Below are 56,788 nucleotides of genomic sequence, written 5' to 3'. Positions count from 1 at the left end.
CAGAATCTCACCTTTCATCCGAACACATTCGGCGACGTCGTAGAACTCCGGCAGAACCCTGTCGAGTACGTCCGAAGCCAGCGGAATCGAATAGTAGGCGTGTTCGTCTCGGTGAACAAGGTGACCGATGTCGTGTAGCGTGGCCGCAAAGGCGATGATGACAGATTCGTCTTCTTCCGAGAGCCCTTGCTGGCGGGCTCCATTGAAATCGACGTCACTTGCTTTTAGCAGATCGTACAGACAGAGAGCGCGGTTACGAACGATTTCGATGTGTTTTGCGCCGTGGTCGTTGTACTGCATGCGATCGACCGCGTTGACGTTCTGGGCCTCGAGGTAGGTCTGGATCTCCTCGTCAGCGTCGATAAACTCGAGGACGGCGTTGAGTTTCTCGTCGGGAAAGTTGTGCTCACTATCGGGATCGTAGACACGGCGGGGTTCCTCAGAGACGGCTGAATCGCTCATACAAGTACGTCTTCGGCCGACGAGAAAAGCCCTGCGCCGCGGGGAAGATGGCGGTTTACGCCGCGTCCGTAACGGCGGCTTCGACCTCGTCGTAGTCGGGTTCGACACCAGGGTCGTCGCTGACCCAGGCGTAGGTAACCTCGCCGTCCCCGTCGACGACGAAGACCGAGCGCTTGGCGACGCCGTAGACACCGAGGTCGTCGAAGTCCATCGAGATCCCGTACTCGTCGACGATTTCGGCGTTGAAATCGCTGATCAGGCCGAACTCGAGGTCGTTTTGCGCACGGAACTCGTTGAGCGTAAACGGCGAGTCACGGCTGACGCCGTAGACGCTTGCGTCTACGTCGTCGAACGCCGCCAGGCGATCCTGGAACGTACACATCTCGTTGGTACAGACGCTCGTGAACGCGCCGGGGAAGAACGCGAGGACGATCGGTGCCTCGTCCGCGACGCGCTCGGACAGCGAGAACGACTCGACATCGCCGGTTGCAAGCGGTGCAGTGAAATCGGGGGCTGCGTCTCCAGTTTCAGGCATCAGGAGTCCATTTCGTTCATATCGGAAAGACAGTTTCGTTCCCGGAAGGTCACTCAGTGTGAGCGCATCGCCGTTAGTTCGTCCACCATGGATTTACTCATCGAACCATCGACCGACCGCAGGCGACACGTCGCTCCAACAGGGCGATCAGACCGCACTCGGTCGCGTGAGGACCGCTTCCTGACGGTCGTCGAAAGCTGATCGGTTCACGGCGGCACAACCGACGGACCCAGCACACCCCGAACAGTGCCGAGGCCGTCCGGGAGGCGACCGATTTATACTGGCGCAACGCCGCCGGTTTGGCCGGATTCCTCCGATAACGGGACGTTCGTTGACGCTTGCTTTACTGTGTGGTCCAAAAAGGTTATAATTGCCAGCGGGTAAGCCACGCATAGAGATGGTAGCCGAAATCGCACCGCTGTTCATCCCCGGCGCACCCGGGGGTCCGGAACTACTGATCATCCTTTTCATCGCCATCTTGCTGTTCGGGGCCAACAAGATCCCGAAGCTGGCTCGATCGACGGGAGAGGCCATGGGCGAATTCCAAAAGGGGCGTGAAAAGGTCGAAACGGAACTCGAAGAAATGCGCGAGACGGGTGACTTCGATGACGAAGACGAGGACACCGACTTCGTCGACACGGAGCCTGTCACGGCCGAAGATAACGAGGAGACCGAAACCGAAACCGAGACCGAAACCAACTGATTTTCTCGGGGGCGTGTGGCCTAGCGGAGAGGGCAGAAGGTTCCTAACCTTCTGATCGCGGGTTCGAATCCCGTCACGCCCGTCCGCGACAAACGGCCGTGAGGAGCATGGGTCCGGAGATCCGAACCACGCAAGGCCGAGCGAAACGAGGTCTCGCCATCGGCTTCGAATCCCGTTACGTCGGCTCACTCGACGACTCGCTGTACACGTCACCTCGTTGTACGAACATACCGGATGCATGAACCCTGCGGCCACGCATAACGGACGACGTGGGAGAGCAGTAGCGAGTCCGTCGAGTTTGCTCTCCTCACGCCGCCCACAGCAGCCTCAGCATGCGAATGGGGCGCTCGAGCGGTCGAAAACTCCGTTTCGGTCCCGATGTCTCGATCGACGTCCGCACCTGTGCTGGTGACCGGTGCACAGTCGAAACGGTCCTCGAGTACGAGACTTACCCGTCGCGAAGACAGGTATCCCGCTACTCACGGGCGTGACGTGTCCGTTCGTATAGGCTGTGAGACCTATCCGATCACACCACCTTCAAATAAGGAACGGCCGCAGCCGTGAGCGAGTAGGGTGGCGAAGAGGCCACGGCTTCTTGTGTCGACTTCAGCCGCTGTAGTCGTTGGAGTCGTTTTCTTCGACGGGCCGCGTATCGAGTTCGACGCTGCTGGTCTGCATTCGGTGACCGTCTTCATACGATTCAATTCTGGCGTTCCCTGCCTCGAGAACGCGGTCCGGTTGTGGCTTGTCGTCTTTAGTTTTCTTTTTGGGTTCGGTTGCCGGTTCGACGCGCTCTTTCTTCTTGGGTTCAGTTGCCGGTTCGACACGCTCTTTCTTCTCGGGTTCGGCTGCCGGCTCGACGCGTTCTTTCTCCTTGGGTTCGGCTGCCGGTTCGACGCGTTCTTTCTTCTTGGGTTCAGTTGCCGGTTCGACACGCTCTTTCTTCTTGGGTTCGGCTGCTGGCTCGACGCGTTCTTTCTTCTTTCGTTTTTCGTGGCCACTCGCCGCTGCGGTACTAGAGAGGCCGATTCCGCCGAGGGCAACTGCTCCTGCGGCCCGAAGAAGGCGTCGTCGATTTGCTGTTGTGTCATTCGAGTTCATCCGGATCCAGGGTGGTACTCACCCTGTCCTGGCCGTAGGCGGTTCATTGCTATGAGGCGTAACTACCGTTACGTCAAGTAACCACGTCTAACGGTTTTGCTCCCCGGCCGTTCGAGTAACTATCGCCACTTACATCCGACGCGACCTGTCCGATCGGACGAAAACAATCGTTAATTAGCTTTCGAGCCGCTGGGAGCAGTATCTAATCTGTGATGACGGCCGGTCATGGGTTGCATACACCAGTCGGTTCGACCGACGAATTCGAAACGACTCGAGTAGGAGTTGCGGGATTTCGGCCGCCGATACCCCAGCTACCACGTTCAGGTGCTGGTTGGCGTCCCAAATCTGGTCAGTGGCTCGAGTTCTTCGTCGGAGACGTCGTCGAATGCGGCGCGAGCGATGACGCGGCGGTGGACCTCGTCTGCGCCGTCGACGATGCGGAACTGGCGGATGGACTCGTAGAAATCAGAAAGCGGGAGGTCTTTCCCGATGCCGTTTGCGCCACAGCACTGGACTGCAAGGTCAATCGCGTCCTGGGTGACGTTCGCGGTGAACACCTTACACATCGAGACCTGGACGCGGGCCTGGTCGCCGGCGGCGATACGATCGGCCGCATCGCGGATCGCCGTCCGGGCGACGTGGAGGTTCGTCTCGGCGTCGGCGATCCGGTGACGAAGCGACTGTTTGTCCGAAAGCGTCGAGTCGAATCCTTCCCGCTCGCTCAGGTAGGCTTTGGCGATCTCGAGTGCGCGCTGGGCCATCCCGGAGTAGCGCATGCAGTGAGTCAGGCGGGCGGGGCCGAGCCGTTCTTGGGCGTGGACGAATCCACGATCGAGGTCGCCAAGCAGGTGTTCGTCGGGGACGCTGACGCCGTCGTAGCGGATCTCTGCGTGTGAGGCGCCGCGGTTCCCCCCGCCCATGTGCGGGACGTCGCGAAGTACCTCGACGCCGTCGGCGTCGGCCGGCACCAGAAAGAGCGAACACCCCTCGTACGGGTGGGCGTCCGGATTCGTTCGGGCAAGGACGATCAGGATGTCCGCCTCGACGCCCTGTGTCGTCCACCACTTGTGGCCATCGATGACCCATTCGTCACCGTCCCGCGTTGCCGTGGTCTGGATCATCTTTGGGTCCGAGCCAGCACCCTGCATCGGTTCCGTCATCGAGAATCCGGACGTCAACTCGCCTGCAACGAGGGGCTCGAGATACGTCTCCTTCTGGAGGTCGTCACCGGCCAGCTCGAGGAGGTGCATGTTGCCCTCGTCGGGGGCGTCGACGCGCATCGCGACCGATCCGAGGAGACTCCGTCCTGCCTCCTCGAAGGTCGGAAGCGCATCGCGAAAGCTGAGCCCCATCCCACCGTGGGCTTTGGGTATCTGCGGTGCGTAAACCTCGTACTCACGGGCTGCCTCGCGGAGTTCTGCAACGGTTCCACTCGAGATCGTTACCCCGCCAGCACGCGCCCGTTCGATCGGAAGAACGACCTCGTCCATCAGTTCGCGGGCCCGCGACGCTACCGCCTGTGCTCGTTCGGAGTCATCGTATCTCATACAAACGCGAACTCACGGCCGGATCAAAGGATCGGTGGCTACTCCCAGCCTGGAAGAACGAGAGTAATATTTTTAACGTTGTTTGGGTTAAATGCGCCAATAGCTTACAAAATTAGCTTTCGGAAAGGCTCGAACAGGTGTGGACACGCCCGACTACTAATACGGGCCCGACGAGCCGGACGTCATCTCGCCGTCCAACCACCGTCCACCGAGAGACAGGTCCCGGTGACGAAACGCGCCGCGTCGCTCGCGAGGAAGACGACCGGGCCAGCGACTTCCTCAGGGTCTGCGAACCGATTCAGTGGGGTTCGCTCGAGGATCGATCGCCTGAGCCCGTCGTCCGCCTCGAGTTCTTCAGTGAGCTCCGTCGAGACGTAGCCGGGTGCGACGGCGTTGACTCGAACGTCCGGTGCCCAGTCGAGCGCCATGCTTCTGGTGAGCCCAACCAGGCCGTGTTTCGAGGCAACGTACGGGTGTTGGCGTGGGAGACCGACGACCCCGCCCACGCTCGCAACGTTGATCACCACTCCATTGTCGCTCTCGAGGAGGGGCTCTGCGGCAGCCGTCGTTACCTCGTACGCGCCCGTGAGGTTGACGTCGAGAACGCGCTCGAGGCTCTCTTTCGAGACAGTCTCGGGGCGACCAAGTGCGTCGGCCGGATTGAATCCGGCGTTGTTGACGACGACATCGACGCCACCGAACGTCTCGACGGTCTCACCGACCACGTTCGCAACGGCGGCTGGATCGGTTACGTCGGCACTGATCGCGAGGGCCTCACCGCCGTCGTCGGCGATTCGTTCGGCGACGGCTTCGATTTCTGTGGTCGACCGAGCGGTCGGGACGACGGTAGCACCATTGTTCGCCAGTTCGACCGAAATCGCCCGTCCGATGCCACGTCCACCACCGGTGACGATCGCAGTCTGTCCCTCGAGATCGAATAGCTCGCTCATTACCCATGAGTGGTGAGTCAGCATACATCAAACTATACCGTCGAACGAACCCGTTCACAGACTGAAGGCTGTGATCTCGGTGATCGACGAAACGGAGTACCGATAGAGTGGCCGTGATCGCCCCGCAGTTTCAGCGTCGGGCCGCAGATGTTGACCCAACGTGGTTCGTCCTCGACGAAATGTAAGTCTGTCAATAGTTTGGTCGAATTAGGGAGTAAATTTCACAATTAAAATTAGCGTATAATGAGTTAACCAATCCCTGTAGCCAACAGCGACACGTCCGGGATAGTGACGGTACTATAGAATTTCGCTCGGTTAGCAAACGGGTGATCTGTTGCGTGAAGTGATTATCAGAACTGGTAGCCAGCACATGAATTTTTTGAAGGGTGGGTGTCTGGTTAAATCCAATGGCTATTGATGAGGCCGACCAGTCAGACGCCGGGGACTTTTCGGAGGGCGAGGCGTCTGACTCAGCGTCGGAGGAGGCGAAAGACAGTGCTGCCGACTTACGTCGTCGCGTCCGTGTCGGTACGTACACGTGGGCTGAGTTTATGGAGGATCACGGACACGGAGACGAGGTGTCCGAGCTGTATCCATCGGGTCCAGAGCCGGAGGAGCAACTGGGACTCGACACCGACGAGGGAACCGAACCGACGGTTCCGAGCGGCGACGACTGGGACGACGTCTCGTTCGACCCCGAACCGTATCTGGGTTTTCACCCGGACGAGCTCGAGGAGTGGGTGTTACCTATCGCCGGTGACAACCGGGACGTCCTCGAAGATCGCTTTCTCGAGTACGTCGACCCCGAGACGACACCGGTCGTCAAAGACGTCTGGACCTGGGAACACTACAAATGGGAGTACTACTACGACGACGACGGGAGCCGACCCCGAGACAAAAACGGCGAGATCGTCCCACACGACGACAAATCTGCGCTCGGATTCGATCCCGACGAAACCGAACGTCGTCTCGCCCAAGCCGGCAGCGCAGCGTCGGCGTTGGCCGATGTCGTCGACGAGCGAACGGTCAACGTCCAGGACGAACTGGATGAAGACGAGTTCTTCTCCAATGCCGACGGGACCACGACCGTGTCTAACCGGTACGACCTCGAGAAGGCCGTTCCGCTCGAGAAGAAGACCCACTACCGCGAGGTCGAACGCTACTGGGTAAACAAACCGTACGCCTACGTCGTCATCTTCCACTCAGAGAAGGAAAACGAGAAGAAGTACTACGTCATCGAGCCGTACGTAAACGAGATCGAAACTGAACTTACCGAGTTTCTCTCCGGGAAGCTCCGGACGGCGATCAAGTATTCCGACGAGGGAATCAAGGAAAAAGCCAGTGAGGACGGCCGTCGGTCGGTCATCGAAGACGAAACGCGGCGTCTGCTGAAGCGATACGACCTCTTCGAGAAGACGGCCAGTCCGATAGGCGACGGATTGCTCGAGTCGGTGAAGTCGATGTTTGCCGACGACGAAACGGACGACGCCGACGACGAAACCGTTACAGGAACCGAACTCGAGGGCATCGAGGTTCGGCCGGAACCGATACTTCTCGCGGAAGATCCGGACACACTGAACGAGTATCAGGTCGAAAAACTGCTGTACCTGCTCAAACGCGACTTCATCGGCTACGAGCGGATCGACGGCATCAAACACGACATCAACGTCGAGGACATCTCCTGTGACGGGTACAACTCGCCAGTCTTCGTCTATCACTCCGAGTACGAACAGATCATCAGCAACATCTACCACGGCGAGGACGAACTCGACGACTTCGTCGTCAAACTCGCCCAGCGCTCTGGCAAGGGGATCAGCAAGCGACTGCCCCAGGTCGACGCGACGTTGCCCGACGGCTCGCGTGCCCAGTTGACCCTCGGCAAGGAAGTCTCCGATCACGGTACCAACTACACCATCCGTCAGTTCAAGGACGTTCCGTTCACCCCGATCGACCTCATCAACTGGAACACCTTCTCCCTGGACGAGATGGCGTTCCTCTGGCTCGCCATCGAGAACCACAAGAGCCTGATCTTCGCCGGAGGTACCGCATCCGGGAAGACGACCTCGCTGAACGCGGTCTCGCTGTTTATTCCCTCGAGCGCGAAGATCGTCTCCATCGAAGACACCCGCGAGGTCGAACTTCCACAGCGTAACTGGATCGCGAGCGTTACCCGGCCGTCGTTCTCCGACGACGAGCAGGGCGACGTCGACGAGTTCGACCTGCTCGAGGCCGCACTCCGCCAGCGACCCGACTACATCGTCATGGGTGAGATCCGTGGTGAGGAAGGTCGAACGCTGTTCCAGGTCATGTCGACCGGCCACACGACTTACACCACCTTCCACGCCGACTCCGTCGACGAGGTCCTGAAACGATTCACGACGGACCCGATCAACGTCTCGAAGACGATGTTCACTGCGCTGGATCTCGTCTCGATCCAGACCCAGACGCGGGTGCAAGGCCGGAAAGTCCGCCGGAACAAGTCGCTCACCGAGATCAACCACTACGAGGCCGAACACGACGAAATCAACGTCCAGGACGTCTACCAGTGGCAAGCCGAGACCGACGAGTTCCTCAAAATGGGCGACTCGAACACCCTAGAGGAGATCCGGTTCGATCGCGGCTGGAACCGCGAGAAACTCGAGCACGAACTGTTCAAACGAGAGGTCATTCTCGCGTACCTGATCAAAAACGGCCTGAACACGTACGCAGAAGTGGCCGCGACCGTCCAGGCGTTTATCAACGACCCCGAGACGATTCTGACGCTCATCGCCAACGGAGACTTAGAGGAGAGTCTCGAGGACCTCCGTGAGATGGAGAGCGTCCTGATCGACGTCGACCCGGAGAAAGAAGCGCTCGTCCCGCGTCCCGACGCCACGACGGAGACCTACAACCTCTCGACGGACCTCCTCGAGCGCGCCGAAGAGTCGCTGTTCGAGGAGTTCCGTGGAAAGACCCCGAGTGGCCTCTCGAGTGCACTCGGCGACGTCGAGGAAGAAGAGCCGATCGACGTCGAGCAAGACGACGAAGCCGACGGATTCGACTTCGACAGCGAGTTCGGTGACGACGGCTGGGAGTTCGACGATGCCACCACGTTCTCGACGGAGCAGGCGGACGACGAGCAGCCAGCTTGGTTGACCGACGACGGCGACTTCGACGCTGCCGACGCCGATGCAGGCGAACCGGTTGCCGAAGCAGAATCGGACGCAAATGCGCTCGATCCCGCCGCTGACGGCGAATCCGACGCAGACGATCCTGATCCACTGCCAGCGGTCGCAGCCGACGACACTGCCGATACGATCGAGGCGGAGACGGCGGAACTCGACACACTGTTCGACGACATGGGAGACACGCTGGAAACGATCTCCGACCTCGACGACACCGATGAGTCGTCGGCCACGAGCGATGCCGGATCGATGTTCCCAGACGGGAAACTCGAGGCGGTGTTCGACCCACGCTCTGAGCGCGATGGATCGGCGGCCGAGGAAGCGGGACCGACCGATCCCGGCCAACAGGCCGAGATGGAACCCGATCTCGAAGAGGTGGGCTCGCGCGAACGCGGGACGGACGAAACCGATGACGGCGAACTCGGACCTTCTCGAGACGGAGCTAAACGCGACGAGTTAGATCCTGACGGGGCAGACAGCCTCTTGAGCGATGGGGCGACAGACTCGAACGATCGATCGACAGAGACGTCAGCCGAAGTGGCAGAGCCACTCTCACAAGAGGGGCAAGACGAGACGGCCGATACCCCCTCGGGAGCCGAGCAAAAAGCGGGGGATAACGCCCTCGAGAACGTGTCGAGTCGTCTTGATGAGGACGAACCGAAAGACAACGTCGTCCACGAGTTCGACGAAGCCCACGATATCGACTCGGAGCCCGATCACGAAACAGACTCGGAGCCAGACCAGAACCGCTCCAGCCCCAAACCCGAGGGTACCGATCCAGCCACCGTGTCGGGCCGGGACCCCGATACCGACTCCGTATTCGGCTCCCAGTCAGAGTCGCCGTTCAGTGAAAGCCAGACCGGCGCGAGTGACGACGAGGACGGCGGATCGCTGTTCTCCGACGCGAGCGAGGCGACGGCGGATTCGATTTTTGCCAGTGACAGAGACAACGAGGCCGGCGAGGAAGCCGTGGACGACGAGGACCGAGACGCATGAGCTTACAAACAGACGACCGATCAGCTGCGGGTGGGATGTCCGCGAGTTCCGACGCACTCGGCGAGCTGTTTTACCCGCTGTACGACCGGGCGTTCGACGAAGACAGTGAGTTCGTCTCTGACGTCGAGACAAAACTCGCCCAGGCCCGGATGACGGATACGGTCGAACTGTACCTCTCACGGGCACTCGGCGTCGGGGTCATCAGCGGACTCGTACTGTGGCTACTCGGACTGTTGCTCGGCTACGGGCTATTCGGGACCGGATTCATCCAGATCGACCACCTGATCGGGGTCCCGGTCGGAAGCGAAACGGTGCTCGAGATCATCGAGGCGGTTCGGATTCCCGCGTTGATACTCGGAATCGGCCTCGTGTTCGGTACTATTGGGTTCGGGCTGGGTTTTGGCTCGCTCGTGGCGATCCCCTACTCGCGTGCGTCCGCTCGAAAGCGCGAGATCAACATGTTGCTCACGGACTCCGTTTCGTTTATGTACGCCCTGTCGGTAGGTGGACTGAACCAACTCGAGATCATCGAGGCGATGGCCCAGGCCGACGACACGTACGGCGAGGTCGCAAAGGAGTTCCAGAGCATCGTCAAAGAGACCGAGTACTTCGACGTCGATTACCGGACGGCGATCCGTAAGCAGGCTCTCGAGACGCCGAGTGACGAACTTTCGCAGTTTTTGACGGACATGCTTTCGATCGTCAACAGCGGCGGTGATATGCAGAGTTTCCTCGAGGACAAGAAAGAACTCCACATGCGAACCGCAAAACAGGAACAGGAACTCACGCTCGATACGCTCGAGTTGTTCGGCGAAATGTACATGACGCTCTCGCTGTTCCCGCTGTTGTTGATCATCATCATGGTCGTCATGCAGATGATGCCCCAGGCGGACGTCACCAACGAGATGCTCTATCTGACGGTGTACGCGCTCATCCCGTTGACCGGAATCGGGTTTCTCGTCCTGGTTTCGACCGTCAAACACGACGAGCCAGGGGATGGCTACCTCTCGATGGGCGGGACCGATCGCCGAGTCGACGCCGAACGGGATGGCGGTGTCCTCGACCTCGGACTCGTCCGGCAGTTCACCGGCGAGCACAGCGTCTTCGACCGGATCAAAAACCGCGAAGGGACCTACGAGACGATGGAGGTACTGCGGAGACCACACATCTTCTTCCGGGATAACCCGCTGTACACCCTCGTAGTAACGGTGCCGGTCTCACTCGTCCTCGTCGCGACGGCCATTATGCTCACCTCCGTCCCGACCTCGTGGAGCGGGATGATCGCAAATCCCGTCTGGGGGACGTTCATTTACGTCTACGTCCCACTGTACGTCATCGCGGTTCCGCTGTCGATATTTAGAGAGTGGAACGTGCGCCACAGAACTGCCGTCGTCGGCCAGCTCTCAGAAGACCTCCGAAAACTCTCGAGTTCGAACGACACCGGACTGACTCTGCTCGAGTCGCTGCAAGCCGTCGCAGAGACGACGAGTGGCAAGCTCGCTCGTGAGTTCGAGATGATGCACACGAAGGTCAACTACGGGACGAGCCTGAAAGAGGCGCTCATCGAGTTCAACAACAAGTACCACATCCCACGGCTCGCCCGGACCACGCGGCTGATCACGGAGGCCCAGGAAGCGTCGAACCAGATTTCTGCCGTCCTCCGGACGGCCGCCCGCGCCAGCGAAAATCATGACGACATCGAACGTGAGCGCAAGTCACGGACGCGCATGCAGGTCGTCATCATCATTATGACGTTCCTGACCGTTCTGGCGGTGATCGCGATCCTCCAGACGCAGTTCATCGATACGATGTCCGGACTCGAGCCAGCGGAGACGGACACCGATGCCGGAGGGGATGCTGGCGGACTCGCGGACGCGGACATGGCCGATAATATCCAGGTCGACTTGCTCTCGACGTTGTTCTTCCACGCGATCACCCTTCAGGGGATCCTCGCTGGCTTCATCTGTGGATACATTCGCGACGCCGACGTGTTGAGTGGGCTGAAGTACGTGATCGCGCTGGCGACGATTGCGCTCGTCGGCTGGGCAGTGGTGGCCTGATATGACACGACAATCGACGTCTGGACACGACGACGGCCTACGGAGGCGGAGAACCATCGCCGTCGGACTCGACGAGCGGGCACAGACGACCCAAGATTTCGCCATCGGCATCGGCATCTTCATTCTGGCGGTGGCGTTCGTTTTTGCCTTCCTCCCATCGATGCTGACGCCGTACGACTCCTCCGTCGGCGGGGCGGAGACAGCCCAGGCCGATCGAATCGCCGACCGGATCGTCGCTGACGCCTCGAGTGGAACCGCAAACGACCTCGATAAAACGGCGTTCAAGGCGTTGGACGACAACCCGAGTGACGAACTTGGCATCCGAGCCGACGATGCCGGTCACGAGTTCGACCGTGTCAACGTCACTGTTCAGGAACTCGAGGAAAACGAGACACGGTCGGTCGACGACGATCTCGCTCTGGGCCCGGAGTACGATTCACAAGCCGCAGCGAGTGCGGCCCGAACCGTGACGGTCGATGAGTACGAAACCGAGTGCGATCCGGCTTGCAGACTCGTCGTGAGGGTATGGTAATATGAAACGAAAACCGGATATGACGGGGTCAGAGCGCGGACAGGCGTTCACGCTCGAAGGGTTCATCGGCGCGATGGTCGTGTTGATGGCCGTCCTCTTCGCGCTCCAGGCGGTGGTCCTCACGCCGACATCGGGTGGGCTGGCGGATCGATCGATCCAGTCGCAGGTCCAACAGGAGGCCCAGGACGCGCTCGTGGTGTCGGATCAGGACGGGAATCTCTCGGAGACAGTCCGAAACTGGGACGGAGAAGGTGGCTTTAACGAAACTGATGGCCAAACCGGCCCCGAAGGAAATCAAACCTACTCGGCGGAGAACTTTGGTAACGTTTCCACACTCGGTGATATTCTGAATCAGAGCTTCGCCGAACGGGGATGGAGTTACAACGTCGAACTCCACTACACGAACGAGACAGGTTCTCACGAGACGCGAACGCTCGTCTACCAGGGTAGTCCGTCGTCCGATGCGGTCACTGCGAGTTACACGGTGACCTTATATGAAACCCAAGAGGCAGGATCGAAGCAGCTCAGAAACTACGATGAGGACAACGACTGGTCGATTCCCCGGTCTAGCGACTCGGATATGCTCTACAACGTCGTGGAGGTGCGCGTGACACTATGGTGACTGCAGATCACAGCCGCGGACAGGTCATACTCATCGGCGCGATTGCGCTCGCGTTCATCATCCTCGGCATCGTCGTGGTCTTTAACGGTGTCCTCTACACGGAGACGATTTCCTCGAGTGGAACGAGCCAGGCAACGACAGATGCCGAACTGGCGGAGCACGAACTCGAGACGGCGGTCGTTACCCTGGGGAAGGAGGTGAACAATAACGAAAGCTTTGGCAGTGACGCGTTCGAGGGTGCACTAGAAGGCCCTGACGGTCTTCATACGGAGTACCGAAATACGACGTCGAACAGCCGCTCGGCGTTCGTTCACGTCGAATTGGTGGATACAACCACTGGAACGGTATTTCTCGACCAGAAATCTGAGAAGCTCAACTTCAACGAAAGCGACGAGGAACTCGGCCACTTCGAAGTCGAGTTACTGGATGCGGACGGTAACGTCACGGTCGAGGCAAACCGAACCCATGACGACCCGGATACGGTGGAGATCGAAGGGAATGGGGCCGACGGCTACGAGGTGGTGGACGAATCGTGTGAGATTACCGGCGAACACGTCCGAGTTGACCTCCTCACCGGCAGCGTCAACGCGACGACTGAGGGAGACTGTAGCACCCTTGCGCTCATCGAGGACGGAGAGTCGTATTCGGATATCGAACTCGAGGTCGATGGAGCCGACGGGACGTACGACTACGCTAAACTAGACGACGGCGACGACGTCATATCGGCCGAACTCGAGTTCACATACGAATCGAACGACGTCTCGGTCCACGATGAAGAAACCGAGATCAGGATCTATGGAGGCGAGTCATGATCCGTCAGTTACGGACCGACCACCGTGGGACCTCGATTGCGATCACGCACGTCCTTACCATTGGGATCACGACCCTCCTCATCGCCGTGCTCCTGACGGGTGCGGGTGGATTGCTCGAGACCGAAACCGATCGATCGGCGGAAACTTCACTCGAGACGGTCGGCGAGCGGCTGGCGGGCGAGATCCACAGCGTCGACCAACTCGCCGTCGAGGACGGAGACAGGACGGTGACCGTCACCGCGAACCATCCGCGGACGGTGGCGAACTCGGGCTACACCGTCGAGATACTCGAGTCGAGCGACTGTGCTAATTCGTCGCTTTTGGATGGCTCGACCGAGTGCCTCGAGCTTACTTCACAGGGAGCAGACGTGACGACCTACGTTCCGGTGAAAACCGACACGCCGCTCGAGACGGGCGCGTCGGCTCCAGGTGGGACGATCGACGTTACTACCGAAGACGGGAACGTTACGATCCGGGGGGCAAACTGATGCGACGAACACGGCAGTTGAGCGGGGCCGACGCCGATCGTGGAGTCTCCGAAGTGATTGCGTTCGTGTTGGTTTTTGGGATCATCTTCGGGTCGGTTGCACTCATTTCGGTGACGGGACTGCAGGCGATGGAGAGCTACCAGGAGAACGAACAGCTCCAGAACGCCGAGCGGGCCATGGGAGCGCTTGCGGACAACTTCAACGACGTGATGCGCTATGACGGAATCGAAGAACGGTACGGCGAACTCGCACTGCAAGGTGGCGGTGTCGGTACCGGGAGCGATGGGACGCAACTCAATATCACGGTCGACGGTGAACCCCTCGATAGCAGCAGTTATTTCGGAAACGAGTTCGACGGCGTCGCAAACGACGGGGTCGTCACGCTCGGCGAGTTCCGATACGAGCACGGCTCAGACGAGATCGCTTACGACGGCGGGGCCGTCGTTCGGGCGAGTGAGGGCAGCGACGGTACGAATAGCGCCATGCTCGAGGGGCCTCACCTCAAATACAACAACGAAACGAAAACGGCAGTCATTTCGCTCGTCTCGATCGATGCAGACGATCGATCGATCCAGAGCGACGAGAACCTCGGGTTCACGATGAACGTCGACGAACGATCGTCTGCTGTTGCCGACATCGACGATGGCCATAATCTCACGGTCGAACTGGAAGGGGAGTCGCGGTACAAAGACGCGTGGGAGGACGAACTCGAGGACTGGGAGGACGTAGACGCCGAACGCGTCATCATCACGATCGCCGAGGTCGAGATCGACCGGTAACTACTTCCAGTCGCCGGTGAGCATCGCCCGCAACCCCGCTCTCTCGGTCACCGCCTCGACTCGATTGGCGTGATCGTCGACGTCGCCGTCAGCCTCGAGATACCAGCCGTTCGCCAGTTCTCGTGGCTCGCGCATAGAAGAGCCGTCGGCTCGAACGGGCTGGTCGTTCAGCACTGTCGGTTCGTCCCCGGGTTCCCAGGGGAGGTCGACGCCCGAAAGCCCGCGTGCCAGCAGATATTCCGTGGCGTGGACGAGTGCGGCGGTCGAACTCGAGCCACCGATCGCACCGATCGAGCCGCGGTCGTTGAAAAAGCGGACGACGAACTCCCCGTCGGCGGTCGAACGCTCGTCGTCAGCCATCGCTTCGGAGGGGGTGGAATCGGAAGCATCGGCTGACGGAGCTGTCGACTCGTCTGGGCCGTCCGTGTCATCGGTGTCATCGATATCGTCGGTCTCGTCGGTCGCTGGTGATGAGGACCCGTCTCCGAGCGGGTGTCGCTGGCCGTCAGGGGCGGGTGGCGTCGCATCGTCACCGCTGGCGGACGATCTCGAATCGGTTGGATCAATTTTGGCTCCGCCAATATGGGAGTCTGCGGCCGTCGCGTCCGTGAACTCGAGTGCGACATCTTCGGATGTGGGCGCAAACGTCGGCTCCGAAGCGGCGAACGAGACGACGAGCTGGTCGAGGAATCGTTCGCTTGCGGCCTCGAACTCGCTCGAGTAGGTGCCGCCGTCGCCCGCATGTGTCGTCAACTCATCGACAATTGACTCGACAATCCGCGAACGCTCGAGGGCGAGTCGACGGGCGACGAACGCCCGAGTGTCGTCGGCGACGTGTCGCTCGAGGCTCGTCCGACCGTAATGAGCGATAGAGGACTCGTACTCGGGAAGTGATAGCAGGCGACAGCCCAGGCGGTCGGCGTCGGTCGTCCCGGCGAGAAAGAGAAACGCACTGCCGTCCGTGTAGATCGCTCGGTCGATACCCGACCAGGCCATCACTTCGAGTAGCTCGACAGCCCGGGATTCATCGAGCCCAGCGTTGTACGGCTCGACCGCGACGAACAGGGCCGGGACGGAACCGACTGAGAAGACGTACTCGAGGAGCGTCTCGTCGACGCGTTCGTTCGTTCGACAGGTCTCTGCATGGACGTCCCAGCCGAGCGTCGCGAGAAACGGGTCGACGAGCCAGGTGCGCGTTTCCCGAACTGTCGATGGCGAACTCGACTCGAGGAGGGCGCGTGATCGGTTGACGTACGATTGCAGATCGGGACCGGTCATTCACCGGAACTATTCGGTCGACGCTCATGTAACGGTCGGTCGTTCATCAGCGACCGAAAGTCAACCGTCGAGGCCGAGGGTGAGGTTATTCACGCTGGTAGATCCGCAGTCGGGGATCTCGAACGGTGAACGCGGATTTCAGGCTCGGCGGGATCGTTTCGGCTTTGCCGATGACGAGGTACCCACCCGGTCGTAGCGACGTCGCAATCACGTCGAGCATGGGCGCTTTGTACTCGTTATCGATGTAGATGAACAGGTTCCGACAGACGACGAGGTCGAACCCCGATTTCGGGTCGCCGTTGATCAGGTCATGGCGTTCGAACGAGACGCACCGTTTGACCCGATCGGCGATCCGGTACGCTCGATCGTCGGCCTCGACGTAGCGTGTGGGGTCCTCGAGAAACTCGAGTTGGTCACCGATGTCGACCGTTCGTGACTCCTCGTAGACACCCTTGCAGGCCGTCTCGAGGGCGGGTTCGCTGATGTCGGTTGCGAGGATGTCGATGCATGCGGCATCGATGTCGGGGTCGTCGTGAGCGAGCATCGACAGCGAGTACGGTTCTCGGCCATCCGCACAGGCCGCACTCCAGATCCGAAGGTCGTCGCAGTCGGCGGCGAGGTCGCGAAACACCTCGCGGATACCAGTCCAGACCTCGGGGTTGCGAAAGAAGCCGGTGACGTTGATGCTCATCGACTCGACCAGCGCCGTCTGTTCGTCCGGATCGTCCCGGAGCAACTCGAAGTAGTCGTCGTAGTCGTCGCTGCCGGTTCGACGAATCCGTGAAGAGACTCGACGATCGAGATAACTGTCGTTGTAGTGGCTCGTTGCGAACGAGAGTTCGTTCTCGACGAACGCGAGAACGGTGTCGAGGGAGTCGCTCACAGGACGGTCACCCCGTGTTCGTCTTCGTCGGCCGTCTTGACGACGAGTTCTCCCGTCCCGGGGGTGAACTTCACGGTTCGACCGTGCTGGCCGCCGATGTCTTCGGCCACAACCGGCACGCCGAGTTTCTCGAGTTCGGCTCTGGCTGCGGCGGCGTTTCGCTCGCCGACGCCGTCGCCGAAGCTATCGAACTCGAACATGTCGCTGCCGCCGGCGAGTTTTGCCTCGACGGAGGTATAACTTGCGCCACGTTCGACCATACGACGGAGGAGGGCCCGGATCGCGGTGTCGGCGTACTTACCGGGTTTTCGGTCGCTGTTCGCGACCGCATCGCCATCGGGCAACATCGCGTGTGCGAGACCGCCGATTTCACTGTCGGGGTCGTACAGTGCAATCGCGATACACGAACCGAGGCCGTAGGATTTGAGGGTATCGTCGCCGTCGCTGACCGCCAGTTCGGAAATACCGATCTGGACCGGGGTCGGTGCGCCGGGTTCGGTGCCGTAGGTCTTCATGACTGATCGAGTTCCTGGAACTGTGCGGTCGTCGGCGTCTCCTCGATCCGATCGACCTCGAGGTCGTTCAGGGCACGCTCGAGGTCGGATTCGTCGGGGATGGCGTAGACCTCGCAGTCGAATGCGTGTTCGTCGGCGACGACGTGCGTGTCGAAGACGAACGCGTACTCCTGATTTGCACCGAGACCGACGACGACGGGATCGACCGCCGCGGTGCCGATGTCGTGGACGAACTCCGGCGTCGAGTGGTCGATCGTCGTATCGAGGACGTTCGCCCAGCCGTCTAAGAATCCACTCGCCATGATGTTTCCGAGTTCCATGATCGCGCTGCGGCCCATCTCGTCGAAACCATCGTCGTCGACGTCCATCGGGACCATCGCGTCGACGATCTCGTGGGCCGAGGCTTCGTCGAACAGAAAGAGCAGATATCCGCTTGGCACGCCGTCGAACTCGAAGGCGATGCCGACGAGCGTCTCGTCGGGTACCTGCTGGGGGATCGCCTCGAGCGAGACGAAGTTCAGCCGGCGGATCTCGATGCTCGTCTCGATACCCGTCAGTTTCGTCGCTGTGTCGGCCATCTCTTCGGCCCCGCGTTCGGCCATTCGATCGAAGCCGTCCAGTTTGTCGTAGTCGATCCCCTCGCTGGTGCGGAGTCGATCGAGGAGCGCGGCCATCGACTCCCGGTCCGGGAAGAGATAGTGATCGAACTCGATTTCGGCGTCGACGGTCTCGATTCGACTCTGAAAGAGCAACGCGAGATCGTCGGCCGCAGGAGCGTTCTCGAGGTCGTCGAGAAACGGTTCGGCGGAGTCCCCTTCGACGAACGCTGGCGTCGAAACGTCGATGACCGACTCGAGGACATCCGCCCAGCCGTCGACGAACCCGCTGTTCATCACCTGACCGACCTCGGTAACAGCGCTCTGACTCATCCGATCGAAGGCGTCGGTGTCGGCGTCGGTGTCGGTCGCCCCATCGGTCATTGCCTCGCTGAGCAGTCCCTCGACGATTCGACCGGCGTCATCGCGGTCGAAGACGACCATCGAGTGGCCGTCGATCGCACCTGCCAACTCGACTCTAACGCCGACCAGCGCCGAACCGTCAGCGAGCTCCCGGCGAATCTCCCGGCCTCGCATGAAGTTGAGTTTCGTCACGCCGACTCTGGTTTCGACGCCGGTCATGTGCGTCAACCGACCCGCAGCGAGTCCCGCTCCCTCTCGAGCCATCCGGTAGAACGTTCCGAGGACGCTGACGTCGAGTTTCATGCGGTCTGGACGTCGAGTTCGTTGATCATCTCGACGAACTCCTCCAAGTCGGGGAACGCGTAGATTTCGGCTTCGATCTGGTAGCTCGGGACCGTCAGGTCCGAATCGAAAAACAACGCGAGGTCGTCGTCACCGAGCCCGGCAGTCCGCGTCACGATCTCGCCTGCGGGTGCGTAGACGAGTTGCGGGGCAGGAACGTCGATCACCCGGCCGAGCACGTCAGCCCAGCCGTCGATGAAGCCACTCGCCATCATGTTCCCCATCTCTTCGACGGCGCTTCTGGCCATCTTGCCCGAGACGTTCGACATGTCGTCGACGACGTCGTTCAGCATGATCGCCGTGATCTTCTTTGCGCTCGCCTCCGGGAAAAGGACGAGGATGTGCCCGTACGGCGGGTCGAGTAACCTGACTCGGACGCCCACGCGCTTGCCGGGCTCGAGTTGTGAGTCCAGATCGTCGACGTCGATGAAGTTGGTTTTCGTCACCTCCATCCGGGCGTCTTCGCCGGTCAGTTTGGTCATGTTGTCGGCGACGCCGTTCGTCCCGACCTTTGCCATCTCGTTTATGAAACTCAGCTTTCGTATGTCGACCATCAACGTCATTGTGTGCTCCGTTGGATGTTGTGTTCGTTCATAGTGTCGTTACGTCTAGGATTGGGACGACTTCGCCCCGGCCTCGAACCGTCGCACCGCTGAGACCCGGGATGTCGGCCATGAAGCCTTCGAAGGGTTTGACGACGACTTCCTGCTGGTCGCCGACTCGATCACACTGCAACGCCACGGGTCTGACGTCCTCGCGGACCCGAATCAGCATTCCGCCGTCCGAACCGCCCATCGGCGTCTCGAGGGCGTCGTCGAGTTCGACCACCGGATAGGCCTCGTCCTCGACGGGGAGGACGCGTTCGCCGTCGACCACCTCGATGTCGGCGACGGACTCGACGTCGTGAACCGCCGTGGTAGGAACGCCGAACGTCTCGCCGCCGCTCTCGACGAACAGAACGTCGTCGATCGCGATCGAGACGGGAAGCGTCATCGTCACCATCGTCCCCTCGCCGAGTTCGCTATCGATCGAAATCGTTCCATCGAGCGTATCGATCATCCGTTCGACGACGTCCATCCCGACGCCACGACCGCTGACGTCGGTTACCTCCTCGGCCGTCGAGAGCCCCGGGTGGAACGCCAGGTCGTACGCCTCGTCGTCGGACATTGCGGCCGCCTCCTCGGCCTCGAGGACGCCGGTTTGGACGGCTTCCGAGCGCAGATCGTCGACATCGAGACCACGACCGTCGTCGGAAACCGTGATCGTCACCTGATCGCGGTCGCGACTGGCAGACACCTCGATGCTCCCTTCGCGGGGTTTGCCAGCCGCCTCTCGGGCCGTCGGTGGTTCGATCCCGTGATCGACGGCGTTGCGGACCAGGTGGATCAGTGGATCACGGAGACGATCGAGGATCCCCCGGTCGAGTTCGACGTCGGTGCCGTCCATCTCGAAGGCGACCGTTTTCTCCTGTTCGCGGGCGACATCCCGAACGACTCGTGGAAGTCGGTTCGCGATCGTCTCGAGCGGGACGAGCCTGACGTCCATCACCGTCCCCTGGAGGTCGGTCACCAGTTTCTCGAGGCCGTCGATTTCGGTCTCGAGCACCCTACGGTCGAGGTCGGTTTCGACCGCATGCCGGAGCCGGACGCGAGTCGTGACGAGACCTTCGACCAGGTTCAGCAGGTCGTCGATCTGTTCGACGTCTACCCGGACCGACTGGATCTCGTCGGCGGTCGGCTCGTCGTCGGTTCGACCGACCGACTCCGGGACGGTAATGTCCGGAATCTCGAGGCTCGGCTCTTCGATTACTCGGGGAGCCTCGGCATCGGCCGTCTCGGCATTGCGGGCGTCTTCGGATGAGGTACTCGTCGAGTCAGCAGCCGTGTTCCACTCGCCGGTGGAGTCTACGCCTGAAAGGGCATCAGCACCGAACGTCTCCTCGAACGAGTCGCTCGAGTCGTCCTCGAGTTCGAACACCTCCGTTGGAACGTCCCCGAACTCGTCGTCGAGTGACGGAGACTCGACGCTGGAATCCGGGTCGGTCGACTCGCGGTCGCTTTCGACGTTCGACCCGGCTGACTCGAGTTCGTCCGATGGGTCCGCTTGCGGTGTGACTGCGTCGGGCTCCTCGAGTTCGTCTGGGTGTCCGTTCTCGAATGTGTCGTCGCCTTCGAGAGATGCTCGAGGATCCTCGTCTGACTCACGGTCTGGGGTTCGTTCGTCAATCGGTTGGTCGGACGATTCGAGCGAGACACGGTTCGATTCGTCGTCGAGCGAGACCTCCGTCTCCGGTGTGGGATCGAACGAAACGTCCAGATCGGACGTATCGTCGAAGTCGGACGTGTCGTCGAACGACGTCTCAACGTCCGTTTCAGGAGTGGACCAGGCGTCGAACGAATCGGCGTCGACCGCCGTTTCGTCGGCCTCGAACGGTTCTGAATCGAAGCGGTCGTCGGACAGAGACGGTGACGGTTCGATGTCTTCGTGGGAGGATTCGTCCCATGCGTCCTCGAGCGTCGACCCGCCGACCGACGGAGCTGTCGGCTCGTCGTCGGGGACGCCGAACCCGTGGTCGTCGCCACTCGCGGGTTCGTCGATGGACGGCGCGAGCGACTCGGCATCCTCGAGATCGGGATCGACGTCGCCGGCCTCGATCCAGTCGTCGCTCGGCTCGTCTACATGGTCGTCACCCGGACTGCTCGAGCCGTCGGCACTCGAGTCGGTCGCTCCGTCCGCTTCACCGTTGTCGATCGCGATATTGTCGAACGTGAACGCCGGTTCGGGCGTCGCGTCCTCTGATTCCTCGTGATCAGCCGTCACGGATTCGGCTGGCTCGTCATCAACGGGCTCGTCAGCCACAACGTCGACGTCTCGAGTCGACTCGTCATCGACAGCGACATCGCCGTCGTCGGCTTCGTCTCCTCCGAACAGGTGAGCCTGGTCGGCTTCGTCACTTTCGAACAGTTCGTCGAAGTCAGTCAGCTCGTCCTCGAGCGCTCCGTCTGTACTCGCTGGATCACTCTCGAGGGGCACGTCCGTCTCGCTCGCCTCGTGCTCGAGTGAGTCATCCAGTTCGTCGCCGAGGAGTTCGTCCATGCTAACCTCCTCTTCGCCAAACTCGTCGAACTCGAGTTCGGCGAGTTCGTCCTGCAGTTCGTCGAAGCCAACGGGATCGACTTCCTCTTTGAGTTCGGCGAAGACGGCTTCGGCATCGTCGACGTCGTCGGTCTCCGCTGACTCGGTTTCGGTGGCGGGCTCCTGGCTCGCTTGGGAATCGTCGGTCGGCGAGTCCAACTCGTCGGGGCCGATCTCGGGCTCGATGTCCGCATCGTCGAAGAGGTCGTCGAACGAGCCCGCATCGCCCATCTCGTCGAACACCTCGAGGTCGTCGTCGCCTTCGACCTCTCTGACCTTCTCGTCTAAGTCGTCGTACTCGTCGAACGCCTCGAGAAGTTCGTCGACCTCGAGTTCTCGGGCGTCGTCGGTGCTGATGGCCGTTTCGGCGGCGGAGCCGGTCGAGCCCTCGGCGTCGACTTCGGCTAGGTCGTCGAACCGATCCGTGACATCGACGATCTCGAAGTCGGCGATCTCGTCGATCGGCTCGAGCGCGGCGGCGATCGACGAGTTGCCAACCGCGCCCGCGAAAACGACGTCGAGTTGGCCGCCGTAGCGTCCCGCTTCGATCGCGTCGCGTTCGGGGTCGATGCCGAGTACGTCGAAGGCGTCGACCAGCGCATCGACGACTAACGCACCGTTAGCGACGTCGCCCGTGTCACCTTCCTGTACCGCAAACCGGACGAGGTAGGCGTCGTGGTCGGCGGCCGGCGGCTCGAGCGACGACAACACGGTGTCGATCTCTGCCGCAGTGAGCGGATCGACCGTTGTGGCCCCTGATCGCGTCTCTCGCTCGAGATACGCACGGATCGTCCGGATCGTCGACTCGGGGTCGGCGTCGAGTTCGCCACTGGATTCGACTTCGCGGACCATCGCTTCGAGTTCGTCGACCGCGTCGAAGACGACGTCCATCAGGTCGGGTGTGACGTCGATTCGACCGGCGCGAGCGGCCTCGAGCAGGTCCTCTATCGCGTGTGCAAGATCACTGGCGGCGTCGAAGCCCGCTGCCCCGAAGTTACCCTTGAGCGTGTGAGCGATCCGGAAGACGTCTCGCATCGCCTCCTCGTCGTCGGGCTCGCGCTCGAGCGCGAGGAGTTCGTTGTTGAGCTGTGTGATCCGCTCGTTGCTTTCGCGGACGAAATCCCAGTGATCACTCATCGTGTTCACCCGTGACTGCGGTCGTGATCCGTTCGGCGAGCGCTGCTGCTGGCACTACCTCGTCGACGCAACCGGTTCGGATCGCCGCTGCAGGGATTCCGAAGACCGAACTCGTCGCCTCGTCCTGGGCGATCGTGTGCCCACCTGCGGCGTCGATCGCTTCGATGCCTGTTGCACCGTCTCGTCCCATGCCAGTCAGCACGACGCCACAGAGCGGTCCGTCGACGCAGTCGGCGAGACTCGCCATCGTAACGTCGATCGAGGGACGGGCGCCACCTCTGTGCGTGCTGCCCTCGAAGCGTACGCGAAGCGTCCCGTCCGCATCGCTCGTGACGCCGAGATGGGTGCCACCGGGTGCGACTACGGCTGTTCCGGGCCGGACGACGTCGCCGTCGGTTGGCTCTCGAACCGCGTACTCACTGATCGCGTCGAGCCGCGCCGCGAACCGGGGGGTAAACGGCGCGGGCATGTGCTGGACGACGAACACTCGCGCTTCGAGGGCGATCGGTAGACGCTCGAGCAGTCGTTCGACGAGCTTCGGACCGCCGGTAGAGGCACCGACGACGACCGTCGGCGGCTCGGTGGGGGTTCTCGTCCGGACGGCCGGTGTCGTCGTCGGGTCGTCGATCGACTCGAGGTCGCACTCGCCGGAATGGCGTGCTCGGTCGCTCGTCGTCGGAACGGCCACAGCCGACGCAGTCGCCACCGCGTCGGAGCCAGCGGTCGCCCCTCTCGACTGTGCCGCTCGAATCGAGCGGGCAGACGCCGTGGTTTGGGCGACGGCGAGCGACGAAACGTCGACGTCGGCGAGTTCGTCGATGCAGGATTCGAATTCGTCGACGAACGTCGAGAGCGACGTTTCGAGCGCGTCGGGTTTCCGGAGGAAGTCGACTGCACCGTGTGCGAGTCCATCGAACTCCGCGTCGACGGCGGGGTCGACGCTCGAGGCGACGACGAGCGTCGGCGTCGGAGCCGCCGAGAGCATTCGATCGATCGCCTCGAGTCCGTTCCGATCGATCACGTCGTCGACGAGCGCCACGACGTCGGGATCGGTTCGAGTGACGGCCTCGAGGAGGTCGCGGTCGGTCTCGATCACGACCTCGTCGCCTCGGCGGGCAAGCGCGTTGCCGATGACTGCCGTCACCCGCGGTGTGTCGGCGACGACGAGTACTCGCCTCATACCGCAGCGACGTCCGTGAGGGCCTTTCTGACGCTCGGCTCTTCGAAGGGCTTCGTCACGTAGCCATCGGCGCCGGCCTTGACCGCGAGTTTCATTTTCTCGCGCTGACCGACGCTCGTACACATGATGACGCGAGCGTCAGGGTCGATCTTCTTGATCGCGGCGGTCGCCTTGATCCCGTTACACTTCGGCATCACGATGTCCATCATGACGACGTCGGGATCGTGCTCTTTGTACAACTTGACTGCCTCGGCGCCGTTGGTCGCCTCTCCGACGATGCGGTGATCCTGCTCTACGATTTGGCGCAGCAAGTTCCGCATAAAATGAGAGTCGTCCACGATGAGAACCCCTGTCGACATTCAGTAGTACACCGGCCGATAGTACCGAAACCGTTACCATAAATGCTGTCTCTCGGTTATCAATCGTGATAACCGCCGTTCGAGCGGAGTCACACGACATCCCAAACCGCGGGGTAGCGTTCCGCTCAACTCGAGATTCTGCCTCGAGCGCAGTGGTCGCGATGGGGCGCTCCGCCAGCGTCTATCATCCGGTCCTGTTAGGCAGTTGTCAGAGAATGCCGGACCACCGCGGTCGGGCGGTACCAAGTCGTCACCGACTCGAAACGCGGTGGCTGGACGCGGCGAGCATCCCGTCGATGTCGACGAGCGGAACGAATTCGACGACCTGTACGTCTTCGGCCACTTCGTCGGCCAGCTCCGAGTCGTCGATCGCTCCCGATACGGTCGCCGTCGAGGGGACGGCGTCGGGGCTCCGTCGCGTTTGGCGTGTTCGTTCGACGAGTGCGGTCACGAGCGGGTGCTCGAGCGCCTCTCCAGAGAGCGGGTCGTCGGCATCGTCGACGGACTCGAGGACGTTACTCTCGGGGACGGCCTCGACCGTGAGGACGTCGTCGACCCGGAGCGCCGCGGACTGTTCGTCGTCCGAGGAGTCGAAGACGAGCAGCTGTTCACGTCCGGTTCGGTCCTCGGCGACCGGGAAGTAGACCGTCGGGTCGAGGACGGCCGTGACCTCTCCCCGGAGGTCGGTGACGCCGTCGATTGCGTCCGGCGTCCGCGGGACCCACGTGAGATCGTCCGGCACGTCGGTGATCGAGATCACGTCGTCGACGGGAACCGCGAGACGGTGTTCGCCGACGCCAAACAGGACGACGCGGACGTGCGCTTCGGACTCGTCGCTGTCCGATTGAGAGCGCCTGCGTTGGTCCTCGACGGGGTCGATGTCGATACCGAGGAGTTTCTCGGGGAGATCCGGTGCCATCGTTCGTGTGTTTCACTCTCAGTCCAGCGATAAAACGTTGACTCCGAGGACAGTCCCGACGTCCGACCGATTTCGGCTCGTCGTTAGCAATACGAACGGAAGACGTGTTCGCGACGGCGCCCCGTCGCACTCACTTGAGACCTGGCGGCGGGCCACGGTCGGAGTCGTCGTCCTCGAGGTCGACGTCGAGCCCCATCTCCTCGCGCTGTTCGCGCAGGCGCTTGACCTGCCGGTAGTAGTAGGCGATTCCGGCTCCGCCGAGTACCGAAACGATGCCGACCAGTCCAACGAACACCGGAATATCCCTTGTCTGGTAGTACCGTAACGAGACCGTGCTGTCGACGTTTTCCCACGTCAACCGTTCTCGGTCATCGACGACCTCGCGGTCGTATCCGCCCGGGTTGACGTTGCCGAACAGGAAGTTCGACGTTCGGTGTTCGTCCGGGAGCGTGACCTCGTAGGACCCGTGAGTGTACGCCGGTAGCTGGAACGTCCGACTTCCTGCGTTACCAGTGAACGCAAGCGTTCCGTTCCCGTCGGGGACGCGAACCTCGGTGCTCGAGCGGCTCTGGTCGACGTCGAGGTCCGAGCCGGTTACTTCGGTCCCGTTCGGATACCAGTAACGGACGCTGTGGATGTCGAGCGCCTCGTCGCGGTAGATATTCGAGCGATACAGCGATAGCTCGTCGGTCTCGTTCAGGTCGTAAACCGCACGGAACTCACCGTTGCTGATAATGCCACTTCCCTCGATGTCGATGACGACGTCCTCGTCAGTCTCTCTGAGGTCGTCGTACTCCTGGTCGCGGTCGAGTTCGTCATCGGAGATGCCGCCGAAGATCATCGAGCAACCGGCTAGGCCGATCAGGAGGACGACCGCGATCGACGCGAGGACGAGCCGTCGGTTCATATCAGGGAACGACACAGCGCAGTTCCGCCGGGAGGTACTCACCGACGCTGGCGAGCAGTCCCGGAGGGTCGGTATCCTCGGTGCAGATCACGCTCTGTTCGAGCAGTCCGAGTCGTTCGACGGTGACGTAATCCTGGGCGTGGCCAGCCCGGTTGAGCGTTGCGCGGACCTCCGCCCGCGTCGCGCTGTTGACGTTGAGTCGACCGTCGCCGCGCGTCCAGTCGTAGAGGCGGTCGCGTTCTTCGTCCGCAAGCCGTGAGGGCGTGTCATCGTCGCCGTAGACGAATCGAAGCGGTAGGTGCTGGACGAGGCCGTAGCGCTCGCGGATCTGTTCGGGCGAACCCGGCCCCAGACCGAGTTCGGCTGCTGGGATCCGAACGGGCTGGCCGGCGTCGAGGACGAATCCGTCTTCGTCCCACGAATCGAGCGTCCCGACGTACGTTTCGCCGGGCTCGAACTCGTCTGTGATCTCGCCGAACTCCTCACCAAGGACGTTGTCTGCGACGATGGCGTCCTCGCCCTCGAGGTCGACACGTGGGAAGTCATCGTCGCGAATCGAGAGGTCGAACGAGACCTCGAGGTCGCCGATCTCGTTGCCGATCAGCGACCGAAGGGAGTCGGTCGACCGTTGTCGGGCGTCGCCCTCGACGTACAGTTTCGTTGCGAGTACGACCATCAGGCGTCCGCGTCGACGTTGAGTTCGTCTTCGAGCGCGTCGATTCGCTCGTGCATCGCGTTGACCAGCCGCTGGTTGTCCATCGAGTCGAGTGGCGAGCCACACTCGGGACACTCGAAACCGAAGTCCATCGCCTCGCCGAACTCGAAGCGGATCGAGCAGATCTCACAGAGGTAGAACTCGTGGTTACGCTCGTACGTTTCGCGTTCCTCGAGCGCCTCGTGGAGGCGGTACATCTCCGATTCGAGATTCTCCGGGATGTTCCCGTACTCGAACGTCCAGAGGTAGGTCAGCCAGCCCGAGTCCTCATCGCGCAGCCGTCGATAGCTGGCGAGGTCGTTCTCGTACAGGATAAACAGCGCCCGCCGCACGTCGTTCAACTCGAGATCCAGATCCTCCGCGAGCTCCTCGTCGGTCACTTCCCCGTCAGGCGGCGCTGCCGCGACGGGCATCCCTTTGGGACCGACCAGCTCGTGTAAGTACTTCTGGATAACCGGATCCTCGAGCAGGTCCTCAAAAGCCATTACGTATCCGTAACGCCATGCCGACATTAAGTCTTTTGAGCCCTCGCCGCGATCGCTGGGCTTTGACACCCACCGGACATCGACGGAGAGTAACATTCAGGGCCGTCGCCCGTCGTATAGGTGACGATGGCTCTCGACGATTCCGACGAGTTCGGCCGGCGCGAGGACGAGCCCGCGACGGTCCATCGCCTCGAATTCGACGTGCCGTGGCCACCGAAACACGTCGCGGCATACCTCATCCAGGGGCCGGAACCGATCCTGATCGACGCCGGCGCACCGGACGCCGCGGCCGAAGCCGTGCTCCGGGAGGGACTCGAGCGCCTGGGATACGAACCGAGCGATATCGCTCACGTCCTCCTGACGCATCTTCATAGCGACCACGTCGGGCAGGTGTCGACGCTTCGGGACGCGGGTGCGACGATCCACGCGCCAGCCCCGGCGCTCGAGCGACTTCGGGCCGACCCCGAGTCGCTTCGCGAGCGGATCGACGCGACGGCCCGTGAGGCAGGCTATTCCGAGACGGATCGGGCGTCCGTCGTCGACGACCTCCTCGAGTCGTTCCGGCGGGAACGACGGCTGGTCGACCCAGCGCGCACGCAGCCGATCGACCCGACGTCGACGCTCGTCGTCGGCGGTCGGGAGATCACGCCGATCCCGACGCCGGGCCACGAGATCGATCACCTGTGTTTCGAGACGGCGCTCGAGGGGTCGCGGGCGCTCTTTTCGGGTGACGTACTCGTTGCACCGTTTCGTCCCGTGGCGTTTCACGTCGGGCTCGATCGCGAGGCAGACGAGGCGGTCGACGCTTACTACGAGGCGATGGCGCGTCTGGAGGGAACGACCGCAACGTGTGTCTATCCCGGCCACGGACCGGTGTTCGACAACCCCAAACACGTCCTCGATCGAACCAGAGCCCGCCTCGACGACCTGGTCGAGGAGACGCACGGGGCCCTCGCGTCGATCGAACCGGCAACGGCCCTATCGGTCGCTAAAGCGCGCGTCGGCGAGCTTCGGTACGTCGCGCCGGTTCTCGATACGCTGGGTGCACTGGGGACACTCGAGGACCGACAGCGGGTTCAGGCCGAGTCCGTCGACGGCGTTCGCTTCTATCGCATGTCCTGACACCGAACGCCCGCTTCAGCTCTCAGTTTCGTCGATCTCCCACTCGAGAGTCACCGTGATCGTTTCGCGATCTCCGCCGAGCATCGGCGACCGTTCTTCGACCTCGATGCCGTACTCGACGGCCGACGGCGGCGACAGCGTCAGCACCTTGTTTCCGACTCGGACGGCTGCCGTACCCTCGGTGTGGACTTCTCGAGCCAGTTCCTGAAGGAGCTCTGATGCTTCTTCTCGCGTCACTTCGTCGCTGTGAGCAGTCGTCTCTGCCATATCCATAGAGTGCACTACTTGGCCGGATATACGTTGGCGGCGAACTCTCAGGCCGCTCTCGGCCGGGCGAAACATTGCGACGGGAAGCGAGTCACTCCTGGCTCGAGTCACCGACGACGGTTTCCCAGACGGCAACGACCAATACGACCACGAGCGCCATCGCGAGGCCGTAGAACAGTCCCATCGCGATCGACTGAAAGAGCGTGTGGCCGGTCACGAGCAACACGATGACGTTGAGTCCGACGAGTACGACGCCAAATATGTACCACTCGATCGCCGTCCCGGGCAGCGCACCTCCTGAAGCCATACGCACCCTCCGCCCCCGGTTGCTGAAAAACTAGCCCTTCGTTGCTCGCGCACGCCCACGACGGTGCTCGAGAATTACTCGATGTCGATGGCTCGATAACAGCGTCGCGATTCGGCTGCGCTACTGCTGGGCGACCGGTCTCGAGGTCGATCCGGGACTCGCCGGCGTCGACAGGTGGCACAACTCGTCCCTCGACGGCGTCGACAGATGGCACAACTCGTCCCCCGACGACGGAGCAGTGGACGAAGACGACCTCTCGAACGAGGGGGTGTTTCTCGTCGACGAACACAATCGCTGGCTACTCGAGACGCTGTGAGAGGCCGATCGGCCGCTGACCGCCGCTGAAATTCAGGGCCGAACGGGCCTCACGGAGGACGATTTCACGCGGTTGCTCGAGTTCCACGGCGAGTCGGGACCGATCGAGCGCGTCGGAAATGGCTACGTCCTCGACGAGCGTGAACTCGGCGCAACGGCGACGGTACGCGCTGCGGCTCGAACGGTCTGGGGTCGACTGTGCCGGCCGTTTCGCCTCCTGAAGCCGTCCTATCCTTCGTCCTCGACCGGCTCGACGCGTTTGCCCGTCTCCATGGGGACGACGCGACGGTCGGCGTCGGCCCACTCGCGCTCGAGTTCGTGGCCCTCGAACAGACGGTCTAGGAAGACGGCGAGACCAGCCACTTCGGAGTGGGGCTGGTTGGTGACGCCGACGTTCCAGTCGGCCTCCTCGTAGACGTCGAACGAGACCTTCTCGGAGCCGACGACGACCAGTATTGGCTCACCGCCGTCCCGATGGGCCGTGTGTATCTCGTCTTCGACGTCCTGGATGCGCTCGCCGTACATCGTGAGGTGGACGATCCGGCCGTCCCAGTCGCGCAGGATCGCCTTCGGCGAGTCGGTGAGTTCGACGGAGAATGGGCCGCCGAAGCGGTCGGTGATGTCCTCGACCGTCTCCTTCGACTGGCCGGCGTTGTCGGGGATCCAGACGCGGTCGGCACCGAGCGCCCGCGCAGTCAGCCCGACGTGCGTCGTCATCCGCTCGTCGCGTCCGGGCCGGTGACCGAGTCTGAGGACGGCGACTTCGGGTTCGTCGTGCATGCTCGAGTCGAGTCGCGGGTGGGGTTAGGGGGTTTCGCTTTTCCAGCGCGTCTCCGGTCGCTCGAGCGAATTCGGTGGGGCCGACGGCACGACGCCGATAGGCTTTTTCCCTGTCCGTGCGACCTCGAACCATGACTGGGGTCGAGTACGGAACGGTGATCCGTACATGAGCAGCGCTCGCGAGTGGATCGAGAGCGTTCGGGCCGAAAAGTGGGGACTGTTCGTCGACCTCCTCTTCGCGATCGTCTGGGTGACGATGGTCGACGTGCTCTTTCGGGTTATCGACGGACCGACGTACGCCTACTGGATGTTGATGCTCGCGGGAATCGTCGCCTACTTCGGCTTCTTTGCGAGCCTCGAGATGGCCAAGTCCGACACGCATTGACCTCCTCCCGCGCCTGAAGACGCGGGAATCCGCGAAGCGGAGTTCAAGGTTGCGCGTTTCCTCGGTGGCGAAGTACGCTTTCGCGTCCCACGTCGATGGTAGCCGTCCAGTTGTGACCAAGGACGTGCGTTGCAGCGCGTCTAGCCCGGCCAAACGGGCCTTCCGTCCGACACTCGGTCGGCGTTTCGACGCGACGAATACCGCTCGTCGCTCCACGGCGGGGTATTCAGCCCGCACGGTACCACGATTCGCGTCGGCCAAGCCGGTACGTCGTGGACTGGTTCAGTCGGATTTGTTACCACGCGAGAAGTCACGGCGAAGCCGTGGTGTCGTCAAAGACGGCGTTTCTCAACGTGGGAACTCCGGTACTGCCGTCTACGGAATACAGCCTGATCAAGCTTACGCGCGTATCCACGGCCTGAAGGCCGTGGCATTGCGCTACTCCGCCTGTAACCGGCTCCTGCTCACTCACGTTCGAACTCGCCGTCGAGCCAGGAACTGGCCCAGCAATCGATCTCGTCGAAGACCGGCTCGAGCGACTCACCTTTCTCCGTCAGGCTGTAGTAGGTCGCAATCGGCGCATCTTCCTCGATTCGACGCTCGACGAAGCCGGTTTCGCCTAGGTCGTCGAGCACGCGCGAGAGCGTCCGCGCGTTCGCGCCGGTCGACCGTTTGAGTTCGTTGAATCGCTGTTCGCCCGTCAATAGTTCGTGTAAGACGGCCAGTCGCCACTGCGAGCCGATCTGTTCGAGCGATTCGATGACGGGACAGGCGTTCGGCGGTTCGACGTTGGGCTCTTGAGAGGACATTGGATAACAGAACCGTGGCGTTCCACCGGGATAGAAGTTCGGAATCGAACCAGCTAACACGACGATAGTTGCCGGAGCAAACCGGTCAGGTCGACTCGCTGTCCTCGAGCACGGCGTCGATCCGCTCGAGCGCCTCGAGGCAGACGGGCGCTGCGCCGACGCTCGCCGGTGGCAGTTCGAACACGACCCGACAGCGGCCGGTGCCGAGTTCGTCGACTCGGTGCGTGGCACCCGGCAGTTCCGCAACGCGCCAGGTCCACGATCGCTCCCGGCAATCGGTGACGGTAAACGGAAGCCAGACGCCGGGAGCACGAACGCGGCCACTGGTGCCGGTACGGACGTACCGATCGGTGGCGTCGACGCCGAAAATCACCGGCGACCACGTCGGCCAGCGAGTCGTGTCGACGAGGACCTCCCAGGCGTCGTCGGGGGCCGCGGCGATCACGTGCGACGCTTCGAGTCGTCGGCCCGTCGGCCTCGACGTCCACTGAAGACGAGTCATCCAGTATGGATACGTGGTCGAGCACATGGAATGTTGCGCTCGCGACCGCCGATTGTCGTAGTGACTGATGGCGAAACGAACTCTCAGTCGGTACCGTCGAGCGTTCGTCTTTGATTTCGAGACCCTCGGCTGCCACTAGACTTTACTGGGGGTGGTGCTCACTCTCGAGTAACGAATGGCGATAGTCGAAGTCGAAGCCCTCCGAAAGGAGTACGGGGACTTCGCGGCGGTCGAAGGGAGTACGTTCTCCATCGAACGCGGCGAGGTCTTCGGCGTCGTTGGCCCGAACGGAGCCGGGAAAACGACCACGTTGAAGATGCTTGCCGGACTGATCGAGCCGACCGGCGGAACGGCCGTCGTCGCCGGCCTCGAACCCGGCAACCCGGCGATGCAGCGACGGCTTGGCTTTCTCCCGGAGGAGTCGCCGCTGTACGAGGACATGACGCCGCGGAGTTATCTGGCGTTTTTTGCCGACCTCTACGGCGTCCCGCAGTCGGTCGCCACCGAGCGGATCGAACGGACGCTCGACCGACTCGACCTCGAGCACCGTGATCGACGGATCGGGAACATGTCGAAGGGGATGAAACGGAAGGTCGCGATCACGCGGGCGCTGGTCAACGACCCCGACGTCCTCATCTTCGACGAGCCAGCGTCAGGACTCGACCCGCTAACGACGAACTACATCATCGAGTTCACCCGCGAACTGAGCGAGACGGGGAAGACGATCGTCTTCAGTGCGCACAACCTCTTTCACGTCGAGAGTATCTGTGACCGTGTCGCGGTGATGAACGAGGGCCGGATCGTCGCCAACGGGACGATCGAGGCGATCCGTGAGGCCCATGGCGGTACCGAGTACCGCGTCTTCACAACAGTCGACGCGAGCGACGGCCTTCGTACGTCGTCGGCCGACGCTGACGGCCCGACGGTCGACGACCTCGAGGTCCATCGCACGAACGGACAGATCGAACACGTCGTTGGCGACATGGCCGCCGTCGAGGCGATCCGTGCGGTCGTCGAGGCCGAAGGTGGTCGTATCACCGACATCCAGACCAGGACGCCGACGCTCGAAGAGATCTTCCTCGAGATCGCGAGCGAGTCGTCGGTGGAGGCGACGGAGGCGTGACCGACGGTCGCGACGCCGACGCGAAACGAGCCGACGACTCCAGCGGCTCGGTTCCGCGGTCGGGGGCTGGAACCGGCGGGCTCCGTGGCCGCGTCTCGCGGACGGTGCGGGTCGCCCGCTGGGAGGTCACCCGGAGCATGGGGACCGTCGACCGCAAGACGATCCTTCTCGTGCTCGCGATGGTGGCCGTCGCCGGCGTCGTCGGCTTCTCCGCCGTCGACGAGGGACTCGCCCTCGAGGACGAGATTTACGTCGTCGGCGTCGACGAGGGCGATCCCTACCACGACGTCGCCGTAGAGAGTACCGCCTTCAGGCCGATCCCGCTCTCGGACGTCGCCTTGGAAGACGGCGGTGCGGACGGGAACGTCGATGTCGTGATCGCCGACGGCCAGATCGGCCACGTCGGGACGAACGGCGAAGCCGCCTACGACGCATTCCGAGGTGCAGTTGAAACGTACAACGAGCGCCGAATGGCCGCCGAAACCGACGAAACGGCGGCGTACCCCGTGCTCGTCACGCTCGAGTATCAGGACCGCGACCTCGGCGACGTCGTCTCTGGCGACGAGACGGTCGACGACGGCGGCGACGAATCCACGGGATTCGAGCCCGAGACGGATGAGACGGCAGCCGAAGCCGGTGACGACGGGGTGGACGACGAAGATGAAGTCGGGACAGACGATGGCGAGAACGGAGACGACGAGGTGGACGGCGGAGCTGAGTCCAGGACTGACGACAGAGAGCGCGGTACCGATGCTGACGACGAGGCGGACGACGAAAATGAGCTTGAGACAGGCGATAGCGATCCCGGAGCCGATGACGAAGTAGACGACGGTGAGCGACAGCCTGACGGCGCCGCTGGCGCCGACGCCAGGGTAGGCAGCGCGGACGACGAACTTGCCGTACCGGACGTTGGAGGCGGACACGCGGCCGAGCAAACAGCTCCTGCGACGCCCGGGACGCTCTCGCCGCCGTTTCCCTTTCAGTCGCTCGTGTTGGCGTTCCTGTTCGTCGTACCGATGAACTTCGTGATTCAGGCCTACGGCAGCACGATCATGGACGAACGGATCAAGCGCCGGGGGGAGCTGCTGTTGGTCTCGCCCGCCGGCCGCCTCGAGATCGTCGCCGGGAAGACGCTCCCGTATCTGCTCGGACTCGTCGGGATCTCGACTGCCATCGCACTCGCGATCGGCGGCGGGCTCCTCTCGATCGCTGGGGCCATCCCGATCGCGCTCGCCTTTCTGGCCGCGACGTTCACCGGGGCCATGTTCGCCCGGTCGTTCAAGGAACTCACGTTCGTCACCGTCACGATCAGCGTCGTCCTGACGACGTACGCGTTCGTCCCGGCGATCTTTACGGACGTGACGCCGATCGCGCTGATCTCGCCGCTGACGCTGATCGTGATGGACCTCCAGGGAGAATCAGTCCGCCTCGCCGAGTACCTCTTTTCGACCGGCCCGCTCTACTTCGGAGCGGCGGTCTGTGCGCTTCTGGGGATCGGCGTCTACCGCGAAGAGGACATGTTCGCACAGAAGGCGATCCCGTCGAAAGCCGTCGACGCCATCGTCAGTCAGATCGACGCGATCTCGAGTCGCGTTCACCCCTACGCGAGCCCGTTCGTCCTCTCTGCGCTGTTTATCCCGTTCGTCTTCGCGGCACAGTTGCTCGTCGTCGCGTTGCTCTTTGCCGTCCCCGAGGCGATCGCGCTCCCGGTCGTGTTCGTCCTCGCCGCGGCGATCGAGGAGTTCGCCAAGAGTATCCACGTCTACGCCGGCTTCGCCCGCTCGCGGTTCGACGCCTCACTTCGCGTGGCGGCCGCCCTCGGCGTGCTCTCCGGCGTCGGCTTCTTCCTCGGCGAGAAGGTCACTCACGCCGTCCAGTTCGTCGGGCTCCCGGAACTAACCGTCGGCGTCGCCGCGTTCGGCCCCGCCCTCTCGAGCGAGCCACTCGTCCTCGTCGCACTGTTTCTCGCCCCGCTCGTCCTCCATGTCGTGACGGCGGTCGTCGCCGCGTTCGGGGCCGCCCACAGCCAGTCGACCTACGCGGTCGCGTTCGTGCTTGCGACACTGATGCACGCGGCTTACAATCTGGGGGTGGTCGCCCTTGTCGGCTGACCGAGACCGCGAGGCGTGGCGGCGGAGAAGCGACGAGCCGGGGTCCGGTTCGCGCGGCCCGAACCCGCCCGCACGTGAGCGCAGCGACGCAAACTCCGGGTCGATCTGGACGGCCCGGGGAGCCGTCGTGCGCCGAGAACTCCGCTCGCTCCGTTCGGAGAAGACGATCGTCCTCGCGATCGCGATCCAACTGTTCATCGCCGCGTTCTCCTCGTTCCTGGTGGTCGGGCTCGTCACGATGTACGATCCGAGCGGCGTCGACGGCCACGAGATGGAGGTCGCGGTGACGGGCGAGGACCCTGACGAATTGCTCTCAGTGTCCAGCAGGCAGGACGGGCTCACCCCCGTCTCCTACGACGATCGCAGCCAGGCTCACGCGGACTTCGACACCGGCCAGGTCGTCGCCGTCCTCGATGCGAACAGGGACGACGACGACCGGCTCGTCGTCAGAACTACCGTGCCCGACGAAGGACTCGCAACGACGCTGCTCGTCGTCCAGCTCCGCGATGCCCTCGAGACCGTCGAGCACCAGGAACGCCTCGAGAACGAAGATCGGCTGGCAGAGACGCCCCTTGCAGTGCCCCAAGCGATCGACGCGAGCCCGTACGTCGGGTTCACGTACACCATCTTGCTCCCGCTGTTACTCTTCTTGCCGGTGTTTCTGAGCGGGTCGATACTCGTCGACTCGCTGATCGAAGAGCGCCAGCGCGGAACGCTCGAGTTGCTCCGGGTCGCCCCGCTCTCGTTCGTCGACGTGGTCGATGCGAAACTGCTCGCGACCGCGGCGCTGGCCCCCATCCAGGCGCTCGCCTGGCTGGCGCTGCTCGCGCTCAACGGGACGGCGATCGCGAACCCGCTCGCGCTGGTGGCGTTCGTCTTCGCGCTGGCACTGCTCGTCGTCGCTGTCGCCGCAGCGACAGCTCTCGCTGCGCCGGACAGACGGCAGGCTCAGCTGCTGTACTCGATCGGAATCGTGGCCGCGCTGGTCGTCTCCGTGGGGCTCCCCGAACACCCGGCCAACACCGTCGCGAAGTTCGCGCTCGGTAACCCGACGACGACGACCTGGCTGTTGCTCGCGCTGTACTGTCTGCTCGCGGCCGTAGCCCTCTCGTTGCTCAGACGCGGCGTCCGCTGGCTCGAGCCCGAGTCGCTCTGAGCTATCGTCTCGAGGTGTTCTAAGACAACGTTTCGGGGCGTTCTAAGACGACGTCGAACCGTCCGCTATGCTTGAGCCACGACCGCCAACCGACTCACCGAACAACTCATCACACGTCACAATCCGTTGACACCGGGGCGATTAAGGGGGCTTCCGCCGAATCGTTGAGGAGTGACTGATGACACCACACGGCGTGGCGTGCTCGCCGGGGCGCTCGCCGCTGGCATCGGCGGGTTGACGCTCACCTCGGCTCGAGCACTCCTCGAGTCGTTCGCACCGCTGTCGGGCTCCGCGTGGAACGCGGCCGACCGGTCGCGGCCCGACCGCGTCGAGAACCCCTACGGCGAGGCGAGCGTTCGATACGACGAGTTCGGCGTCCCGACCGTCGAAGCCGACGACGAAACGGCGGCCTACTTCGCCGTCGGTTACGTCCAGGGGTTCGACCGGTTGTTCCAGCTCGATCTTCAACGCCGCGTACTGCGCGGTCAGGTGTCGGAACTCGCCGGCGAGGCGACGCTCGAGGACGACGTCTTCTACGTCCAGATGGACTTCGCTGGCGCGGCCGAGGCGACCTGGGATCTCGTCGCCGAGACGTCCGCTGGGCCGCTCGTCGAGGCCTACGCTGGCGGTGTCAACGCAGCGATCGATGACGAACAACTCCCCCTCGAGTTCGAGTTGCTCGGCTACGAGCCCGACCCCTGGACGCCCGTCGACTCGATGCTGATGGAAAAACAGATCTCCTGGGACCTCACGGGCAATTTCGACGAACTCCGCCGTGAACTGATCGCCGATCGACTCGGCGACGACGTCCTCGGAGATCTCTATCCCGAGCGGATGGACCACGACACCCCGATTCTCCGAGACGAAATCGACGCCGACACGCTCGAGGACGACCTAAACGACGCCGACGGAGCCGAACCCGACGAACGCGGTGGTTCGGACGGGGACGGCCCGGACGGCGGAGCCGACGGTGGCGGGGCGGACGAGGGGGACGTCGGGTCGGTAGGCGCTCAACTCACGAACTGGCTCTCGCGGTTCGAGTCACCGACGGGCGTCGGCTCGAACAGCTGGGTCGTCTCGGGCGAGCACACCGAAAGCGGCTCTCCGATCGTCGCGTACGACCCCCACCTCGCGCTCATGACGCCGCCGCTGTGGTACGAACAGGCCGTTGTAACGCCGGAGACGAGCGTCTGCGGTGCGACGTTCCCCGGTGTACCGTTCATCATTACGGGCGCGAACGAGACGGGGACGTGGTCGTTCACCAATGTCGGCGCGGACGTCCTCGATTGTTACGAATACGAGATCGACGACGACGGCGAGCGCTACCGTTACGACGACGAGTGGCGCGCGTTCGAGACCGACACGCGAGAGATCGCCGTCGACGGCGGCGAGGAACGGACGGTGACGATCAGAAAGACCGTCCACGGCCCCATCCTCGAGCGCGAGGGCCAGACCGTCGGCGTCGCCTGGACGGGCCACACGGCGACCCGGACCACCGAAGCCATCTACGAGTACGAGCGCAGCGACGGGCTCACAGACGTCCTCGAGTCGACCCGAAAATTCGACCTGCCGACCCAGAACCTCGTCTACGCGGATTCCGACGGGCGCACGCTCTACTACGCGACGGGGAAGCTCCCGATTCGCACCATCGACGGCGAGGTGGTCTCCGGCAATCGCGTCTTCGACGGCTCGGCCGGTGACGGCGAGTGGGCTGGTTTCACCCCCTTCGGGGAGTCCTCCTGGGACGGCTTCGTCCCGTTCGAGGAGAAACCCCACGCGATCGATGCGGACGCCCTCGCGACGGCGAACCAGCGCGTCGTCGACGACCCCAACCACTACGTCGGCGTCGCCTACGCAACCCCCTATCGCGGGGCGCGCATCTACGACCGACTGGACGAGCGCCTCGACTCGGGCGAGCCGACGGACCTCGAGTTCCACCGCGAGCTTCAGACCGACGTCTACGACGGCCGGGCAGCCGAGCTGGTCCCGGACCTGCTCGAGGCACTCGAGGAACGCGACGTCGTCACCCTCGAGACGGCCGACGAAACCGACGACGACCTCGCGGACGCCGCCGCGACGCTCGAGGCGTGGGACTACCGGATGGACCGGGATTCACGAGGGGCTCTACTGTTCGCCCGCTGGCTCGATAACTTTCGGACGAGGGTCCTCGAGCCGACGTTCGACGACGCCGACCTCGACGACTCCTACTATCCGAACGACTGGGTCCTCGCGCGACTGTCGCCGGACGGCGAGTGGTTCGCGGACCGATCCAGAGCGGAGACGATGGTCGACGCACTCGAGGACGCACTCGCGGAGCTCGACGCCGAGGGCTGGGAGCGCTACGGGGACTGGAACTCGACGCGGGTCGTCGAACACCCCTTCGGCGTCGAAGCGCCGTTTTTAAACCTCGAGGAGCGACCCGCCGACGGCTCGCGGGCGGCGGTCAAGAACTACCGCGTCGAGACGGCCGTCGGCGCGAGCTGGCGGATGGTCGTCGAGCCCGGCGGCGACGCGCGGGCGATCCTCCCTGGCGGGAACTCGGGCGACTACTTCTCACCTCATTACGACGACCAGTTCGGGCTCTGGCTCGACGGCGAGTTGAAACCGATGGCCCCGACGCTCGAGGGCAGTGAGATCCGCTTTACGGAGGTGTCGGACCCGTGACAGGTTCCTCAGAACTCGAGGACGTGACCGAGGACAGCAACGAAGGCGCGACGCGGTCGCCACGACTGCTCGAGCAGGTCGGCGAGGGGCTCGAGACCGTACGGAGCGACGGTCGGGCACACGCGCTTGCTCTAGGGGTCGCCATCGTCGTCGGGCTGGGACTCGCCTCGTTGCACTGGGTCGGACTGATCGTCGCGGGCGCACTGGTCGGACTCGTCTCGCCGACACTCGGGCGAGCGGTCGCGGGCGCAATCGGCGTCGGACTGATAGTGCTCCTCACGTTCGCGGTCTCCCTCGGTGGGGCCATTGGACCGGCCCTCGCGATGACGCCGGTTTCGTATCTCGTGGCCGCCGCCGGAATCGGCCTCCCCATCTTCGGCTCGCTCGTTCGCGGAATCGTCTGACCTGGGACGTCGGACGTATTCGACCACATCCCGGCCGCCTCGGAGCCACTCGTTCCGAGTTGCCGGGCCACGGACAGTTATTTGCCCGGCCACAGTATCTCGAGCATGGAGTATACGACACTCGGTGACACTGGCATGGACGTCAGCCGCCTCTGTCTCGGCTGTATGAGTTTCGGCTCGAGCGACTGGCGCGAGTGGGTGCTCGAGGAGGAGGAGGGCCACGAGATCATCGAGCGAGCGATCGACCTCGGGATCAACTTCTTCGATACAGCGAACATGTACTCGAACGGCGAGTCAGAGCGCGTCCTCGGCGAAGCGCTCGAGGGCTATCGCGAGCAGTCGGTCGTCGCCACGAAGGGCTACTTCCAGATGCGCGAGGACGACCCCAACTCGGGTGGGCTCTCCCGGAAGGCGCTCGAGCAGGAACTCGAGGCGAGCCTCGACCGGCTGGGGATGGAGACGGTCGATCTCTATCAGATCCACCGATGGGACGACGACACGCCGATCGAGACGACGCTCCGAACGCTCGACGACGCGGTTCGCCGGGGACAGGTTCGACATATCGGAGCCTCCTCGATGTGGGCCCACCAGTTCGCCGAATCGCTGCATACGAGCGACCGGCTTGGACTCGAGCGGTTCGTCACGATGCAGAATCACTACAATCTGGTGTATCGCGAGGAAGAACGCGAGATGTTGCCGCTGTGTGAAAAAGCAAACGTCGGCGTCCTCCCGTGGTCGCCGCTGGCCCGCGGCTACCTGACACGCCCACACGAGGAGATCGACGCGACGGCCCGAGGCGAGGCTGAAGAGCACATGTACGACCATCCCTACCGCGACGGCGGTGGACAGGAGATCAACGAGCGCGTCGCCGAACTCGCCGCCGACGAGGGCGTGACGATGGCCCAGATCGCGCTGGCGTGGCTGCTCCACAAGGAGTGGGTCGACGCCCCCATCGTCGGCACCACGAGCGTCGAGCATCTGGAACAGGCCGTCGAAGCCCTCGAGATCTCGCTGTCGGCGTCGGACATCGCCTACCTCGAGGAGCCGTACGAACCGGTTCCCGTTTCGGGCCACGAGTAGCGAAGCGCAGACGGACCACCTCGAATTCCTGAACCGCTGTTCTATCCTGGTGATCCGTTCCGGTAGCCCACGGCTTGAACGTCTCGAGAGAGCCAACAAAGAAACCACATTTGGTTACTCGGGTGCGTTGTTGTGGGCAAGAGTAATTAACTCTCGTTCACAACTCTCGACCGCTACCGACTTCCGACCCACCACCGGCCGCGTCGACGCCGCCGGTGACTGGGTGGAACCGACGTTATCCAGGACAAAGGACAATGCCGAGCACGAAATACGAACACCGACGGCGGACGAACGCGAGTGAGCGAGAACCCGATTCCGGGGCGACCGGCCGACAGACGACCTGTCTCGAGTGTGACGGTCGGTTACGGACCGGGGACGATCAGGTGTACTGTGAGGAGTGCGGTCTCGTCGTAGACGAGGAGCAAATCGACCGTGGTCCCGAGTGGCGGGCGTTCGACGCTGAAGAACGAAACGCGAAGTCACGTGTTGGAGCGCCAACGACGACGATGCTTCACGACCGGGGGCTCTCGACCAGAATCGACTGGCGAGACACGGACGGCTACGGCGGGGCACTCTCGAACGAGCGCCGCCAACAGTTCAGGCGACTACGCCTGTGGGACGAGCGGTTCCGAACCAAAGACGCGACCGACCGTAACCTGCAACACGCCTTAGGCGAGATCGACCGAATGGGGTCCGCCCTCGGCGTCCCGGAGTCGGCCTGCGAGACGGCGAGTGTCATCTACCGACGCGCCCTCGAGGAAGACCTCCTGCCTGGACGATCGATCGAAGGCATGTCGACGGCGGCGCTGTACGCGGCGATGCGCCAGGCCGGCATCCCGAGATCCGTCGACGAACTCGCGACCGTCAGTCGGATCGACTACCTCGAGGCGACGCGATCCTACCGCTATCTCGTCAGAGAACTCGAGTTGCCGGTAGCGCCGCCGGACCCACTGGAGTACGTTCCGCGGTATGCCTCCCGGCTCGAGGTCTCGAACGAGACGGAACGGCGTGCCCGCGAGCTCCTCGAGACGGGGATCGAGGCGGGAGTTCACAGTGGGAAACACCCGGTCGGTCTCGCGGCGGCGGCGCTCTATGCTGCGAGTCGACTCACCAACGAGGATCTCACGCAGGGCGTGGTTTCGGCGACGACGGACGTCAGCGAGGTGACGATCAGAAACCGCTATCAGGAGTTGCTCGAACTCGAGCTGGTCGGATAGAAACGAGCGGGAAGCGACTGTGAGCCGACCGGAATCGAGTCGACGGCGGTGGTGTCGCTGATGATACCGACCGTTTCAGGAGAGTCGCGCGGCGACGTCGGCTTCGGTGATGATGCCGACCGTCTCGCCGGCCTCGGTGATCATCACGGCCTTGTAGTGTTCGAGTAAGTTACTGATCTCGTCGAGCGTCGCGTCTTTCGAGACGGTCGGGAAGCTCTCGCTCATGTGCTCTTCGATCGGTTCGTCGCGGTCCTCGGAGTCGAGATGGACGAGGTCACCCTGGCTGATCGATCCGACCGGGATACCGTCTTGAATCACTGCCAGTTGCGAGTAGGCTTCCGCTTCCATCTTCTGGGCGGCTGCACTAACCGGTTCGTCGGGGGCGACGCTGACGACGGCCTCGTTCATCAGGTCGTCGGCTCGGACGACGTCGCTTTCGGCTTTCTCCAGGGCGTTGACGATCCGGCGCAACGTCGAGAGTCGGGGATCGACGTCGCCGCCTTCGATTCTGGCGATCAACGGCTGGGAGACGTCTGCTTTCTCGGCCAGTTCGCTCTGGGTCAACCCGAGTTCGGTACGGCGCTGTCGCAGGTCCGCGGGCGTCGGCAGTTCCATACGCCTCAATAACTGCGGGTTATCAAAAGTGCTTTGGGTGTGATTCGGTACCGGCCGCGTTCCGTGAAAAGACCGTCGCCGAAAGCCTGCTTACTCCTCGGGTCGTTCGAAGATCTCGACGACCGACAGCGGAACGTCACGCAGCGCGCCGCCGACCTCGCTCTTTGCGATCCGGGAGGCGTGTTCTTCGCTGTCGGCGTTGAAGACATCCATCTCGAGGGCGAGCCCGACGAGTGCGGTATCGGCTGCGATGAACGCGGAGTCGAACGGTTCGCCACAGGCCGGACAACCGGTCGCACCTACTTCGACCTCGACGTAGTCCATGTTCTGGTTGTTCAGTCGCTTGCCGGCCTCGCTGACCGCGACGCCGATCGCGTCGTCGATCTTGTCGACGTCACGAACGAGCCACGCGGCTTCCATCGCGACGAGATAATTGCCCATATACCGTGGTCGGTCCCGGGGGTATCCTGCTTTGCGGTTCGTCGGCGCCGTGTGTACCGTACTCGTCCACCCGCGCAGTCGCCCCGACGTCTCACGAGTGTCGACTGGTGTACTCTCGGTGCGCACGTGAGATCGATAATGCACATAAGTTACGAGAATTGTGTGCGTCGATTGCCGTCTGGATAGTTCGATCCCCGCTCGAGTACGCTTGTAGTTGGACCGAACGAAACCCGAGTTGAATCGCACGACGGCGTCGACCTCGAGTCGAATTAACTATCGTTATAAACATCAGATTTTACGAAAGCTTATGTACCACCTGCGTCTGAGCCACGGCTGAAGCTCGATGATAACCTCCGTGTACCGAGCGACCCTGTTCGCGCTGTACCAACTCTGTATCGTGGTCGGTATCCTGATGATGCCGCTCGCGATCGCCGCCCAGCAAGCTGGCGTCACCCTCCCAATCCACCGCGTCCTCGCGAACGTCGAGAAGGCGTACGAGGCGAATCTCCCACGATGAACTCCCGAACATAACCGAACGCCTGATTATCGTCGTTCGTCACCCGCTTCGAGTCGAGCCACCGCCGATCGAGTTCCTCGAGAGACTGCCGATAGAGGCGTTCGCATCGACGGAAGCGGAAACGAAGGAAGTGAACGCCGGTGTTTTATACCGTCCCGGTCGTAAGGTTCCGTCAATGCGTACACCGCATCACAACTCGGACTTCTCTCGAACGGTCGATCAGTTGGCCGACGATCCGAACCCGTACGAACCGGAAATCGGAACGTTGCCACGGAGCGACCTCTCAGCGGCAGACATGGACACCGTCAACAAGACGGGGACGACGACGATCGGCATCACGACGGCCGACGGCGTCGTCATCGCGACGGACATGCGCGCCAGTCTCGGCGGCCGATTCGTCTCGAACAAAAACGTCCAGAAGGTCGAACAGATCCACCCGACTGGCGCGCTCACGATGGTCGGCAGCGTCGGTGGGGCCCAGTCGTTCATCTCGAGCCTTCGCGCAGAGGTCAACCTCTACGAGACTCGACGTGGCGAGGACATGTCGATCGACGCGCTCGCAACGCTTGCGGGTAACTTCGCCCGTGGTGGCCCGTTCTTCGCCATCCATCCCATCCTCGGCGGCGTCGACGACGAGGGCAGCCACGTCTACAGCATCGACCCCGCCGGCGGCGTCATGAAAGACGACTATACCGTCACCGGCAGCGGGATGCAACTCGCCTACGGTCACCTGGAGCAGTCGTACGAGGAGGGCCTCTCGAACGACGAGGCGATGACTATCGCCGCCCGCGGCATCAAATCCGCCGCTGAACGCGACACCGGCTCCGGCAACGGTGTCTTCCTCTGTGAAATCACCGACGAGGGCGTCGACATCCACGGCCACAACGACTTCGAAGAAGTCATCTAAGCCGTCCTCGTCGACTGCGTCTTCTGGGACCGACTCGAGCAGCAACCGACGGTACGACGCGGTGTTCCAGTTTTCGAATCGAACAGCGACGACCCCGTCCGGAAAATAACGATGGCCAACGGCTCGGAGTAAACAGCTACTGGTGGGCTCGAGCCGTCGCTTCTCGTTCGACCGCCGCGAGCGAGACCGACCGGCCCGTCTCGCTCGAGCGGTAAATCGCATCGATCACGCGTTGGACGACGAGTGCCTCCTCGAGCGTATTCGTCTCCGGCGCTCTCCCTGCCATTGCGGCCTCGAGGAACTGCTCGTCCTGTTTCGTATAGCCGGTCAGTGCCGGGTCGCCGGTGAGGTCGACGTCGGCGTAGTGATCACAGCCGACCGTGCTGGCTTCCAGGATCGTCAGGTTCGTCTCGCCGATGTCGAATTGGGCACCTGCCTGTGTTCCGCGGATCCGAAACGCATTGGTCGGCTCGCGATTGGTCGCCCAGGCGGCCTCGAGCGAGACGGTCTGGCCCTCGGCGGTTCGGACGAATGCGCTGACCGAGTCGTCGACGTCGTACGCCTCGGTTTCGGCGTCCCAGTTGTCGCCGAAGCCCTCGGGGTCGGCGTACTCGGCTTGCCTACCGAAGGTCGTTCGTGCAACGCCGGAGACTTCGACGACCTCCGGGAATTCGAGCGCATACAGTGCAAGGTCGAGTGCGTGGACGCCGATATCGAGCAACGCACCGCCGCCGGCGAGATCCGGGTCGGTAAACCACGAGCCCGGCCCCGGAACGCCACGCCGACGGACGTAGTTCGCTTCGACGTGCGTGAGGTCGCCGAATCGACCTCGCCTGCGGTGTTCCTCGAAGAGTCGCATCGAGGCCGCATGACGATTGTGGAAGCCGACCATACAGATCCCCTCCGAGACGGCAGCTGCGGCCGCGATCCGCTCTGCGCTCTCGAGTGAGTGGGCGAGGGGTTTCTCGACGAGAACGTGGTGGCCGGCCTCGAGGGCGGCGACGGCGATCGGTTCGTGAAATCGGTTTGGTGTCGTGACGACGACGGCGTCGACGGCATCGTCAGTGATGAGTCTTTTGTGGGTCTCGTACGTTCGTGCGCCGAACTCGTCGGCGAACGCTCGTCGCTGGGTGTCGACGAGATCCGCACCGGCGACGACTGACGCGCCGAGTTCGTGAAAGCTCCGTGCGTGGAGGTGCCCCATGCCGCCAAGGCCGACGACGCCGATACCGACTCCGATGTCCGATTCCGTCATCGAACAACACCCGATTTATTCGTGAGTTGTCGGAACGAACGGTGAGAAAGTCGCGATTTCGCCGGCGGTTGCGTGTGAGGGCACGGGTCCATGTAGACTCCCAGTGTGGGACCGAAATAAGAGTTGTGAACGATTAATCTATACAGAAAACGTGTATTTCACGTTTCGCCGAATATGTGTTGTTTCGGTAGGAAAAGTGCCAGGTGCGTATGTGTTCGTGTAGTAACGTAGGGGGCGACGACAGACCGACCTATGATGGGCGGCGTTGACGTCACCGACGATGGCTACCGTAACGATCTGGAACGAGTACCGACACGAGCGCGAAGACGATGACGTCGCGGCGGTTTATCCGGAGGGGATCCACGAGACGCTCGCAGACATCTTCAACGACGACCACGACGTCATCACTGCGACGCTCGACGAACCTGAACACGGCCTTACCACGGACGTCCTCGAGGAGACCGACGTCTTGCTCTGGTGGGGCCATGAGGCCCACGACGAGGTCTCCGAGTCCGTCGTCGAACGCGTCCACCAGCATGTTCTCGAGGGGCTGGGACTGATCGCCCTCCACTCGGGCCACTACTCGAGGATATTCAAACGACTCATGGGAACGACCTGCAGCCTGCAGTACCGCGAAGACGGCGCTACAGAACGGCTCTGGGTCGTCGATCCGGGCCATCCGATCGCCAACGACCTCGAGGAATCGATCGAACTGCCCCAGACAGAGATGTACGGCGAACCGTTCGACGTGCCGGAGCCGGATCGACTCGTCTTCGTGAGCTGGTTCGAAGGCGGCGAGGTGTTCCGCAGTGGCTGTTGTTACCGGCGCGGCAGTGGGCGTATCTTTTATTTCCGACCCGGCCACGAGACGTATCCGATCTACGAACACGACGGGGTCCAACGCGTCGTTCGAAACGCCGTCGACTGGGCGCGACCGACCGACGGGGCTCCGCGGACGTTTGGCGAACGAGAGTGAAAAGTCGCCGTCGATCCTACCGACGCCCGCCACCTGCGCTGTCGACCCGCTTTGCAATCGCTACCCGACAGCTCAGAACTCGATTCGGCCTTCGTCGGTGACGACGCTTTCGAGCAGAGAGACCGGCGTCGCGTCGTAGGCTGGGTTCAGTACGTCGAACCCCTCGGCGGGTTCGAGCATCACCTCACTGCCCGACCGGAACTCGTTCTCGAAGACGAATCCCTCGCTGACGATCTTCGACGCCGAGCCAAGCACCGTCACGGGGACCCCGAGTTGAGCCGCCGTCGCGGCGATCGGGAACGTCCCGACGCGGTTGTACAGGACGTCGTCGACGATACAGTCCATCCCGACGACGACACGATCGCACTCCTCGAGGTAGATGCCGTTGGCACTGTCGGTGACGAGCGTCGTTTCGACCCCCTCGAGTTCCGCCAGCGACCGTGCCGTCTTCCGGCCGATGTATCGCGGTCGAGCCTCCGTGACGTACACCTCGAAGCGCTTGCCCGCCTCGGTCGCCTGCTCGAGTGCTTCGAGCACCGTCGACGAGTAATCGTGGGTCAGCAACGTTGCGCCGTCTTCGAGAAACGCCGCGGCGTGCTCGGCGGCTAGCGCTTTTGCTGATTCGACCCGCGAAACGACCGCGTCGATCTTCTCCTGGGTGAGTGACTTCGCGTCTGCGACCGTGTCCGGGTCCGCTTCGACGACGTCGTCGACGACGTTCCGGATCGCAGTCTGTAACGAGGCGTGCGACGGGTTCGCCTGTCGCAGCATCGATCCGTTCTGCTCGAGCGCGCGGACGTACTCTTCGGCCGTCGCAAACTCGCGCTCGAGTAACTCTTCTAGAGCCCGGGTCGCGTTCACCGCGACCACCGAGGAGCTGTGTGTCTGCATCTCCTGTATCTCCTCGACCGTCTCGTCGATCATACTGGAGTGGATTCCCGTGAGGGCAAAAGGTGTTCCGGGTACACTACAGCAAGTCATCGTTCACGCAGCAGGCACCGCCAGAGAGAGACGGACACATCTCTAGCAGTCGGATCAGCCCAGTGGTCGGTGAATAGACCATGGCCAGGTGTATCGAAGCTGGCGAGAGAACGCGGACGCCGATCGGTCACCCACGCTCGAGACGGTCGTACGAGTCCACGAGTCGGTCAGCGAGCGAGCGATACGCGCCGACAGCCTGGGCACCGGGTGTGTGCTCGTGTACCGGCATCCACTCCGCCTGTGCGTCGGCGACGGTCGACTGGCGCTCGACGACTGTCACCTCGACGCCGAGGGTCCGTGACAGCCGATCTACGAGCGGCGTCTGACCGTCGCCGTCTGCCAGATTCAACACGGCGGAGGCAACCGGTGTTCCGAGCTCGGCGGCCAACTCGGCCGTCCGAAGCGCGTCGATCAACGCCGGTTTCGTCGGTGTCGTTACGAGTACGAGGAGATCCGCGCTTCGGAGCGCAACGCCGACGTCCCGAGCGAGTCCCGCCCGACAGTCGATAACGACGCGCCCGTACTCGCGCTCGATGCGCTCGAGAACGCGACCGAACGCCGTCAGATCCGACGCACGAGCGCCGGCGAGCGTTCGACCGGACGAAAGAAGCCACACACCACCGACGGACTCGACTGCGTCCATCGGGTTGGCCCGGCCGCCGAGGACATCGTGGAGGTTCGGTCCACTCCCGAGAGGAAGATCCGCACCCGTCAGATCCGCGTCGACGGCGACGGCCTCGAGTTCAAACGCGAGGTTCCACGCAGTGGTCGACGTGCCGACGCCCCCCTTCCCGCCGGCGACGGCGACGATCATGGCTCCCGCGCGAGCACCTCGTTCGTCGGACGCCAGCCGTCGAGGTTGGCGAGGACCGTCGCCGTCGATCGGACGGGGCTCGCCTCGTCGTGACGGGCAACCGAGACGACCTCGACCGGTGGATCGATCGGCTGGGACGGGCTCGCAAAGCCCACACCTCGACTTCGGTCCGGCCGAATCGTCACCGTCCACCGGTCGCCGTCCCAGCGTGGGTCGACGACACCATCGTGCCGTGCCGGCCAGGTGGGCCCTGCCAGTACACTTCGGAGCTGAACCGTCTGGACGGTCGAACGAGTGTTGGTGAGTCGCACCCGTACCATCGTGATGTCGCTCGAGCGCTCGGCAGTCGATTCGAGTGTTACCATAGTGAGAGGGGCGTTTGTAGGGGGTGAGCTGTTGATCGAGTCATATCAGATCGGTGCGCTGGTGAGATCGGATTCCGTCAAGTGGTCCGGCCGAGCGAGCACCCACAGCTCGTCGGCGGCCTGCAGCGTCTCGTTGTCAGCGGGCAGTGGGTGAAACTCCCCGTCACGGTGAACGAGGAGGACGCGACCCGGAAGCCAGCCGACGAACTCGCCGGCGAGTGGTCCCTCAGGATCGACCGACAGGGTGACGACCGTCTCATCGACCCTTCGGAGCGTCGAGGCAAACGCATAGCCGTCGGTCGACTCGTCCGGTCGGGTGACGACTCGGTACCGGTGTTCGGGCGAGAGGTCGCCTACGCGGTCGCGTTCGACGATGACGGTCGCGACCGAACCGGCGGTCGTTCGAAGTCGTCCGGTCGTGACCAGCCGAATCCGGTCGCCAGTCGACCAGATTTCGATCGGATCGCCGAGACTGGCGTCGGGCGAGCAGTCTGCTCGAATCGCGACGGCGGCAGTTCCTGGAGGAAGCATCGACCCGAGCCCCGACGACTGCTGACCGACGAAGACGCGCTCGAGACTGCCGTCGTCGTCCAGTACCACGGCTGCGTATCCAACCCCGTACTCACACTCGAGATGACGCTCGAGTCGGTCTCGACGTTGTTCGGCCGTCAGTCCGTGTGGAAGCCGTACCGTGGAGCCGGCGATCGCTCGACGCAGGGCCGGATCGACCGGCCGGTAGCCGTCCGCGTCGTCGATAACGTCGGGGAGTTCGATACTGACAGCGAGCCGTGCCGCACGCACGCTCGCGACCGCCTCACCGTCGCCGTCGATCCGTGGAATCGCTGTGACCTCACAGGCGATCCGGTCGCCGAGTCGACCACCCGCCGTGGCGACGGTCCCGCCGACGAAGAGAGTCGCGAGCACGAATCCGGCGCTGAACTGATGATCGAGGGGAACACCCTCGAAGAACGCTCTCGATTCGACCAGCCTGTAGCTCAGATAGCCGGTGACCGTCGACAGGCCAACGATCGTCCCAACGCCGGCCGGCGGTGCTCGTGTCGTCGCCCACCGGTAGCTCGCTGCCGTGAGGAGTCCGGCGAGCGCGGCAAGCAGTCCGGTTCCGACCACGACGATCACCGTCGAACGAAGGAGGTCGACGAAGGCTGCAACCTCGACCATTAGCCACTCACCTCCGGCTCACTGCCTGCGACGAACGCCTTGTCGGCTTCTTCGGGCTCGTCGACGGCGAACAGCCACTCCCCATCGTGTCGAACGGCGAGCGTTCGGTCCGGATCGATGGTTCGGTCACCAACCACCACCTCGGTCACCGGCCGTCCGGCCTCCTCGAGCAACGCCGCCGCTTCGAACTCGTGGGCGTCGCCGCGTGGGGAGACTGCGATTCGAGGCTGTGAGGCCTCGAGGAGCGCACCAGCGTCGGTCGTCTCGACCGTGACCGTAAGGCGACCGTGGCCGCCGTCAAAGCCAGCGGTCGCGGTCCGGTGCTCGGCCGAAACGGGAGGCTCTGTCGCCGTCGTGGCGGCGGTGCTCCCCGGCTGGTCTCCGACGGTGAGCACCGTCCCGTGGACGACCGCCGTGTCCGTGTCGATCACGACGGCGTCTCCCGGTTCGATTCCCGACGGAAGCAGCCCCTCGACCGTGACGGCCCTGGTTCCCTCCGCGAGCGTCGTCGCGACCCTCTTCTCGGGTGGGGCAGCGGCGATCGTCGTCCGGCCGCGGCCGTCGATCGAAACCGTTGCTCTCGCGAGGCCGTGCTCCGTCCGGAGTCGACGCTCGAGCCGTCGCTCGAGTTCGGCGAGCTGGAGATCGGCCGGAAACCGCCAGCAGTCCTCCTCGAGTGCCGTGCGTAGCGCTGGCGAGAGCGGTGGATAGCCGTCGAACTCGCGAATCGGGCCGATTGGCCGAATCGTCACCTGTCCCATCGCGTCGACGGCGTCGATCGCCTCGGCGGAGAGCGACTGGCCCCTGACGAGCGGGAATCTTCGGTCTCGTGGGAGTTCGGTGGCGATACGGGTACCCTGGCTCGTCGTGACGACGCCAAGCACTCCGGCGACGGTCCCTGCGACCGCCGTCCGCTGACCGTGTGCGGGTATCGCGGCTGGATCGAAAATTCCCACGATGGCACCGCTTGCGATCGTAAGCGGGGCCACGGTAGCCGCTCCAACGATCGGAGAAAGCGACCGATCGTAGACGATCACGGCTCCAACGGCGGTGAGCCCGACTATAAGTGCCGGAACGAACCCGAACAGGAGCCCGTAGGCAATCCCGACCAGCGATTCGTACGGAAGTTCACCCATCGATCACACCTCAGTCGAATCGCGTCGGGGGCTCGATCGGTCCGACACGAGCGTTGGCGTCGAAGGTAAGACGAATCGTCTCGGAGAACCCGGCTTTCGCCCGGTACTTCGGTACCGAGAGATAGTGTTCGATGTCGGTGCCAGGGCCTCCCGAGACCGTCTCGAGTTCGAACACTGCGTCGGCTGCCCGGAGCGTTGCAGCTCGGTTCGCAGGGGGGTCGTCGAGACACGAAAGGATCGCGAGCCCGTCGGTCTCGAGGATCCGTTCTCGAAGCGCGTCGAGGAACGCGGCGTACGCGCGCCGGTCGCGACGCTCGAGTGCGTCGACCGGATCGATGATGAGATTCGCGGCGTCGGGGAGTTTGTCGACGAGCGAGCGCGTCGATTCGAGTGCGTCCTCGCCGCCGACGTGGCGGATCGTGGGGGGCGTACCACCGCTCGAGGCGGACTCGATCGCCTGACGGACGGCGTCCCGTGATCGGTCGGTCGAGAGATAAAGCGTCCCACGGACCCCGCTCGCCCGATACAAGAGGTGTTCTGCCTGACTTGCGGGAGATGCGACGAGAGCGACGATCGATCCCGGCTCGAGTCCGCCGTCGAGTCGGGCGTCGAGTTCGACCGTCCCTGTCGGGAGCGTCCCGCCGGTGGCTTCCGGGGGTGCCCGGTCCGACGGTGACTGGGTCGTGAGGGTCTCGACGATCCGGTCGAACGCCGCCCTGACTTCGTCGTTCAACAGCGGCGAGGGATGCTCGGGAACGCACCCCAGGATCGGAACGCCACTCCAGCGACTCACGGCATCGGGAACAGCTGTACACCTGTTGAGAACGACACCGTAGATGGGAACACCGAGTCGACGAGCCATCTCGATCGTCGTTTCGGCGGCCTCGAGGCTTCGGCCGGTGTTCGAGGCCACGATGATCGCACCCTCGGCTTCGCCAAGCGGGTCCACGACGTCCGGTCCGGCCCCCGAGGGACAGTCGAGCAGGAGTTGGTGTCCGTCGACGGCGTGTTCGCCGAGGCCGTCAAACTCGAACGACTGCGCCGACGTCACCGCCGGGACGATCCCGACGTCGGATTCGCGGGGAAGGGGCTGAGCGACGTCGGTGATATCGACCGTTCGGTCGAGATCCGCGACCGTCGGCCGTCGCTCGAGGTCGGCCATGACGTGAAGGTTCGGTAGCTGTCTGTCCGCATCGACGGCGATCGCCGGGGTGGCGGCCCGGGCGAACGCCTCGGCGAGTCCGAGGGTGACGGTGGACTTTCCAGATCCACCTTTGGATCCAGCGATGGCGATCATGCCACTTCTGGCTCCGTCATCCCTTTTGAACTCTCGCCCAGTCGCCAGTGACGAACGCAAAACGAAGTCGGTCCGAGGCCGATCACTCCGACGTGCGCTCTGAGCCGCGATTGGCCCAGTCGCCGTAGAGGAACGACCGCTCGTAGCCCGCACCCGTCACCGCGTCGCCAATGAGCACCAGCGCGGACGCACGATAGCCGGCGTCTTCGACTCGGTCGGCGATGGTCTCGATCGTCCCGACGATCACGTCTTCGTCCGGCCAGGAGGCGTGGTAGACGACTGCTGTCGGTGTCTCGGGGTCGTGGCCGTCCTCGAGCAGTCGATCCATCGTGTCCCGGACGGCGTGGGTTCCGAGGTAGATACAGGTCGTGACGTCGCCCATCCCGACGAACTCGGAGATGTGATCTTCGTCTTCGGTCAGGGTTTTTCCCTGTGGCCGGGTGATCGCGACGTGGTTTGCGACCTCGTTGAGTGTTAGCTGCGTTCGGAGCGTTGCACTGGCGGCGAACGCCGAAGTGACGCCCGGAACGAAGTACGTCGGGACGCCCTCGTGTTCGAGCGCGTCCATCTGCTCGAGCGCCGCGCCGTAGATCGCGGGGTCGCCGCTGTGGAGTCGGACCACGGTGTCGCCGTCCTCGTACGCGTCGCGCATCAGCGGGATTAGCTCCTCGAGGTCCTTGCCCACCGAGTTCACGAGTTCGGCCTGTGCACAGTAGGCATCGAGCAGTTCGCTGTTGACCAGCGAGCCCGCGTGGACGACGAGGTCCGCCGCCTCGAGTAGTTCCTTGCCGGCGACGGTCAACAGCCGCGGATCGCCGGGTCCTGCACCGACGAACGGGACGCCCTCTTGCTGATCACCGGCGCTATGCTCGAAGATCCGATCGTCCAGTTCCGCACGGCGACCCTCGCTCTGGGCGTCGATCGCCGCCTGAGGATCGCGCTGTTGGACACCTTCGTCACTCGTCGTGTCCGGTTCAGAGTCCGTCTTCGGGTCGGTGCTGCTCGTCATCGGTGGCCTCCACAGTCACCGTGTTCACAGCCCTCTGCACGCTCGAGATCGAGTAGCTTGCCGCCGTCCGGCGGTTCCGGTGACGACCCCAACTCCGTCGGACGCCCACTGCCGTCGGCGATCGGGCCTTCTCCTGACGTCGACTCGTCAGCGTCGGCGTCGGCCTGGAACGCTGCCGTCGCTGATTCGATCTCGAGGGCCGCTTTCTCGGCGTAGGCGAGCGTGTAGTAATCGCGTTCGGCCAGGTCCGCAGGATCGTCCGTGATGATCGTCTCACCCTGTTCCATGAACAGCCGTCTGCCGTAGCGAACGTCGTAGCCAGCCTCGACGAGTCCCTCGTGGGTGGCCGGTGCGTCGGTAACCTTGAAGAGGATCATCCGATCGGGCCCCGTCGGGCTGGCACCGCCAGCAGCCTCGCGAAGTGCGAGTCCCGCCCCGGCTTCGATCTCGACCCCGAGTGCCGTCGCGAACGCCGTCATCGCGCTTACGCCCGGGACGATCTCGAGGTCCACGTCCGGGTGGAACGCCGCGAGCGTTCGCCGAAGGTGGCCAAACGTCGAGTAGACGTTCGGATCGCCGAGCGTGACGAACGCCACGTCGCCTTCGCGGGCCCGTGGGGCGACCTCCGCAGCGGCCTCCTTCCAGGCAGACCGGAGTTTCTCTTCGTCTCTGGTCATCGGGAACTCGAGGTCGCCGATCTTCGACTCGCCGACGTGTTCGAGCGCCACCGACCGGGAGAGTCGGCCGGGCGAGTAGACCACGTCGGCCGCCTCGAGCACTCGTTTTCCGCGGACCGTCACGAGGTCGGCCTCGCCGGGGCCGAGGCCAACGCCGTAGAGCGTCATCGTGTCACCTCCCCGCCGTCGGTCGCGGTGGATCGATCGTCGCCGCCTGCACTCCCGACCAGCATGTAAACGGGGTTGTCCGAATCGAAACTCGTCGCCCCGGCGAGTTCGTAGCCGTGGCTCACCTGGAACTGGACGACCTCCTCGAGAATGTCGCGCTCACGGAACGCCTCAGCCGCCTTCCCGGCGACCTCGAGTCGGGAGACGTTCATCACGATTCGATCGACCCCGGTTTCGACGGCGTGGTCGAGGACGGCCTCGAAGTTCCGACTGCCGCCGAGAAAGAGTGCGTCGGCGTCGTCGGGCACGCCCTCGGGTGCCTCAGCGTTTCGCAACTCGACGTCGGCCCGGATCGTCTCCGCGTTCGCCTCGAGGTTCTTCTCGGTCGTCTCGAGGCGTTCGGCCTTCCGCTCGACGGCGGTCACGCGTCCGGCTCGCTGGGCGGCTTCGATGGTGACGGCTCCCGTACAGGAGCCGACCTCCGCGAAGTGATCGTCCGGCCCCAGTGCGAGTTTCGACTGGACGACCGCCCGGACCTCCGGTTTCGTCGGTCCGGCCTTCGCGTCGTATGGCAGCGCGATGGATGACATTATCCGGCCCAACAGCAGCCGACAGTAAAACAATTTTGCTTGGAGTAGAACAATCGGCATTGTGTTCGCTGGTGAGACGCCCGTCGTCAGCACGCGAACACGCGCCAAAACACCTCTCCTGGGCCGGGCGAGCCAATCTCGTCGGGTCGTTCGACGTCGATGTCGACCTCGTACGCCAGTTCGACGTCTGCAGTATACGTCAGCTCGTGGTCGACGTCCTCCCACTCGGCGGTGGGTTCGTCGTCGCTTACGGTCTCGTAAACCTCGTCGCTCGAGTCGACCTCGGCCCAGTCGGTCAAGGCAAGCCGGAACTCCCCGTCGACCAGCGTCTTCCGGTCGGGATCGACAGTCATCGTCCCGGCGGCCTCGTGGACCTCGGGTTCGTCGTATGCCTCCTCGAGTTCCATGCCCGTCAGTGCGAGGTAGACGTCGTTCGAGTCCTCGAGTTCGAGGACGAGTTCGTCGTCGATCTCCTCGCTGATCGTCCAGTTTCGAACGGCCGGGTTGGGCTCTCCAACCCGTGGCGAGGTGTCCGTGGCGACTTCCTGGGCTTCCCACTCGAGGTATCCCGGAACCGGGATCGCCTCGGGCTCTCCGAACGGCCCGCCGAAGGAATCGTAGGTGACCGCGCTCGTAGTACGTCGGCGGACCATCACCACCAGGCAGCATCTTCAGCTGCCTCTCAGAGCGGTCGAGTCGGGTTTCTATCTCCAGTTGCTCACCGCCATCGGTCCAGTACCGGTAGGCGTGAGCGGACCGGTCCGTGTTGTCTAGTGCCGTCTCGTAGATTCCGTCTGGATCGTCGGGCAGCAGTTCGGGTGCGGCGTCCACCGGCCGAACGTCTCCCGCCCGAACCGCGCCGGCGGCTGCGACGAGCGCCGTCACGAGTAACAGCGCGAGAGCCAGACGGGCGACGGGAATCGACAGCGACCGTCGTCCCGACGAGGCGGGAGTTGCGGCGTCGATTACCTCGAGGGTCAGCGAGAGCGACAGCGCAAGAAACGCTGCAGCGCCGAACACCAGCACTAGCCCCCCGACGGCCAGCGGGAGGACGACGCCGTCGACCGAACCGATCTCGAGCCCGGCGTCGGCGGTGCGATCGAGCCACCAGCCGAGTCCGAGGATTGCCGCGGCGAGAACGCCGACGAACCCGACGTGGCAGGCGAGCAGTCGACCGACCGCTCGAGGCGTCGACGACAGCCCGCTGGAGGATGGACGATGGCTGCGGAGACATGTCTTCGTCTCGAAACGACTGCCAGGTGAGATTTCACGTTCGGCGGCCGGATCGAACGGCTCACCGGGAAACGGTCTCGAGGAACCGATCGAACGCCCCGCTTTCGGCGTGAACGTGGACGTAGGTCCCCATCGACTCGTACTCGAGCAGGCCGTCGTGGTCGCCGTCGATGCCGTCGCCGCGGACCGTCTCGAAGGCGAAGCGGGCGTCGCCGTCGACGTCGGCGCTCGAGTAGTGGAACTCGTGGCCGCGAATCCGTCCGCCGGTGTCGGCCGTCAGTACATCGTCGAGCGCCTCGAGTTCGACGTGGTCGAGCGCCTGATAGCGGTCGTGCATGGTGACGTCCGCCGGGAGGATGCCCGCCATCTCGTGACGGTCGCCGTCGGCGGTCGTCAGTGATTGGCTCATCGCCATCAGGCCACCACATTCGCCCAGGACGGGGAGGCCATCGCTCGCGCGGTCGCCGAGTTCCGAGAGTGTGCCGGCGGCCTCGAGGTCGGCGGCGTGGAGTTCCGGGTAGCCACCGGGGAGGTAAACGCCGTCGCAGTCGGGAACGGGATCGCCCGCGACGGGTGAGAACGTGACGAGATCGGCCCGCTCGCGGAAGCGTTCGATCGTCGCGGGATATCGGAAGCAGAAGGCGGCGTCGCTGGCGACGGCGATGCGGGCGTCGACTGGCTCCGACGGTGCCGAGTCTGCCGACGACAGCGCCGGGGGCTCGCGCGCGACGGCTGCGAGTCGATCGGCCTCGAGCGTCTCCGCGGCCTCGCGCAGCGCCCCGGTCGGGAGCGTCACCTCCTGACCCATCTCGAGGCCGAGG

At 63.3% G+C, this 56,788-nt stretch carries 56 protein-coding genes and 1 tRNA gene (2 of these 57 cut by a window edge); 21 read left to right on the top strand and 36 right to left on the bottom strand.

What is annotated here, in order from left to right:
• Together AArc1_RS12250 and AArc1_RS12245 are read right to left on the bottom strand one after the other, a co-directional pair.
• Positions 1–462 carry the 5' portion of an HD domain-containing protein gene (locus AArc1_RS12250; RefSeq protein ID WP_117364638.1) on the bottom strand. 354 nt of this gene lie to the left of the window's left edge, so the window shows 462 of its 816 coding nt (coding positions 1–462); its start codon is at positions 460–462; its stop codon lies beyond the left edge, outside the window.
• Positions 463–517: 55 nt separating this feature from the next.
• Positions 518–997 (bottom strand): redoxin domain-containing protein, encoded by a 480-nt coding sequence (locus AArc1_RS12245; RefSeq protein WP_117364637.1) that lies wholly within the window; start codon positions 995–997, stop codon positions 518–520.
• 397 nt (positions 998–1,394) lie between these two features.
• Here AArc1_RS12245 and tatA point away from each other — a divergent pair, with 397 nt between their 5' ends.
• Positions 1,395–1,700 (top strand): twin-arginine translocase TatA/TatE family subunit, encoded by a 306-nt coding sequence (gene tatA, locus AArc1_RS12240; RefSeq protein ID WP_117364636.1) that lies wholly within the window; start codon positions 1,395–1,397, stop codon positions 1,698–1,700.
• A gap of 9 nt (positions 1,701–1,709) precedes the next feature.
• Positions 1,710–1,782 (top strand) — tRNA-Arg (locus tag AArc1_RS12235).
• A 524-nt stretch (positions 1,783–2,306) separates the two neighbouring features.
• On the opposite strand, the gene AArc1_RS12230 is transcribed toward AArc1_RS12235, so the two are convergent.
• From AArc1_RS12230 to AArc1_RS12220, 3 genes are all read right to left on the bottom strand, one after another.
• Positions 2,307–2,801 (bottom strand): hypothetical protein, encoded by a 495-nt coding sequence (locus AArc1_RS12230; protein WP_117364635.1) that lies wholly within the window; start codon positions 2,799–2,801, stop codon positions 2,307–2,309.
• Positions 2,802–3,121: 320 nt separating this feature from the next.
• Entirely contained in the window at positions 3,122–4,348 is a 1,227-nt protein-coding gene (locus AArc1_RS12225) for an acyl-CoA dehydrogenase family protein (RefSeq protein ID WP_117364634.1), read from the bottom strand.
• Between the two features lie 182 nt (positions 4,349–4,530).
• A complete protein-coding gene (locus tag AArc1_RS12220; protein ID WP_117364633.1) occupies positions 4,531–5,298 on the bottom strand; it encodes an SDR family NAD(P)-dependent oxidoreductase in 768 nt (255 codons plus the stop codon).
• Between the two features lie 407 nt (positions 5,299–5,705).
• Between AArc1_RS12220 and AArc1_RS12215 the strand changes: the two genes are divergently transcribed.
• From AArc1_RS12215 to AArc1_RS12185, 7 genes are read left to right on the top strand one after another with little or no spacing between them, the layout of a single operon-like run.
• A complete protein-coding gene (locus tag AArc1_RS12215; RefSeq protein WP_117364632.1) occupies positions 5,706–9,458 on the top strand; it encodes a type II/IV secretion system ATPase subunit in 3,753 nt (1,250 codons plus the stop codon).
• Positions 9,455–11,518 carry a type II secretion system F family protein gene (locus AArc1_RS12210; RefSeq protein WP_117364631.1) on the top strand — a complete coding sequence of 688 codons (2,064 nt, stop codon included), beginning with the start codon at positions 9,455–9,457 and terminating at the stop codon, positions 11,516–11,518. Before AArc1_RS12215 ends, AArc1_RS12210 begins: the two co-directional genes overlap by 4 nt.
• Before the next feature lies 1 nt (position 11,519).
• The gene (locus tag AArc1_RS12205; RefSeq protein WP_117364630.1) at positions 11,520–12,050 is read left to right on the top strand and encodes a DUF7287 family protein; all 531 of its coding nucleotides are present in this window, start codon (positions 11,520–11,522) and stop codon (positions 12,048–12,050) included.
• A gap of 1 nt (position 12,051) precedes the next feature.
• Positions 12,052–12,672 carry a DUF7288 family protein gene (locus AArc1_RS12200; RefSeq protein ID WP_117364629.1) on the top strand — a complete coding sequence of 207 codons (621 nt, stop codon included), beginning with the start codon at positions 12,052–12,054 and terminating at the stop codon, positions 12,670–12,672.
• The gene (locus AArc1_RS12195) at positions 12,666–13,484 is read left to right on the top strand and encodes a DUF7261 family protein (protein ID WP_117364628.1); all 819 of its coding nucleotides are present in this window, start codon (positions 12,666–12,668) and stop codon (positions 13,482–13,484) included. Before AArc1_RS12200 ends, AArc1_RS12195 begins: the two co-directional genes overlap by 7 nt.
• Entirely contained in the window at positions 13,481–13,972 is a 492-nt protein-coding gene (locus AArc1_RS12190) for a DUF7266 family protein (protein WP_117364627.1), read from the top strand. The genes AArc1_RS12195 and AArc1_RS12190 overlap by 4 nt, the downstream gene beginning before the upstream one ends.
• Positions 13,972–14,751, top strand: a complete 780-nt coding sequence (locus tag AArc1_RS12185; RefSeq protein ID WP_117364626.1) for a DUF7289 family protein — start codon at positions 13,972–13,974, stop codon at positions 14,749–14,751. The genes AArc1_RS12190 and AArc1_RS12185 overlap by 1 nt, the downstream gene beginning before the upstream one ends.
• Here AArc1_RS12185 and AArc1_RS12180 read toward each other — a convergent pair whose 3' ends face one another.
• From AArc1_RS12180 to AArc1_RS12125, 12 genes are all read right to left on the bottom strand, one after another.
• Entirely contained in the window at positions 14,752–16,029 is a 1,278-nt protein-coding gene (locus tag AArc1_RS12180) for a hypothetical protein (protein WP_117364625.1), read from the bottom strand.
• Between the two features lie 85 nt (positions 16,030–16,114).
• Entirely contained in the window at positions 16,115–16,912 is a 798-nt protein-coding gene (locus AArc1_RS12175; protein ID WP_117364624.1) for a CheR family methyltransferase, read from the bottom strand.
• The gene (locus AArc1_RS12170; RefSeq protein ID WP_117364623.1) at positions 16,909–17,427 is read right to left on the bottom strand and encodes a chemotaxis protein CheD; all 519 of its coding nucleotides are present in this window, start codon (positions 17,425–17,427) and stop codon (positions 16,909–16,911) included. The genes AArc1_RS12175 and AArc1_RS12170 overlap by 4 nt, the downstream gene beginning before the upstream one ends.
• Entirely contained in the window at positions 17,424–18,689 is a 1,266-nt protein-coding gene (locus AArc1_RS12165; RefSeq protein WP_117364622.1) for a chemotaxis protein CheC, read from the bottom strand. The genes AArc1_RS12170 and AArc1_RS12165 overlap by 4 nt, the downstream gene beginning before the upstream one ends.
• Positions 18,686–19,291 carry a chemotaxis protein CheC gene (locus AArc1_RS12160; protein ID WP_117364621.1) on the bottom strand — a complete coding sequence of 202 codons (606 nt, stop codon included), beginning with the start codon at positions 19,289–19,291 and terminating at the stop codon, positions 18,686–18,688. Before AArc1_RS12160 ends, AArc1_RS12165 begins: the two co-directional genes overlap by 4 nt.
• 28 nt (positions 19,292–19,319) lie before the next feature.
• Positions 19,320–23,000 (bottom strand): chemotaxis protein CheA, encoded by a 3,681-nt coding sequence (locus tag AArc1_RS12155; RefSeq protein WP_117364620.1) that lies wholly within the window; start codon positions 22,998–23,000, stop codon positions 19,320–19,322.
• On the bottom strand, positions 22,993–24,180 hold the full coding sequence (locus AArc1_RS12150; protein WP_117364619.1) for a chemotaxis protein CheB: 1,188 nt from the start codon (positions 24,178–24,180) through the stop codon (positions 22,993–22,995). The genes AArc1_RS12155 and AArc1_RS12150 overlap by 8 nt, the downstream gene beginning before the upstream one ends.
• Positions 24,177–24,539, bottom strand: a complete 363-nt coding sequence (gene cheY / locus AArc1_RS12145) for a chemotaxis protein CheY (protein WP_117364618.1) — start codon at positions 24,537–24,539, stop codon at positions 24,177–24,179. Before cheY ends, AArc1_RS12150 begins: the two co-directional genes overlap by 4 nt.
• Positions 24,540–24,789: 250 nt before the next feature.
• Positions 24,790–25,458 carry a chemotaxis protein CheW gene (locus AArc1_RS12140; RefSeq protein WP_117364617.1) on the bottom strand — a complete coding sequence of 223 codons (669 nt, stop codon included), beginning with the start codon at positions 25,456–25,458 and terminating at the stop codon, positions 24,790–24,792.
• Between the two features lie 130 nt (positions 25,459–25,588).
• A complete protein-coding gene (locus tag AArc1_RS12135) occupies positions 25,589–26,365 on the bottom strand; it encodes a DUF5803 family protein (RefSeq protein WP_117364616.1) in 777 nt (258 codons plus the stop codon).
• A 1-nt stretch (position 26,366) separates the two neighbouring features.
• A complete protein-coding gene (locus AArc1_RS12130) occupies positions 26,367–27,041 on the bottom strand; it encodes a DUF2110 family protein (RefSeq protein WP_117364615.1) in 675 nt (224 codons plus the stop codon).
• Positions 27,041–27,565, bottom strand: a complete 525-nt coding sequence (locus tag AArc1_RS12125; protein ID WP_117364614.1) for a transcription factor — start codon at positions 27,563–27,565, stop codon at positions 27,041–27,043. The genes AArc1_RS12130 and AArc1_RS12125 overlap by 1 nt, the downstream gene beginning before the upstream one ends.
• Positions 27,566–27,691: 126 nt before the next feature.
• On the opposite strand from AArc1_RS12125, the gene AArc1_RS12120 reads away from it, so the two are divergent.
• On the top strand, positions 27,692–28,687 hold the full coding sequence (locus AArc1_RS12120; RefSeq protein WP_117364613.1) for an MBL fold metallo-hydrolase: 996 nt from the start codon (positions 27,692–27,694) through the stop codon (positions 28,685–28,687).
• A 15-nt stretch (positions 28,688–28,702) separates the two neighbouring features.
• Here the strand turns inward: AArc1_RS12120 and AArc1_RS12115 are convergent, their stop codons facing one another.
• The 3 genes from AArc1_RS12115 to AArc1_RS12105 all read right to left on the bottom strand — a co-directional run bounded on the left by AArc1_RS12115 (position 28,703) and on the right by AArc1_RS12105 (position 30,356).
• The gene (locus tag AArc1_RS12115; protein WP_117364612.1) at positions 28,703–28,954 is read right to left on the bottom strand and encodes an amphi-Trp domain-containing protein; all 252 of its coding nucleotides are present in this window, start codon (positions 28,952–28,954) and stop codon (positions 28,703–28,705) included.
• A 91-nt stretch (positions 28,955–29,045) separates the two neighbouring features.
• Positions 29,046–29,261: a hypothetical protein gene (locus AArc1_RS12110; protein ID WP_117364611.1), complete on the bottom strand. Its 216-nt coding sequence runs from the start codon at positions 29,259–29,261 to the stop codon at positions 29,046–29,048.
• 543 nt (positions 29,262–29,804) lie between these two features.
• Positions 29,805–30,356 (bottom strand): tRNA (cytidine(56)-2'-O)-methyltransferase, encoded by a 552-nt coding sequence (locus AArc1_RS12105; RefSeq protein WP_117364610.1) that lies wholly within the window; start codon positions 30,354–30,356, stop codon positions 29,805–29,807.
• A gap of 166 nt (positions 30,357–30,522) precedes the next feature.
• Between AArc1_RS12105 and AArc1_RS12100 the strand changes: the two genes are divergently transcribed.
• Complete coding sequence (locus AArc1_RS12100; RefSeq protein ID WP_117364609.1) at positions 30,523–30,741, top strand: hypothetical protein; 219 nt, start codon at positions 30,523–30,525, stop codon at positions 30,739–30,741.
• Between the two features lie 464 nt (positions 30,742–31,205).
• Here the strand turns inward: AArc1_RS12100 and AArc1_RS12095 are convergent, their stop codons facing one another.
• Together AArc1_RS12095 and AArc1_RS12090 are read right to left on the bottom strand one after the other, a co-directional pair.
• Positions 31,206–31,550, bottom strand: a complete 345-nt coding sequence (locus AArc1_RS12095) for a winged helix-turn-helix transcriptional regulator (RefSeq protein WP_117364608.1) — start codon at positions 31,548–31,550, stop codon at positions 31,206–31,208.
• An 85-nt stretch (positions 31,551–31,635) separates the two neighbouring features.
• On the bottom strand, positions 31,636–32,052 hold the full coding sequence (locus AArc1_RS12090; protein WP_117364607.1) for an SRPBCC family protein: 417 nt from the start codon (positions 32,050–32,052) through the stop codon (positions 31,636–31,638).
• Positions 32,053–32,227: 175 nt separating this feature from the next.
• On the opposite strand from AArc1_RS12090, the gene AArc1_RS12085 reads away from it, so the two are divergent.
• From AArc1_RS12085 to AArc1_RS12055, 7 genes are all read left to right on the top strand, one after another.
• Positions 32,228–33,175: an ABC transporter ATP-binding protein gene (locus AArc1_RS12085; protein WP_117364606.1), complete on the top strand. Its 948-nt coding sequence runs from the start codon at positions 32,228–32,230 to the stop codon at positions 33,173–33,175.
• A gap of 137 nt (positions 33,176–33,312) precedes the next feature.
• On the top strand, positions 33,313–35,286 hold the full coding sequence (locus AArc1_RS12080; protein ID WP_228442437.1) for a PrsW family intramembrane metalloprotease: 1,974 nt from the start codon (positions 33,313–33,315) through the stop codon (positions 35,284–35,286).
• On the top strand, positions 35,276–36,442 hold the full coding sequence (locus AArc1_RS12075; protein WP_117364604.1) for an ABC transporter permease: 1,167 nt from the start codon (positions 35,276–35,278) through the stop codon (positions 36,440–36,442). Before AArc1_RS12080 ends, AArc1_RS12075 begins: the two co-directional genes overlap by 11 nt.
• 171 nt (positions 36,443–36,613) lie before the next feature.
• Positions 36,614–39,106 (top strand): penicillin acylase family protein, encoded by a 2,493-nt coding sequence (locus tag AArc1_RS12070; protein WP_117364603.1) that lies wholly within the window; start codon positions 36,614–36,616, stop codon positions 39,104–39,106.
• Positions 39,103–39,510, top strand: coding sequence for a hypothetical protein (locus tag AArc1_RS12065; RefSeq protein WP_228442323.1), 408 nt, complete (start codon positions 39,103–39,105; stop codon positions 39,508–39,510). The genes AArc1_RS12070 and AArc1_RS12065 overlap by 4 nt, the downstream gene beginning before the upstream one ends.
• A 105-nt stretch (positions 39,511–39,615) precedes the next feature.
• A complete protein-coding gene (locus AArc1_RS12060) occupies positions 39,616–40,590 on the top strand; it encodes an aldo/keto reductase (protein WP_117364602.1) in 975 nt (324 codons plus the stop codon).
• A gap of 254 nt (positions 40,591–40,844) precedes the next feature.
• Positions 40,845–41,807, top strand: coding sequence for a transcription initiation factor IIB (locus AArc1_RS12055; RefSeq protein ID WP_117364601.1), 963 nt, complete (start codon positions 40,845–40,847; stop codon positions 41,805–41,807).
• A 75-nt stretch (positions 41,808–41,882) separates the two neighbouring features.
• Here AArc1_RS12055 and AArc1_RS12050 read toward each other — a convergent pair whose 3' ends face one another.
• Together AArc1_RS12050 and AArc1_RS12045 are read right to left on the bottom strand one after the other, a co-directional pair.
• The gene (locus AArc1_RS12050) at positions 41,883–42,422 is read right to left on the bottom strand and encodes a CBS domain-containing protein (RefSeq protein ID WP_117364600.1); all 540 of its coding nucleotides are present in this window, start codon (positions 42,420–42,422) and stop codon (positions 41,883–41,885) included.
• A gap of 90 nt (positions 42,423–42,512) precedes the next feature.
• Positions 42,513–42,863, bottom strand: coding sequence for a DUF555 domain-containing protein (locus AArc1_RS12045; RefSeq protein WP_117364599.1), 351 nt, complete (start codon positions 42,861–42,863; stop codon positions 42,513–42,515).
• A gap of 343 nt (positions 42,864–43,206) precedes the next feature.
• On the opposite strand from AArc1_RS12045, the gene AArc1_RS19085 reads away from it, so the two are divergent.
• Positions 43,207–43,380 (top strand): hypothetical protein, encoded by a 174-nt coding sequence (locus AArc1_RS19085; protein WP_186336598.1) that lies wholly within the window; start codon positions 43,207–43,209, stop codon positions 43,378–43,380.
• 175 nt (positions 43,381–43,555) lie between these two features.
• Complete coding sequence (gene psmB / locus AArc1_RS12040) at positions 43,556–44,287, top strand: archaeal proteasome endopeptidase complex subunit beta (RefSeq protein WP_117364598.1); 732 nt, start codon at positions 43,556–43,558, stop codon at positions 44,285–44,287.
• Between the two features lie 136 nt (positions 44,288–44,423).
• Here the strand turns inward: psmB and AArc1_RS12035 are convergent, their stop codons facing one another.
• A complete protein-coding gene (locus tag AArc1_RS12035) occupies positions 44,424–45,542 on the bottom strand; it encodes a Gfo/Idh/MocA family protein (protein ID WP_117364597.1) in 1,119 nt (372 codons plus the stop codon).
• 280 nt (positions 45,543–45,822) lie between these two features.
• Here AArc1_RS12035 and AArc1_RS12030 point away from each other — a divergent pair, with 280 nt between their 5' ends.
• Entirely contained in the window at positions 45,823–46,518 is a 696-nt protein-coding gene (locus AArc1_RS12030) for a ThuA domain-containing protein (RefSeq protein WP_117364596.1), read from the top strand.
• A gap of 72 nt (positions 46,519–46,590) precedes the next feature.
• Here AArc1_RS12030 and AArc1_RS12025 read toward each other — a convergent pair whose 3' ends face one another.
• The 11 genes from AArc1_RS12025 to AArc1_RS11975 form a co-directional block, all read right to left on the bottom strand.
• Positions 46,591–47,442, bottom strand: coding sequence for a translation initiation factor eIF-2B (locus AArc1_RS12025; protein WP_117364595.1), 852 nt, complete (start codon positions 47,440–47,442; stop codon positions 46,591–46,593).
• A 184-nt stretch (positions 47,443–47,626) separates the two neighbouring features.
• Positions 47,627–48,313 carry a MinD/ParA family ATP-binding protein gene (locus tag AArc1_RS12020; RefSeq protein WP_117364594.1) on the bottom strand — a complete coding sequence of 229 codons (687 nt, stop codon included), beginning with the start codon at positions 48,311–48,313 and terminating at the stop codon, positions 47,627–47,629.
• A complete protein-coding gene (locus tag AArc1_RS12015; RefSeq protein ID WP_117364593.1) occupies positions 48,310–48,678 on the bottom strand; it encodes a DUF7857 domain-containing protein in 369 nt (122 codons plus the stop codon). Before AArc1_RS12015 ends, AArc1_RS12020 begins: the two co-directional genes overlap by 4 nt.
• Before the next feature lie 45 nt (positions 48,679–48,723).
• Positions 48,724–49,857 (bottom strand): hypothetical protein, encoded by a 1,134-nt coding sequence (locus AArc1_RS12010; RefSeq protein WP_117364592.1) that lies wholly within the window; start codon positions 49,855–49,857, stop codon positions 48,724–48,726.
• Positions 49,857–50,993, bottom strand: a complete 1,137-nt coding sequence (locus tag AArc1_RS12005; RefSeq protein WP_117364591.1) for a hypothetical protein — start codon at positions 50,991–50,993, stop codon at positions 49,857–49,859. The genes AArc1_RS12010 and AArc1_RS12005 overlap by 1 nt, the downstream gene beginning before the upstream one ends.
• 10 nt (positions 50,994–51,003) lie before the next feature.
• Positions 51,004–52,290 (bottom strand): DUF7125 family protein, encoded by a 1,287-nt coding sequence (locus AArc1_RS12000; RefSeq protein WP_117364590.1) that lies wholly within the window; start codon positions 52,288–52,290, stop codon positions 51,004–51,006.
• Between the two features lie 82 nt (positions 52,291–52,372).
• Positions 52,373–53,299 carry a cobalt-precorrin-4/precorrin-4 C(11)-methyltransferase gene (locus tag AArc1_RS11995; RefSeq protein ID WP_117364589.1) on the bottom strand — a complete coding sequence of 309 codons (927 nt, stop codon included), beginning with the start codon at positions 53,297–53,299 and terminating at the stop codon, positions 52,373–52,375.
• Positions 53,296–54,144, bottom strand: coding sequence for a cobalt-factor II C(20)-methyltransferase (locus tag AArc1_RS11990; RefSeq protein ID WP_117364588.1), 849 nt, complete (start codon positions 54,142–54,144; stop codon positions 53,296–53,298). Before AArc1_RS11990 ends, AArc1_RS11995 begins: the two co-directional genes overlap by 4 nt.
• Complete coding sequence (gene cbiT / locus AArc1_RS11985; RefSeq protein WP_117364587.1) at positions 54,141–54,734, bottom strand: precorrin-6Y C5,15-methyltransferase (decarboxylating) subunit CbiT; 594 nt, start codon at positions 54,732–54,734, stop codon at positions 54,141–54,143. Before cbiT ends, AArc1_RS11990 begins: the two co-directional genes overlap by 4 nt.
• 86 nt (positions 54,735–54,820) lie before the next feature.
• A complete protein-coding gene (locus tag AArc1_RS11980) occupies positions 54,821–55,387 on the bottom strand; it encodes a hypothetical protein (protein ID WP_117368089.1) in 567 nt (188 codons plus the stop codon).
• Between the two features lie 641 nt (positions 55,388–56,028).
• Positions 56,029–56,788, bottom strand: partial view of a cobyrinic acid a,c-diamide synthase gene (locus AArc1_RS11975; protein WP_117364585.1) — the 3' portion only. The gene runs 551 nt beyond the window's last position; 760 of the gene's 1,311 nt are visible here — the last part of the coding sequence; its start codon lies off the right edge, out of view; the stop codon is at positions 56,029–56,031.

It is taken from the genome of Natrarchaeobaculum sulfurireducens (genome assembly GCF_003430825.1).
GTDB lineage: Archaea > Halobacteriota > Halobacteria > Halobacteriales > Natrialbaceae > Natrarchaeobaculum > Natrarchaeobaculum sulfurireducens.
Note: the sequence above shows the minus strand (reverse complement) of the source record. Positions and strands in the feature narration are given on the sequence as shown.

Coding starts and splice junctions, on each gene's coding strand:
- AArc1_RS12010 (WP_117364592.1), bottom strand. CDS start 49,857: ATGGTCGAGGTTGCAGCCTTCGTCGACCTCCTTCGTTCGACGGTGATC.
- AArc1_RS12045 (WP_117364599.1), bottom strand. CDS start 42,863: ATGGGCAATTATCTCGTCGCGATGGAAGCCGCGTGGCTCGTTCGTGAC.
- AArc1_RS12245 (WP_117364637.1), bottom strand. CDS start 997: ATGCCTGAAACTGGAGACGCAGCCCCCGATTTCACTGCACCGCTTGCA.
- AArc1_RS11990 (WP_117364588.1), bottom strand. CDS start 54,144: ATGACGCTCTACGGCGTTGGCCTCGGCCCCGGCGAGGCCGACCTCGTG.
- AArc1_RS12130 (WP_117364615.1), bottom strand. CDS start 27,041: ATGGTCGTACTCGCAACGAAACTGTACGTCGAGGGCGACGCCCGACAA.
- AArc1_RS12190 (WP_117364627.1), top strand. CDS start 13,481: ATGATCCGTCAGTTACGGACCGACCACCGTGGGACCTCGATTGCGATC.
- AArc1_RS12000 (WP_117364590.1), bottom strand. CDS start 52,290: ATGATCGCCATCGCTGGATCCAAAGGTGGATCTGGAAAGTCCACCGTC.
- AArc1_RS12055 (WP_117364601.1), top strand. CDS start 40,845: ATGCCGAGCACGAAATACGAACACCGACGGCGGACGAACGCGAGTGAG.
- AArc1_RS19085 (WP_186336598.1), top strand. CDS start 43,207: ATGATAACCTCCGTGTACCGAGCGACCCTGTTCGCGCTGTACCAACTC.
- AArc1_RS12135 (WP_117364616.1), bottom strand. CDS start 26,365: ATGAACCGACGGCTCGTCCTCGCGTCGATCGCGGTCGTCCTCCTGATC.
- AArc1_RS12030 (WP_117364596.1), top strand. CDS start 45,823: ATGGCTACCGTAACGATCTGGAACGAGTACCGACACGAGCGCGAAGAC.
- AArc1_RS11995 (WP_117364589.1), bottom strand. CDS start 53,299: ATGACGAGCAGCACCGACCCGAAGACGGACTCTGAACCGGACACGACG.
- AArc1_RS12050 (WP_117364600.1), bottom strand. CDS start 42,422: ATGGAACTGCCGACGCCCGCGGACCTGCGACAGCGCCGTACCGAACTC.
- AArc1_RS12205 (WP_117364630.1), top strand. CDS start 11,520: ATGACACGACAATCGACGTCTGGACACGACGACGGCCTACGGAGGCGG.
- AArc1_RS12115 (WP_117364612.1), bottom strand. CDS start 28,954: ATGGCAGAGACGACTGCTCACAGCGACGAAGTGACGCGAGAAGAAGCA.
- tatA (WP_117364636.1), top strand. CDS start 1,395: ATGGTAGCCGAAATCGCACCGCTGTTCATCCCCGGCGCACCCGGGGGT.
- AArc1_RS12060 (WP_117364602.1), top strand. CDS start 39,616: ATGGAGTATACGACACTCGGTGACACTGGCATGGACGTCAGCCGCCTC.
- AArc1_RS12160 (WP_117364621.1), bottom strand. CDS start 19,291: ATGACGTTGATGGTCGACATACGAAAGCTGAGTTTCATAAACGAGATG.
- AArc1_RS12125 (WP_117364614.1), bottom strand. CDS start 27,565: ATGGCTTTTGAGGACCTGCTCGAGGATCCGGTTATCCAGAAGTACTTA.
- AArc1_RS12155 (WP_117364620.1), bottom strand. CDS start 23,000: ATGAGTGATCACTGGGATTTCGTCCGCGAAAGCAACGAGCGGATCACA.
- AArc1_RS12110 (WP_117364611.1), bottom strand. CDS start 29,261: ATGGCTTCAGGAGGTGCGCTGCCCGGGACGGCGATCGAGTGGTACATA.
- AArc1_RS12210 (WP_117364631.1), top strand. CDS start 9,455: ATGAGCTTACAAACAGACGACCGATCAGCTGCGGGTGGGATGTCCGCG.
- AArc1_RS12225 (WP_117364634.1), bottom strand. CDS start 4,348: ATGAGATACGATGACTCCGAACGAGCACAGGCGGTAGCGTCGCGGGCC.
- AArc1_RS11980 (WP_117368089.1), bottom strand. CDS start 55,387: ATGGTCCGCCGACGTACTACGAGCGCGGTCACCTACGATTCCTTCGGC.
- AArc1_RS12025 (WP_117364595.1), bottom strand. CDS start 47,442: ATGATCGACGAGACGGTCGAGGAGATACAGGAGATGCAGACACACAGC.
- AArc1_RS12035 (WP_117364597.1), bottom strand. CDS start 45,542: ATGACGGAATCGGACATCGGAGTCGGTATCGGCGTCGTCGGCCTTGGC.
- psmB (WP_117364598.1), top strand. CDS start 43,556: ATGCGTACACCGCATCACAACTCGGACTTCTCTCGAACGGTCGATCAG.
- AArc1_RS12170 (WP_117364623.1), bottom strand. CDS start 17,427: ATGAAGACCTACGGCACCGAACCCGGCGCACCGACCCCGGTCCAGATC.
- cbiT (WP_117364587.1), bottom strand. CDS start 54,734: ATGTCATCCATCGCGCTGCCATACGACGCGAAGGCCGGACCGACGAAA.
- AArc1_RS12185 (WP_117364626.1), top strand. CDS start 13,972: ATGCGACGAACACGGCAGTTGAGCGGGGCCGACGCCGATCGTGGAGTC.
- AArc1_RS12200 (WP_117364629.1), top strand. CDS start 12,052: ATGAAACGAAAACCGGATATGACGGGGTCAGAGCGCGGACAGGCGTTC.
- AArc1_RS12150 (WP_117364619.1), bottom strand. CDS start 24,180: ATGAGGCGAGTACTCGTCGTCGCCGACACACCGCGGGTGACGGCAGTC.
- AArc1_RS12080 (WP_228442437.1), top strand. CDS start 33,313: ATGGGGACCGTCGACCGCAAGACGATCCTTCTCGTGCTCGCGATGGTG.
- AArc1_RS12015 (WP_117364593.1), bottom strand. CDS start 48,678: ATGGTAACACTCGAATCGACTGCCGAGCGCTCGAGCGACATCACGATG.
- AArc1_RS12020 (WP_117364594.1), bottom strand. CDS start 48,313: ATGATCGTCGCCGTCGCCGGCGGGAAGGGGGGCGTCGGCACGTCGACC.
- AArc1_RS12180 (WP_117364625.1), bottom strand. CDS start 16,029: ATGACCGGTCCCGATCTGCAATCGTACGTCAACCGATCACGCGCCCTC.
- AArc1_RS12005 (WP_117364591.1), bottom strand. CDS start 50,993: ATGGGTGAACTTCCGTACGAATCGCTGGTCGGGATTGCCTACGGGCTC.
- AArc1_RS12095 (WP_117364608.1), bottom strand. CDS start 31,550: ATGTCCTCTCAAGAGCCCAACGTCGAACCGCCGAACGCCTGTCCCGTC.
- AArc1_RS12165 (WP_117364622.1), bottom strand. CDS start 18,689: ATGAAACTCGACGTCAGCGTCCTCGGAACGTTCTACCGGATGGCTCGA.
- AArc1_RS12220 (WP_117364633.1), bottom strand. CDS start 5,298: ATGAGCGAGCTATTCGATCTCGAGGGACAGACTGCGATCGTCACCGGT.
- AArc1_RS12230 (WP_117364635.1), bottom strand. CDS start 2,801: ATGAACTCGAATGACACAACAGCAAATCGACGACGCCTTCTTCGGGCC.
- AArc1_RS12195 (WP_117364628.1), top strand. CDS start 12,666: ATGGTGACTGCAGATCACAGCCGCGGACAGGTCATACTCATCGGCGCG.
- AArc1_RS12090 (WP_117364607.1), bottom strand. CDS start 32,052: ATGACTCGTCTTCAGTGGACGTCGAGGCCGACGGGCCGACGACTCGAA.
- AArc1_RS12140 (WP_117364617.1), bottom strand. CDS start 25,458: ATGGCACCGGATCTCCCCGAGAAACTCCTCGGTATCGACATCGACCCC.
- AArc1_RS12085 (WP_117364606.1), top strand. CDS start 32,228: ATGGCGATAGTCGAAGTCGAAGCCCTCCGAAAGGAGTACGGGGACTTC.
- cheY (WP_117364618.1), bottom strand. CDS start 24,539: ATGTCGACAGGGGTTCTCATCGTGGACGACTCTCATTTTATGCGGAAC.
- AArc1_RS12100 (WP_117364609.1), top strand. CDS start 30,523: ATGAGCAGCGCTCGCGAGTGGATCGAGAGCGTTCGGGCCGAAAAGTGG.
- AArc1_RS12120 (WP_117364613.1), top strand. CDS start 27,692: ATGGCTCTCGACGATTCCGACGAGTTCGGCCGGCGCGAGGACGAGCCC.
- AArc1_RS12215 (WP_117364632.1), top strand. CDS start 5,706: ATGGCTATTGATGAGGCCGACCAGTCAGACGCCGGGGACTTTTCGGAG.
- AArc1_RS12105 (WP_117364610.1), bottom strand. CDS start 30,356: ATGCACGACGAACCCGAAGTCGCCGTCCTCAGACTCGGTCACCGGCCC.